Source organism: Treponema berlinense (genome assembly GCF_900167025.1).
GTDB classification, from domain to species: domain Bacteria; phylum Spirochaetota; class Spirochaetia; order Treponematales; family Treponemataceae; genus Treponema_D; species Treponema_D berlinense.
In genome coordinates this window covers 173,015-230,685 of the sequence record NZ_FUXC01000001.1, presented here as the reverse complement: position 1 = coordinate 230,685, position 57,671 = coordinate 173,015, and the positions used below count along the sequence as shown (strand labels likewise).

General features: G+C 40.1%; 55 protein-coding genes (2 of these 55 running past the window's edge). 11 read left to right on the top strand and 44 right to left on the bottom strand.

Annotation, left to right across the window (positions count from 1 at the left end):
- Positions 1 to 1,184: the 3' portion of an MATE family efflux transporter gene (locus tag B5D47_RS01035; RefSeq protein WP_078929949.1), read on the top strand. The gene continues 235 nt to the left of window position 1, outside the view; the window shows 1,184 of its 1,419 coding nt (coding positions 236-1,419); its start codon lies beyond the left edge, outside the window; it ends in the stop codon at positions 1,182 to 1,184.
- A 305-nt stretch (positions 1,185 to 1,489) separates the two neighbouring features.
- Here B5D47_RS01035 and B5D47_RS01030 read toward each other — a convergent pair whose 3' ends face one another.
- The 3 genes from B5D47_RS01030 to B5D47_RS01020 all read right to left on the bottom strand — a co-directional run bounded on the left by B5D47_RS01030 (position 1,490) and on the right by B5D47_RS01020 (position 3,423).
- Positions 1,490 to 2,110, bottom strand: a complete 621-nt coding sequence (locus B5D47_RS01030; RefSeq protein WP_078929947.1) for a hypothetical protein — start codon at positions 2,108 to 2,110, stop codon at positions 1,490 to 1,492.
- Between the two features lie 106 nt (positions 2,111 to 2,216).
- Entirely contained in the window at positions 2,217 to 2,648 is a 432-nt protein-coding gene (locus tag B5D47_RS01025; RefSeq protein WP_078929945.1) for a type III toxin-antitoxin system ToxN/AbiQ family toxin, read from the bottom strand.
- Between the two features lie 298 nt (positions 2,649 to 2,946).
- Complete coding sequence (locus B5D47_RS01020) at positions 2,947 to 3,423, bottom strand: hypothetical protein (protein ID WP_078929944.1); 477 nt, start codon at positions 3,421 to 3,423, stop codon at positions 2,947 to 2,949.
- Positions 3,424 to 3,779: 356 nt separating this feature from the next.
- Between B5D47_RS01020 and B5D47_RS01015 the strand changes: the two genes are divergently transcribed.
- Entirely contained in the window at positions 3,780 to 4,136 is a 357-nt protein-coding gene (locus tag B5D47_RS01015) for a transposase (RefSeq protein ID WP_200806534.1), read from the top strand.
- A 68-nt stretch (positions 4,137 to 4,204) separates the two neighbouring features.
- On the opposite strand, the gene B5D47_RS01010 is transcribed toward B5D47_RS01015, so the two are convergent.
- The 3 genes from B5D47_RS01010 to B5D47_RS01000 are packed head-to-tail and all read right to left on the bottom strand — an operon-like array spanning position 4,205 to position 6,236.
- Entirely contained in the window at positions 4,205 to 5,128 is a 924-nt protein-coding gene (locus B5D47_RS01010; RefSeq protein WP_029542749.1) for a radical SAM mobile pair protein B, read from the bottom strand.
- Positions 5,104 to 5,802, bottom strand: coding sequence for a radical SAM mobile pair protein A (locus tag B5D47_RS01005; protein ID WP_078929943.1), 699 nt, complete (start codon positions 5,800 to 5,802; stop codon positions 5,104 to 5,106). The genes B5D47_RS01010 and B5D47_RS01005 overlap by 25 nt, the downstream gene beginning before the upstream one ends.
- Positions 5,799 to 6,236: a radical SAM mobile pair system MarR family transcriptional regulator gene (locus B5D47_RS01000; RefSeq protein ID WP_078929942.1), complete on the bottom strand. Its 438-nt coding sequence runs from the start codon at positions 6,234 to 6,236 to the stop codon at positions 5,799 to 5,801. The genes B5D47_RS01005 and B5D47_RS01000 overlap by 4 nt, the downstream gene beginning before the upstream one ends.
- A 187-nt stretch (positions 6,237 to 6,423) precedes the next feature.
- On the opposite strand from B5D47_RS01000, the gene B5D47_RS00995 reads away from it, so the two are divergent.
- From B5D47_RS00995 to B5D47_RS00980, 3 genes are all read left to right on the top strand, one after another.
- The gene (locus B5D47_RS00995) at positions 6,424 to 6,939 is read left to right on the top strand and encodes a hypothetical protein (protein WP_078929940.1); all 516 of its coding nucleotides are present in this window, start codon (positions 6,424 to 6,426) and stop codon (positions 6,937 to 6,939) included.
- Positions 6,940 to 7,219: 280 nt separating this feature from the next.
- Positions 7,220 to 9,190 carry a putative manganese-dependent inorganic diphosphatase gene (locus B5D47_RS00985; protein ID WP_159443458.1) on the top strand — a complete coding sequence of 657 codons (1,971 nt, stop codon included), beginning with the start codon at positions 7,220 to 7,222 and terminating at the stop codon, positions 9,188 to 9,190.
- A 224-nt stretch (positions 9,191 to 9,414) separates the two neighbouring features.
- The gene (locus B5D47_RS00980) at positions 9,415 to 10,611 is read left to right on the top strand and encodes an NADP-dependent isocitrate dehydrogenase (protein ID WP_078929937.1); all 1,197 of its coding nucleotides are present in this window, start codon (positions 9,415 to 9,417) and stop codon (positions 10,609 to 10,611) included.
- 65 nt (positions 10,612 to 10,676) lie between these two features.
- Here the strand turns inward: B5D47_RS00980 and murI are convergent, their stop codons facing one another.
- Both murI and B5D47_RS00970 read right to left on the bottom strand, forming a co-directional pair.
- The gene (murI, locus tag B5D47_RS00975) at positions 10,677 to 11,504 is read right to left on the bottom strand and encodes a glutamate racemase (RefSeq protein WP_078929935.1); all 828 of its coding nucleotides are present in this window, start codon (positions 11,502 to 11,504) and stop codon (positions 10,677 to 10,679) included.
- 2 nt (positions 11,505 to 11,506) lie between these two features.
- Positions 11,507 to 11,791 carry a hypothetical protein gene (locus B5D47_RS00970; protein WP_078929934.1) on the bottom strand — a complete coding sequence of 95 codons (285 nt, stop codon included), beginning with the start codon at positions 11,789 to 11,791 and terminating at the stop codon, positions 11,507 to 11,509.
- A 52-nt stretch (positions 11,792 to 11,843) separates the two neighbouring features.
- On the opposite strand from B5D47_RS00970, the gene B5D47_RS00965 reads away from it, so the two are divergent.
- The gene (locus B5D47_RS00965) at positions 11,844 to 12,521 is read left to right on the top strand and encodes a pentapeptide repeat-containing protein (RefSeq protein ID WP_078929933.1); all 678 of its coding nucleotides are present in this window, start codon (positions 11,844 to 11,846) and stop codon (positions 12,519 to 12,521) included.
- Between the two features lies 1 nt (position 12,522).
- Positions 12,523 to 13,080 carry an MBL fold metallo-hydrolase gene (locus B5D47_RS00960; RefSeq protein WP_078929931.1) on the top strand — a complete coding sequence of 186 codons (558 nt, stop codon included), beginning with the start codon at positions 12,523 to 12,525 and terminating at the stop codon, positions 13,078 to 13,080.
- Here the strand turns inward: B5D47_RS00960 and B5D47_RS00955 are convergent.
- From B5D47_RS00955 to aroF, 3 genes are all read right to left on the bottom strand, one after another.
- Positions 13,077 to 14,807, bottom strand: a complete 1,731-nt coding sequence (locus B5D47_RS00955) for a hypothetical protein (protein WP_078929930.1) — start codon at positions 14,805 to 14,807, stop codon at positions 13,077 to 13,079. The two genes, B5D47_RS00960 and B5D47_RS00955, sit on opposite strands and share 4 nt — an antisense overlap.
- The gene (ilvN, locus tag B5D47_RS00950; RefSeq protein WP_078929928.1) at positions 14,807 to 15,298 is read right to left on the bottom strand and encodes an acetolactate synthase small subunit; all 492 of its coding nucleotides are present in this window, start codon (positions 15,296 to 15,298) and stop codon (positions 14,807 to 14,809) included. The genes B5D47_RS00955 and ilvN overlap by 1 nt, the downstream gene beginning before the upstream one ends.
- Positions 15,299 to 15,363: 65 nt before the next feature.
- Positions 15,364 to 17,304: a 3-deoxy-7-phosphoheptulonate synthase gene (gene aroF / locus B5D47_RS00945; RefSeq protein WP_078929926.1), complete on the bottom strand. Its 1,941-nt coding sequence runs from the start codon at positions 17,302 to 17,304 to the stop codon at positions 15,364 to 15,366.
- Positions 17,305 to 17,510: 206 nt separating this feature from the next.
- On the opposite strand from aroF, the gene B5D47_RS00940 reads away from it, so the two are divergent.
- Together B5D47_RS00940 and B5D47_RS00935 are read left to right on the top strand one after the other, a co-directional pair.
- Entirely contained in the window at positions 17,511 to 17,981 is a 471-nt protein-coding gene (locus B5D47_RS00940; RefSeq protein ID WP_078930136.1) for an arginine repressor, read from the top strand.
- Positions 17,982 to 18,029: 48 nt separating this feature from the next.
- Complete coding sequence (locus B5D47_RS00935; RefSeq protein ID WP_078929924.1) at positions 18,030 to 19,670, top strand: nucleoside kinase; 1,641 nt, start codon at positions 18,030 to 18,032, stop codon at positions 19,668 to 19,670.
- Between the two features lie 5 nt (positions 19,671 to 19,675).
- Here the strand turns inward: B5D47_RS00935 and fliJ are convergent, their stop codons facing one another.
- From fliJ to ilvB, 13 genes are all read right to left on the bottom strand, one after another.
- On the bottom strand, positions 19,676 to 20,104 hold the full coding sequence (gene fliJ / locus B5D47_RS00930; protein WP_078929923.1) for a flagellar export protein FliJ: 429 nt from the start codon (positions 20,102 to 20,104) through the stop codon (positions 19,676 to 19,678).
- A 16-nt stretch (positions 20,105 to 20,120) separates the two neighbouring features.
- On the bottom strand, positions 20,121 to 21,623 hold the full coding sequence (locus B5D47_RS00925) for a FliI/YscN family ATPase (RefSeq protein WP_078929921.1): 1,503 nt from the start codon (positions 21,621 to 21,623) through the stop codon (positions 20,121 to 20,123).
- 20 nt (positions 21,624 to 21,643) lie between these two features.
- Entirely contained in the window at positions 21,644 to 22,588 is a 945-nt protein-coding gene (fliH, locus tag B5D47_RS00920) for a flagellar assembly protein FliH (protein WP_078929919.1), read from the bottom strand.
- A 49-nt stretch (positions 22,589 to 22,637) separates the two neighbouring features.
- Positions 22,638 to 23,717, bottom strand: coding sequence for a flagellar motor switch protein FliG (fliG, locus tag B5D47_RS00915; RefSeq protein ID WP_078929917.1), 1,080 nt, complete (start codon positions 23,715 to 23,717; stop codon positions 22,638 to 22,640).
- A 3-nt stretch (positions 23,718 to 23,720) separates the two neighbouring features.
- Positions 23,721 to 25,505, bottom strand: a complete 1,785-nt coding sequence (gene fliF / locus B5D47_RS00910) for a flagellar basal-body MS-ring/collar protein FliF (RefSeq protein ID WP_078929916.1) — start codon at positions 25,503 to 25,505, stop codon at positions 23,721 to 23,723.
- Positions 25,506 to 25,648: 143 nt separating this feature from the next.
- Positions 25,649 to 25,963, bottom strand: coding sequence for a flagellar hook-basal body complex protein FliE (gene fliE / locus B5D47_RS00905; RefSeq protein WP_078929914.1), 315 nt, complete (start codon positions 25,961 to 25,963; stop codon positions 25,649 to 25,651).
- Between the two features lie 242 nt (positions 25,964 to 26,205).
- Positions 26,206 to 26,667, bottom strand: a complete 462-nt coding sequence (flgC, locus tag B5D47_RS00900) for a flagellar basal body rod protein FlgC (RefSeq protein WP_078929913.1) — start codon at positions 26,665 to 26,667, stop codon at positions 26,206 to 26,208.
- A 133-nt stretch (positions 26,668 to 26,800) separates the two neighbouring features.
- A complete protein-coding gene (gene flgB / locus B5D47_RS00895; RefSeq protein ID WP_078929912.1) occupies positions 26,801 to 27,217 on the bottom strand; it encodes a flagellar basal body rod protein FlgB in 417 nt (138 codons plus the stop codon).
- A gap of 41 nt (positions 27,218 to 27,258) precedes the next feature.
- A complete protein-coding gene (locus tag B5D47_RS00890) occupies positions 27,259 to 28,011 on the bottom strand; it encodes an amino acid ABC transporter ATP-binding protein (RefSeq protein ID WP_078929911.1) in 753 nt (250 codons plus the stop codon).
- Positions 28,012 to 28,056: 45 nt separating this feature from the next.
- Complete coding sequence (locus B5D47_RS00885) at positions 28,057 to 28,692, bottom strand: amino acid ABC transporter permease (protein ID WP_078930135.1); 636 nt, start codon at positions 28,690 to 28,692, stop codon at positions 28,057 to 28,059.
- Between the two features lie 88 nt (positions 28,693 to 28,780).
- On the bottom strand, positions 28,781 to 29,584 hold the full coding sequence (locus B5D47_RS00880) for an amino acid ABC transporter substrate-binding protein (protein WP_078929909.1): 804 nt from the start codon (positions 29,582 to 29,584) through the stop codon (positions 28,781 to 28,783).
- A gap of 68 nt (positions 29,585 to 29,652) precedes the next feature.
- Positions 29,653 to 31,080: an argininosuccinate lyase gene (gene argH / locus B5D47_RS00875; protein WP_078929908.1), complete on the bottom strand. Its 1,428-nt coding sequence runs from the start codon at positions 31,078 to 31,080 to the stop codon at positions 29,653 to 29,655.
- A 2-nt stretch (positions 31,081 to 31,082) separates the two neighbouring features.
- On the bottom strand, positions 31,083 to 32,804 hold the full coding sequence (ilvB, locus tag B5D47_RS00870; protein ID WP_078929906.1) for a biosynthetic-type acetolactate synthase large subunit: 1,722 nt from the start codon (positions 32,802 to 32,804) through the stop codon (positions 31,083 to 31,085).
- Positions 32,805 to 32,935: 131 nt separating this feature from the next.
- Here ilvB and B5D47_RS00865 point away from each other — a divergent pair, with 131 nt between their 5' ends.
- Positions 32,936 to 34,303 (top strand): ATP-grasp domain-containing protein, encoded by a 1,368-nt coding sequence (locus B5D47_RS00865; protein WP_078929904.1) that lies wholly within the window; start codon positions 32,936 to 32,938, stop codon positions 34,301 to 34,303.
- Here the strand turns inward: B5D47_RS00865 and B5D47_RS00860 are convergent.
- From B5D47_RS00860 to B5D47_RS00825, 7 genes are all read right to left on the bottom strand, one after another.
- Entirely contained in the window at positions 34,300 to 34,506 is a 207-nt protein-coding gene (locus tag B5D47_RS00860; protein ID WP_078929903.1) for a hypothetical protein, read from the bottom strand. The genes B5D47_RS00865 and B5D47_RS00860 overlap by 4 nt on opposite strands.
- Before the next feature lie 78 nt (positions 34,507 to 34,584).
- Positions 34,585 to 35,451 (bottom strand): YitT family protein, encoded by an 867-nt coding sequence (locus B5D47_RS00855; RefSeq protein ID WP_078929901.1) that lies wholly within the window; start codon positions 35,449 to 35,451, stop codon positions 34,585 to 34,587.
- A gap of 177 nt (positions 35,452 to 35,628) precedes the next feature.
- Positions 35,629 to 37,233: a citramalate synthase gene (cimA, locus tag B5D47_RS00845; protein WP_078930134.1), complete on the bottom strand. Its 1,605-nt coding sequence runs from the start codon at positions 37,231 to 37,233 to the stop codon at positions 35,629 to 35,631.
- Between the two features lie 85 nt (positions 37,234 to 37,318).
- A complete protein-coding gene (locus B5D47_RS00840; protein WP_078929899.1) occupies positions 37,319 to 37,753 on the bottom strand; it encodes a response regulator in 435 nt (144 codons plus the stop codon).
- Positions 37,754 to 37,771: 18 nt separating this feature from the next.
- Positions 37,772 to 38,254, bottom strand: a complete 483-nt coding sequence (locus tag B5D47_RS00835; protein WP_078929897.1) for a chemotaxis protein CheX — start codon at positions 38,252 to 38,254, stop codon at positions 37,772 to 37,774.
- Positions 38,255 to 38,274: 20 nt separating this feature from the next.
- On the bottom strand, positions 38,275 to 39,729 hold the full coding sequence (locus tag B5D47_RS00830; protein WP_078929896.1) for a CheR family methyltransferase: 1,455 nt from the start codon (positions 39,727 to 39,729) through the stop codon (positions 38,275 to 38,277).
- A gap of 17 nt (positions 39,730 to 39,746) precedes the next feature.
- Positions 39,747 to 42,128 (bottom strand): chemotaxis protein CheA, encoded by a 2,382-nt coding sequence (locus B5D47_RS00825; RefSeq protein ID WP_078929895.1) that lies wholly within the window; start codon positions 42,126 to 42,128, stop codon positions 39,747 to 39,749.
- A 141-nt stretch (positions 42,129 to 42,269) separates the two neighbouring features.
- On the opposite strand from B5D47_RS00825, the gene B5D47_RS00820 reads away from it, so the two are divergent.
- Complete coding sequence (locus B5D47_RS00820; protein WP_078929893.1) at positions 42,270 to 43,538, top strand: hypothetical protein; 1,269 nt, start codon at positions 42,270 to 42,272, stop codon at positions 43,536 to 43,538.
- An 88-nt stretch (positions 43,539 to 43,626) separates the two neighbouring features.
- On the opposite strand, the gene B5D47_RS00815 is transcribed toward B5D47_RS00820, so the two are convergent.
- From B5D47_RS00815 to fliN, 13 genes are all read right to left on the bottom strand, one after another.
- Entirely contained in the window at positions 43,627 to 44,850 is a 1,224-nt protein-coding gene (locus B5D47_RS00815; RefSeq protein WP_078929892.1) for an LL-diaminopimelate aminotransferase, read from the bottom strand.
- A gap of 109 nt (positions 44,851 to 44,959) precedes the next feature.
- The gene (locus tag B5D47_RS00810; protein WP_078929890.1) at positions 44,960 to 46,930 is read right to left on the bottom strand and encodes a FapA family protein; all 1,971 of its coding nucleotides are present in this window, start codon (positions 46,928 to 46,930) and stop codon (positions 44,960 to 44,962) included.
- Between the two features lie 18 nt (positions 46,931 to 46,948).
- Positions 46,949 to 47,746, bottom strand: a complete 798-nt coding sequence (whiG, locus tag B5D47_RS00805; protein ID WP_078929889.1) for an RNA polymerase sigma factor WhiG — start codon at positions 47,744 to 47,746, stop codon at positions 46,949 to 46,951.
- A gap of 24 nt (positions 47,747 to 47,770) precedes the next feature.
- Positions 47,771 to 48,610 carry a hypothetical protein gene (locus tag B5D47_RS00800; protein WP_143592565.1) on the bottom strand — a complete coding sequence of 280 codons (840 nt, stop codon included), beginning with the start codon at positions 48,608 to 48,610 and terminating at the stop codon, positions 47,771 to 47,773.
- A gap of 103 nt (positions 48,611 to 48,713) precedes the next feature.
- Complete coding sequence (locus tag B5D47_RS00795) at positions 48,714 to 49,595, bottom strand: MinD/ParA family protein (protein WP_078929885.1); 882 nt, start codon at positions 49,593 to 49,595, stop codon at positions 48,714 to 48,716.
- A gap of 2 nt (positions 49,596 to 49,597) precedes the next feature.
- Positions 49,598 to 50,803 (bottom strand): hypothetical protein, encoded by a 1,206-nt coding sequence (locus tag B5D47_RS00790; protein ID WP_078929884.1) that lies wholly within the window; start codon positions 50,801 to 50,803, stop codon positions 49,598 to 49,600.
- Positions 50,796 to 52,928, bottom strand: coding sequence for a flagellar biosynthesis protein FlhA (locus B5D47_RS00785; RefSeq protein WP_078929882.1), 2,133 nt, complete (start codon positions 52,926 to 52,928; stop codon positions 50,796 to 50,798). Before B5D47_RS00785 ends, B5D47_RS00790 begins: the two co-directional genes overlap by 8 nt.
- 21 nt (positions 52,929 to 52,949) lie before the next feature.
- Positions 52,950 to 54,047, bottom strand: coding sequence for an EscU/YscU/HrcU family type III secretion system export apparatus switch protein (locus B5D47_RS00780; RefSeq protein WP_078929881.1), 1,098 nt, complete (start codon positions 54,045 to 54,047; stop codon positions 52,950 to 52,952).
- On the bottom strand, positions 54,047 to 54,862 hold the full coding sequence (fliR, locus tag B5D47_RS00775) for a flagellar biosynthetic protein FliR (RefSeq protein WP_078929879.1): 816 nt from the start codon (positions 54,860 to 54,862) through the stop codon (positions 54,047 to 54,049). Before fliR ends, B5D47_RS00780 begins: the two co-directional genes overlap by 1 nt.
- A 15-nt stretch (positions 54,863 to 54,877) precedes the next feature.
- Positions 54,878 to 55,147 (bottom strand): flagellar biosynthesis protein FliQ, encoded by a 270-nt coding sequence (gene fliQ, locus B5D47_RS00770; protein ID WP_078929877.1) that lies wholly within the window; start codon positions 55,145 to 55,147, stop codon positions 54,878 to 54,880.
- A gap of 22 nt (positions 55,148 to 55,169) precedes the next feature.
- The gene (fliP, locus tag B5D47_RS00765) at positions 55,170 to 56,030 is read right to left on the bottom strand and encodes a flagellar type III secretion system pore protein FliP (protein WP_078929875.1); all 861 of its coding nucleotides are present in this window, start codon (positions 56,028 to 56,030) and stop codon (positions 55,170 to 55,172) included.
- Between the two features lie 55 nt (positions 56,031 to 56,085).
- On the bottom strand, positions 56,086 to 56,733 hold the full coding sequence (locus tag B5D47_RS00760) for a FliO/MopB family protein (RefSeq protein ID WP_078929874.1): 648 nt from the start codon (positions 56,731 to 56,733) through the stop codon (positions 56,086 to 56,088).
- A gap of 147 nt (positions 56,734 to 56,880) precedes the next feature.
- Positions 56,881 to 57,671, bottom strand: partial view of a flagellar motor switch protein FliN gene (fliN, locus tag B5D47_RS00755; RefSeq protein WP_078929872.1) — the 3' portion only. It continues 409 nt past the right edge of the window; 791 of the gene's 1,200 nt are visible here — the last part of the coding sequence; its start codon lies beyond the right edge, outside the window; its stop codon occupies positions 56,881 to 56,883.

Here is a 57,671-nt window from a genome sequence, read left to right as displayed (position 1 = left end):
GTCTTGAATGGGGAAAAAAAAACAAGGACCGGGCAGATAAATCTGTAGGAAATGGCTTTTTACTTCTTGTGATTTTTTCAATTCTTCTCTGCCTCATCGGCTTTATTTTTAAATCACAAATTCTGAAACTCTTCGGAGCAAGTCCGGAAGAAAAAACTTGTTATGATTTTGCCGTCCAGTATTTCACAGTAATCTGTACAGGCCTACCCTTTTATATGATTGGACAGGGAATGAATGCTTCAATCCGTGCTGACGGCTCTCCAAAATATGCAATGGCCTGTACACTTGCAGGAGCAATTGCAAATCTTATCTTAGACCCGCTTTTTATTTTCGCTTTTAATATGGGAGTAAAGGGAGCTGCCATCGCAACTGTTATCGGACAGGCACTTACTTTTGTCATGAGCATTGCCTATCTTTTCAGAGCGAAGAATTTTAAAATCAGTAAAAAATCAGTTCATCTGGAAGCTTCAATTCTTTCAAGAATCATCTTAATTGGCATGGCATCCCTCATCGTTCAGCTTTCGATTGTGGTGATCATTGCGGTGAATAACAATCTGCTTTCAAAATACGGCTATGAAACATTTGCAAGTACAGGAGTGGCATTCGGCTCGGTTATTCCTCTTGCGGTTGTGGGAATCGTTATGAAGGTTTTTGGAATTGCTGTTTCCATTGTGATTGGAATAAGTCTTGGAGGCCAGCCAATCATCGGCTTTAATATGGGAGCAGGAAATGTGGAGCGTGTAAAAGAAACAATCAGAACGATTACAAAAATTGTCCTTGCAATCGGCACAGTCTTCTTTCTGATTTTTGAACTTGCGCCGGATTTTGTAATTTCCCTTTTTGGAAAAAACAACAGCCATGAATATAGCGAATATGCCCGTCTCTGCGTCCGAATCTTTTTGAGCGGAATCATCTTCACCTGCTTTATAAAATCTGCAGCCATCATGCTCCAGTCCCTGGGTAAAAGCGGAAAATCCACCATACTCGCCCTGCTCCGGGATGTAATCGTCTTTGTTCCTTCTTCAATTATTCTGGCTCTTGTAAGTCATAACATCGTCACCATGCTTTGGGCTTCTTTAATCAGCGACGTAATATCATTCGTTTTTGCCATTGCTTTTATCATGGCGGAAACAAGAAAAATTACACAAGAACTATCTGCAAGTATCAAGGAAAAAGCATCATGATAATGAATGGAAAAAATTATTCAGAAGAAATAAAAAAACTTCTTATTCAGAATTCAAAAAGCATTGATGAACGCTTTTTTGTAATCAATCATTTTTTGCCTCTTGATTTATTATAGCAGAGATTTATACATAAGGCACTGTATAAATTATTCCGGGTTACCAAATCAGCTGCTGAAAAACCGGATGAGTTTGCAAAGTATGAAGCAGACTCTCCGTACAAGGAAAAGAAAAGCCTCCCTGGACAGTTAAGTTATAATCGTTTTTTATCTGGGCGTTCCCAGCCGCCTTTCAGGCGGTTGGGCGGGCTATTGAACTGAACCCTCGTCGCTCTCTTTCGTTCGCTCCTCAGTCCAGTTGCTTGCTTCGCAACTGCTCCATGCCCTTTCGCATTTTTTCAGAATCAGAAGATACATTCCGTAAGCAATAAAAGCCGCAAAAGCCTTGTCCAAAAGATTCAGCAGAAACCCGCCAATAAGATTTGCCGCAATCACATTGTTCGTTACAAATAAAATTCCCTGCTCAATAGCCGTAAGGTTGTAATGGTAAAATGCCGCAAATAGCGAGCCGAAAATGCCGTTTGTAAAGGCACTTAAAAATCCTGCCATCATAAAAGAATCAAGACTTATCTTTTCCTCACCATTTTTCTTTGCAAGGGAAAAAATAAAAGAAGAGCCAAGAGCCGTCATCATCTGGCACAAAATAAAAATCAGCTTGAGCCTTCCAAGCAAAAACAAAGTACCGTTTGTAAGAATCGCAACTATAATAGACGGAACAAATCCACCTATTGAGGCAATGGCAATCGTTGCAAAACTGTCCATATAAAGAGGAATGGATGTTTCACCTGCCAGAATCGAGACTGCAATATTCAGCACCGAAGAAAAAAGTATAAGCAGAGGAAAATAGATATTTTTTTGCCTGTAGTTCATAAGTGTAGTATATCACAAAATGCGCCTCAGTGCGGGCGTCCACATAACAATTGCTTAAACCGCAAACCGGCTTGACCGGTTTGTCGGCTTTAAACTTCTTGTTAGGTTAATTTTTACATTTACCAGAATATTCCTTACACTTTTCTTCAAGTAATTTAAAGTCGTTACATCTTTTTGCAAGCGGAGTCAAATTACCATTTTTCATTTTATATTCATAAAGTGATTTTGCATTTTTTAGAATTCTTTCTGTAAGTGAAGTGATAATACGATATCCTGCAGAAAGCAAAGCCTTATAAGACGGATTTGATTCTTTTGAAATATCTACATAAATGCACTGAGACTTTGGAACAGGAAACATATTGTTTAGATTTATAACAGCGTAATTTCCAACTTTAAGGAAATCCATATTATTTTTCATTTTTTTGTGTTTCTCTTTGAAAGAAGAAAGAGGTGCAAAATAATCTAATCCATTTACTGTCAAAATAATTCCGATATATTTTCGCTCATTTTCTTGATTTTCTTTTTTGTTACGAAACATAATGTGGAGCAAAAGGAACAAGATGATCAATGTATGAGTTTTCTATTTCATAAATTTTCAAGTTTTCCATATTTTCTCCATAAAAAAAAGGCAAGCTCTAGGCCTGCCTTGTTAAGTTTCGCGTATAAAGGCCGCGATATGCCTCGTATAACTTCCTTATTCAGGTCAAGGGAAACCTCTTATAACTTGCACTTTAGAGGAGAGCGAGCCTCACTAATAAAATTTATAACCCGGAAAGCCTTTCTTGTCAATAAACAAAAAAGGCTTTCCGCCTGCCTAAATGAAACAACAAGATTTCTTATTTAGTGTATGTAAACTCAGCTACATTGCTCCATGCACTTTCTCTGACATTGTTTGCGGCACTTGTCACTTTAAGCCAGAAATAATACTTTTTTCCATTGACAGGTACTAAATATGGCCCACTGTATAACTCACTGGAAGAAAAGTTTACGGTTCGTGTATTTGCTCCGGATTCAATAGTGGCATAATTAATGTTGTCATCATAAATTGCCTGTGAAGAATCATTTGTTGTCGAATATCCAAGTACTGCTTTAGTTGCTCCATCAATACCTGTTTTGCCGCTATAGTTGAATGTAATGTTGACAGCACAGGTAGTTGTATTATCTGTGATAGAATTGATAACCAAATTTGTTGGTGCATCAAGTTTTGATATGGAATTCCCGTCATCTTCATTTGTTGAATTTTTGCATCCAGTAAATGCACATGACAGAACCAATGCGGCAAGAATTGCCACGATTTTAAGATTTTTTTTCATAAAATCCTCCAACGATTTTATTTTTGATTTTTTGGGCGAAGTCGAGTGTAACAAGACTTCGCCCAAAGGACTCTTTCAAGTCCTTTGGGTAGTGTACACTACCCAAATTTTTAGAGAAAAAATTTGTTGGATGATTTACCTTATCGACGACAAGTGGCGCAGTGCGCCATCAACCTAACAATGGGTTAAACCGCACGCGGCTTGACCGCGTGTCGGCTACGAACCTTTGTTATGACAAATTATATTTCTTATACAGAATTAGATTTCTTAAATCTTTTCCTTCTTCTGCGGATTTATGTGGCTGTACCAGGTAAGCTGCAAGTCTTCAAGTGTATCGCCAGACCAGTAGCCTTCGTTTGCAGGGAAAAGAAGCCGCTCTTAAGCGCTTGGACGAAGTGACCAAGAAGCGGGAGCCTCTTTATCCTCACGCTATGAACCGTTGGAATGATAACTGGGACGTCATTACTCCTATTTTCAAGTTTTCTATGGATGTCAGAACGGCCTTTTACACGACTAATTCGATTGAAAGTTTGAATTCATGCTTCCGCAGATTGAATAAGCAAAGAAGCGTATTCCCAAGTTCTCAGGCACTGATGAAAGCTCTTTATCTATCAACCTTTGAAATAATAAAGAAATGGACGATGCCCATCAGAAACTGGGGAAGAGTCTATGGTGAGCTTCAGATTATGTATGAAGGAAGACTTCCAGAATAAAAATATGAGCTTCAGCCCTACTTGGGCTGAAGCTCCTTTGTGCGATTATCTTCCGGTTTATTCTTCCATCAAGGATTATGTATTACATTTCTCTTTCCACTATTGGCAGTTCCTCTTACTTCTTCGTGGTAAAAGTAATCTACAATTGTTGGATGTCCTTTCTCTACTCTCTCATACGGAGTTTCATTATCAACAAACCTGCAATCATACTTTTTAGCCAGCTCTTCTGCTTTCTTTTCCAGCGCTTCAAAATAGCTGCGGTTCTTTTTGTTATAAATTTCGTCATACAGTGGCACCAGATCCGGATGTTTATCGGAAATGTATTTCATGATATCTGCCTTAAAACCTCCGCGAAGATTCAGATTCTCAAGCCATACAAGGTCACACTGATCTTTTGTCCTGTCTATGATTGCTTCTATATCCGTAATCCCCGGGAACACGGGTGAAATGAAGCAAATTGTACGAATGCCTGCCGCATATACCTCTTTCATTGCAGCAAGCCTTCTTTCTATGCTTACTGCCGCATCCATATCATCTTTAAACTCTTCATCAAGAGTATTGATTGACCATGATACTGTAAGTCTGCTATTTTCATTGATCTCTTTTAGCAGATCCAGATCTCTTAGTACAAGGTCTGACTTTGTGCAGATAAGTATGTCCGCACCACTGTCCTTTAGTTCTTCCAGAAGTCTTCTTGTATTTTTATATGTTTTCTCAAGCGGATTATAACCATCCGTAACTGTTCCAATGATCACCTTCTGGCCGGCATACTTCTTTGGATTCTTTATTTCAGGCCAGTCTTTCACATCCATGAAAGTTCCCCATTCCTCCGTATGCCCTGTAAAGCGTTTCATAAAAGATGCGTAGCAGTATTTACAGGCATGGGGACACCCCACATAGGGATTCACCGAATATCCTCCAATAGGAGTATTCGATTTTGTCATTACACTTTTTGTTTCTATATGATTTACTTTGATTTCTGGTTGTTCCATATTCTCTGTTCCTCCAGCACTTTGTTAAAAGCATCCGGCATTTCCTGTATCATTTCTTCTCCCATAATTGGAACAAGATCTTCTTTCCAGAATACAGGAATGTTCAGTTCATGAGCCTGTTCTGTCAATGAATAAACCCACCCGGGATTTGTTTTAACAGTCCTGCTCTTTGCACCTGTCATAGTTCCCACCACAATCCAGTCAATGCCTGTAAGATCAACCTTACCCGGATCATCGAACAAAGGCTCAAAGGTAACATGATATTTTTTTGCCTTCACATTGCTCCGTAGTGCATCAATACGCCATAACTCAGACTTTCTCGTAACTGTAACGCCAAACCATGCATTATCAAGATTTGTTTCAAAAGACAGAAGATCCGGTCGTTTGGTAAGAAAAAGAAACTGGTGCTGAGGATTCTCTGCTATCTTTTTAAAGACTTCCTCTCGCCACTCCTCATGCCAGCCCGAGAGATCGCTCATGCCGGTCAGCAGAAAATTCTGCGGCTTTTTCTTTTCCATCATACGAAGCTTGCCTTGAAAAAACTGTGGCTTTTCAAAATCATCTATGATGTGATAACGCCTCGTATTGTTTCTGGCATAGCAGTACGGACATCCAACAGTGCACCCTATAACAAGATTCATGTTCTGAATCTGATTTTTAATACAGATACTCATTTGTCACTCCATTCCTCAAGGTTTACCCTGATGCGGTTAAGATACCCTTCAAACTGAAGAATCTCTTTATCCGTAAAATCACGATAATAAATATTCCCCATCTCATTGGATACGGAGTCATAAGCTTCTTTAAGTTCTTTGGCTTTATCTGTGAGGAACAGAAGAGTTTTTCTCTTATCAGCTTCATCCGTTTTGCGGCTTATCAGTCCGTTTTTTTCCATCCGCTCAAGCATGGTCGTAAGTGAAGTAATTGCAAGTCCGCTTTTCTCGGAAATAATTTTAATAGGAACGCCATCTTCCTGCCATAAGACATACAGAATCCTTCCCTGAGCTCCGTTAAATGCATCAATGTTTTTTTCTGCCAGTATCCTTTCAAATATACGATCACCCAGCTGTTTTATTTTTGTAACAAGAAATCCACCTTTTGTCTTCATAATTAAATACTCCTATATCGTAGTTTTATACTACCATATAGGAGTATTTGTATCAAGCACACATATCATAACTTCCAATTTTGTGTTCCAGCATTCATCACGACAATCATCTTAGCGTTATATTTTTGAGCTTCTTTTCCGTCATAGTCTTTTGGAACATACAGGCCAAAGTGAATATCGCCGGCTTATGGAAAAAGCTATTAAAAACATCACTGTGCCGCAGATTGCAGGTGGGAAAAAATATATTCTCCCACCGTGTCGGATAAACGAAATTCTTCTTGAAGTGTTTTCCGTACTGAGCGCGGAAGAATACTATAAGGAAGGCTTTGACTACAAAAGAATGATTGAAGGCATGGGAATTAAAGTCAAAAAATTCTCATCCTTTTCGCCGGAAAATCTCAAGCGGTTCAAAGAAAATTCCTTAAGCCTATGGAACGAAGGAGTCTGTCTTTTGTTTCCAGACGATGAAACAGGAAAGCAGCTTCGGATGATTGCATACAACGACAGCCACAACGCTACGGAAACAATGCAGATTACTCTGCACAAATTTGCGCATATAAGGCTTCGCCACACACAGCAGAGCATAAACGGCGAAGTTGAGGCAACATGTTTTTCAATAGCAATGAGCCTTATGTTCATACTAGAAGAAAAGTTCCATATAGGAATGAGAACTGTGCAGCTCGAAGGGAAAGACTTTTTATGAACAGCATAAGAGAGTACATAGGAAAAAAGGAGGTGGCATGAAAGCATTTTATAAATAAAAAAAGCCTGTTTCGGTAAGTGCGCCAACACTTGCGGAAAAAGGCTTTTCAGCCGGGAGCCAATATTGATTCCCAATAAAATTCCAAGCAATTATGGTTTTATCATATCTGGCCTCCTTGTCAATAAAAATCGAAGGCGTACGATTCTTTGCGCCTGCGCTGATACGCAAAAAAATTTTTATTTTTTTCCCGGCATTGAAGACACGGGAAAAAAGGAGACCTATGCTTAATATCAAAACTATAAAAAACTCACTTATTAGTGATGAATCAAAGGACGGCTTCTGCTTTAGAAGCTCATGCTCTCAGAATTTGAGCCAGAAAAAACTTGCCGCGGAAATGGCGGACTGGAACTCTTCTTTTACAGAGGCAGACTATCTTGGAATGCTTTCTGTAATGGAAAAAATCGTTGTAAAGTATCTTTCAAAAGGCTACAACGTGGAGCTTCCGTTCGGCTCGCTCCCATTTTCTTTCAGTACACCTTTCGGAATTCATTTTTTTTTGTTTTTGGGCTACAATCTTTGTGAGACTTGGGGTGATTTTATGAAGAAGATTCTTATTTTCGGGCACAAAAACCCTGACACCGATTCAATTGTCAGCAGCACTGCTCTTGAGTTTTTGAAGAAAAAAATGGGTTTTGAGCATTATTCTGCCTGCCGCGCAGGACACTTAAATCCACAGACTGACTATATTTACAAAAAATTCGGAATTTCCACGCCTCTTTTTATTCCAGACCTTTTGCCTAAGGTTGAATATTTTATGCACAAAGGCGCAATTACAACCGGCGAAAATGAATCGATTTGGAACGCAGTCAGCAAAATGCGCGACAAAAAAGTAAATGTTCTTCCTGTCGTTGACAAATCCGGGCTTTACAAGGGACTTATTTCCAGCGATTTGATTTTTAAGAGCATTTTTGACAACTTTGACCCAATGCACCATCTTTCGCTTTTTACTTCGGCAAAACTTTTAAAAGAAACATTAAAAGCCTCTTTTTTGAGCAAACACAATCCGGACAGCCAGCGCGAATTTAAGATTATTCTGGCATCAACTAGTTTTTCTTCTTTTTCCAACACTCTAAAATCCCACCTTTCGCAGCCGATTATCGTTGTAACAGGCGACCGCGAAGACATTCAGCTTTTCTGTCTTGAAAACAAGGTGGACATTTTGATCATAACAGGTTCAAGAACTCCAGGCCCAAAGGTAATTGAGCTTGCAAAAAAAATCGGAACAACAATAATTTTAAGTCCGCTCAATACTTCTTCAACTTCTATGCTCATTATGTATTCGGTTCCGGTTTTTAAGGTTGCAAACACTTCTCTAAAAGCGCTGCACGCAAAAGACCTGCTTACAAACGTAAAAAAAGAAATTCTTTCAAGTCCGCTGCGTCTTCTTCCTGTTGTTGACGACGAAAGCAAGGTAATCGGAATTATGTCGGAAATAGATCTCCACAATGAACCTGACCTTGAAATCGCGCTTGTTGACCACAATGAACTTTCGCAAGCGGTCGATGGAATCGAAAACTACACAATTACGGAAATAATCGACCACCACAGGATAGGTCCTGCTCCGACAAAAAGTCCGATTACATTTATAAATATGCCTCTTGGCTCAACTTCCACAATTATTTCAAAACTTTTTATCGAAAACAAAATTGAAATTCCTGTAAAAATCGCCAGCCTCCTTTTGAGCGGAATTTTGAGCGACACCTTGATTTTAAAATCGGCGACGACAACTCAAACAGACGTCGAAATTGCCAAAATTCTAGGCAAAATTACAGGTCTTGAAATTCAATCTTTCGGCGAAGAAATCATAAAAGCCGGAAGCCGAATTAAAGACAGGACCGCACTGCAAATTATCGCCCAGGATTTAAAAGAATACACAGAAGCCGGAGAAACATTTACCGTAAGCCAGATTGAAGTTGACGGAACCCAGGAAATTCTAAGGCGAAAAGAAGAATTTATCGCCCAGCTCGAGGAACAGAAAAAAGAACGGAAAGCACTGTTCAGCGCGCTTCTCGTGACAGACATTTCTAATTTAAATTCTTTAATGCTTGTAGCCGGCGAAAAAAAATTCATGGATTTTCTGCATTTTCCTAAGGTTGAAGAGCAGATTTTTTTCTTAAAAGACGTAGTTAGCCGCAAAAAACAGCTGATTCCAATCATAGGCGAATTGATTGGCGAATTTGAAAATTATTAGATTCCGGGTGGCTTTTTGAGCCGCCGAGCTGCTCAAAAACCGGGCTTTTCGGGGTTGTCATTCGCAAGCGAACGGCTTACGCCGCCCCTACAATCCCTGCCACTTTTTTTGCGTAAACAAAAGACACTGCCTGCACGAAAAAATCCCAGTCTTTTTTCTACGCTGCTTATTTTCAGAGATTTTATTTTTCTATATAATCTGTTTATTAGAATTTGAGGTGTGTTATGTCTAAAATACAGATGAAAAACGCAATTGCAGAACTCGACGGCGACGAAATGACTCGCGTGCTTTGGGCTGTAATCAAAGAAAAACTTTTGGAACCTTTTGTTGATCTCAAGACCGAATATTACGACCTGGGTCTTAAAAACCGCGACGAAACAGACGACAAAGTAACTTACGATGCGGCAAATGCAATCAAAAGGCTTCGTGTCGGTGTAAAATGCGCTACAATCACTTCCAACGCCGCCAGAATGGAAGAATACCATTTAAAGCAGCTCACTCCTTCTCCAAACGGAATTTTGCGCGGAGAGCTTGACGGAACAATTTTCCGTGCGCCGATTTTTGTAAAAAACATTCACTGCAACGTATCAAGCTGGGAAAAACCAATTGTCCTCGGTCGTCACGGCTATGGCGATGTTTACAAAAACTGCGAAATCAAAACTCCATGCGCAGGAAAAGCAGAACTTGTTTTTACTGGCGAAGACGGAAAAGAAATCAGAAAAACAATTCAGGTTATGAAAGGACCTGGCGTTCTTCAGGGAATGCACAACCTTGATTCTTCTATCGAAAGTTTTGCACGCTGCTGCTTTAACTATGCCCTCGATCAAAAAATCGACTGCTGGCTCGGAACAAAGGACACTATTTCTAAAATCTACGATGGCAATTTCAAGGCGATCTTCCAGAAAATCTACGACGAGGAATTTAAAGAAAAATTCGAAAAAGCTGGAATTGAGTATTTTTACACTCTGATTGACGACGCTGTTGCCCGCGTAATGAAGTCAAAGGGCGGATTCTTGTGGGCATGTAAAAACTATGACGGCGACGTTATGAGCGACATGATCGCTTCTGCCTGCGGAAGCCTTGCAATGATGACTTCAGTTCTTGTTTCTCCAAACGGAGAATTTGAATACGAGGCAAGCCACGGAACTGTTCAAAAGCACTATTACCGCTATCTCAAAGGCGAAAAAACTTCAACAAACCCAGTTGCGACAATCTTTGCCTGGACAGGAGCGCTCACAAAACGCGGCGAGCTCGACGGAACACAGGATCTGGTGGATTTTGCAAAAAAACTCGAAAAAGCTACTCTCGACGTAATCGAAAGCGGAACAATGACTGGAGACCTGGCTCTTCTTTCAGAACCAAAAGCTGAACGCATAGTAAATTCATGGGACTTTATAGACGAAATTGCAAAAAAACTGTAAGGTCTGATTAACTTCTTAAAAAACGGTTTATGGGTTTGCCTCCGCACTCCTGTAGACCGTTTTTTTTATTGGACAATTCCGCCCCATGGAATATCAAGCCTTTTGCAAAGCAGTTTATATTCTTTTTCTTCTTCTGGAGCAGCGGCGGTTGCAAAAAAGGACATATCCTTAAAAGATTCCGAAAGGTATTCTGTTTTTTTAGAAGAATCTTCGCTTTCGACGCGGATTGCCTGTTTTGAAACTCCTTCCCTGCTGTCGATTACTTTTACATTGTTTCCGGCAACAAGCTGCATTATATCTGCTATATGAGTAAAGTGGGTACAGCCAAGGATTATCACGTCGCAGCCGTTTGAGGCAAAAAAATCAACCGCAGGTTTTACAGCATTTTTTTTCTGTTCAATAGAAGCCGTAAAAAAATCCTTTTCGATAAAACGCACAAGTTCTGGATCTCCACGGCAATAAACCTGGCAATTTTCTGCAAAATCATCAATCAGGCGTTTGCTATAAGGAGAATTGACAGAAGCGTTTGTCGCTAAAAAACCGATTTTTTTATTCAATGTAAGCCTTGCCGCAAGTTTTATTGCCGGAACCGTTCCTACAATCGGCAATTTAGGAAAAAGTGAACGAAGTCTTTCGAGCGCAGTTACAGAAATCGTGTTGCAGGCGATTATCAGGGTATGCGGATTCCATTTTTTTACAATAACCGAAATCGATTTCGCCGCGCATTCGGTAATTTCTTCAACAGATTTTTCGCCATAAGGAAAATGCTTTGTATCTCCGAGGTAAACACAGCGGGCGGACGGCTGCTTTTGCTTTAATGCAAGCATATACGGAATTCCGCCTGTTCCAGAGTCTAAAAAAGCAAAATCGGCACAACAAAAATCAGACTTCATTTTTAATTTCCAAAAAGAGAGTTAAAGGCAGAACGTGCTTCCTGTGATTTTTGAGAAAAACCGTCAGTTCCTGCAAAATCGCCTTTATTTACAGAAAAATACTCACAAAAATTAGAACGCTCCTTGTCCGCAACAAGTTCTTCAACCGTTTCTTTGCAGCCAAAATGGCTTTCCGGTGAATAAAAACGGCAGTTTATGCAACTGTGTAAATCCGCGCCGCAAACAGGGCATAGCGTATTTCTGTAAATTTCTGAAATTTCAATTTTTTTTCCACATTTTCTGCACATAAATACAGTTTAAATATTTGATAAAAATCATTCAATCCCATACAATTGATTTATGTTTTTAAATAATCCATGCACACATCCTGGCTGCAAACGCAATTCAATCTCTTGTATCGACAAAAACGGAAACTTAATCGAAAACTCTCAATTCTGCTACAAGCACACAAAAGAACCTGAAAAAGCAAAAAATGACCTTCTAAAATATATTTCCGAAAACCAGAAAATTGTCGGTCTAAACTGTTCAGGAATAACATTTTCAAAATCAGCATTGAGCGGACACCGCTTTTATGGCTGCGATTTTTCCCACTGTTTTTTTTCTGAATTGGACTGTGTTCAAATTCATTGCAGAATGTGCAAATTCGACTTTACAGTTTTTACGGATTGCAATCTGATTCAAAGCAATATGCAGTTCTGTTCTTTCGCCGGAACAAAACTAATTCATGTGCTTTTTACTGGCTCTGATTTAATCCAGGACAATTTTAACGGACTTTCAAGCTACCAGTCTTCCTTTGACGATTCTGACTTGTACAACAGCCGTTTTATACGCTCTCATTTGATGGACACTTCAATCAGAAACTGCAACATTAAAAAAACCGTTTTTTTTGAAGCCCAGACAAACAACGTTTCATTCAAACTTTCAAACACAAACGAAGCAATCTTTGACAAGCGCGGAAGCGCACTTTTTACAGGAGATGCCGAAGAAACTTCTCTGATGAATACAGGAGCAAACTAAAATGAAAATCTACTTCCATCTGAACATTGAAAGTTTTTCAAACTGCTATTCTGTCGTAAACGAAAAGACCTCCGAAGCCGTAATCATCGATCCTGGAAAAATTACAAAGGAGATGATAAACCAACTCGAAGACAACAATTACAGGCCGGTCGCAGTTTTGGTTACCCACAACCACGAAGACCAGCTGCGCGGATTAAAAACCTTTTTAAAGATTTATGACGCGGACGTTTATGCCGCCGAATCCAATATTTTTGGAATCCAGACAAAGGTTATCCACGGCGAGGGAAAACTGAACCTTGCCGGCCTCGAAATTGAGTATTTTCCTGTGCCTGGACATTCTCCGGACTCGATTGTCTACAAAATCGGAACTGTTCTTTTTTCTGGAGATGTGATAGGAGCAGGAACAATCGGAGAAACAAATTCCAATTACTCAAAGATGATTTTAAAGCGCGGAATTGAACAGAAAATTCTCTCTCAGCAAGAAGACACGACGATTATGCCTGGACACGGACCTATAACGACAGTTGCCGCAGAACGCTCGTTCAATATTGACATCTAGCGGCTTAAAATCCAAACGCGTCCGGCAGAAAGGTTCCAGCGGCGTTTTACGTAATCTTCGAGCATTTGAGCTGAGCCAGAAAAACCTGCCGCCTTTGTTTCGATTATATAATCAGCCTCCTCTTTTATAAAAGACTGGGAGTGAGGGCGGGCCGCCATGTCCGTAAAATATTTTTCACAAGCAGAGACCGGACGCTGAAGCATATAAGCCATAAATTCGTTTTTGAGAAGATACTCATCTTCGGTGTCATAATTAAGCGAAGGCGTAACCTGAAAATACTTTATAAGAAAATCAATCGCCCCCGGATCCGCCATTTGAAGCGAATAAAACACGCTCGAAACGGTATTGCGGAAATCTTCATCAACAAAAAATATTCCGTGCCAGCCTTCATGGGCAACAAAAGTTGTTCTCAAATAAAGCGGGCTTTCCTGACTGATTGAAATTACAGCACCTCGACCTTCGGAAAAGCTTCCGTCTTCGTTTTGAACGATAATTGAGTTTTTGAGGAGGATTTCGCGCAAAAGAAGCTCTTTTTTATTCAAAGGAAAATTTTCGGCTCTGGCTTTTTCAAAAAAGCGTGCCAAATCGTAAGCACGGTAATCATGCGCATTGTAGCCGTGTTTGCCTTCAAGTTGTGCATCTGATAAAAGTTTTCCCTTAAAGCCTTGCTTTTCTACAAAAAAAGCAAGGCGGCGGAAAAAATCATTTTGAACAGAGTAATTTGCAATATCAAAAAAAAGAATGCCGGAAAACCTGTCCCATTCAAAAAGCTCGTAATCGTTACCGCGCCAGTTTTTTTGAGGCCATTGCATTATAAGCCCCGGATCAACTTTTATCGGATTAACAGGAGAAAAAACAAGGTCTGAAGAATTTTCAAGAAGATTCCAGTCGCTGGAAACAGCCATGACGCTTTTTATCTGCTCTGCATTTTCCGTTATTTCCAGTTCCGAAAAAGGAGATTTCAAGGCTGACACAGGAACATCAAGATAATCAGAACCGCCGTTGCGAACTGTAAAGCGCTCGCCACCAGAAGTGAATTTTACGCTGTCCGCATTCTGGTTAAATGAAAAGCAAATCTTTGGCATAAGAGCTTTTTCTGAATTCACAGGAGAAAAGCACATTGCAAGCGCGGAAAAATCAATTTTTTTTGTATCTTTTACAAGGTTTCCGCCATTCGGAGCAAAGGCATAGCGTTCACAATCCTGAGAATAATCAAATCCGACGGACGCCTGTGCAATCTGCACCGAAACAACAGAATATTTTGCCTTTGAACCGCTCAAATCAACAAAAAAACCGGCAGGACATTCTTTTCCGCGTTCAAGAGAATAAACAATTTCTACGCACTGCCCTTCAAAATCATCAAAATTAAAATTTATAAGCGACCTTGAAGAAAGTGGAAAAACAACAGAAGTCCTACCATTAAAATCGTTTTTATACAAAAAACCGAGGCTTGCAATATTTTGGCTTCCGTCTTTTTTGCGGGAAGCTTTTTCAACCTTAAGCTTTATACAAACGGCCGCGCTGCCCTGCATTCCGCGGAACAAATCAATCCGTTCCTGCTGGCTTTTTTCAAAAATATAAAAGTCGTTTTTCTGAGCAGTTTTTTTTGTAACCGGACTTTCTTCCATTCCGGTTCCGTCAGGAATCTGCAAGTTAAAAGCAGTTTTTTGAGAACACGAAGCGACAAGCGCGCAGAATAAAGTCCAGAATATTATTTTTTTTATCATTACTTCATTACTTTTTCGCCACGTTCCATTGCGGCGAGACCCGTTTTTACAAGTTCAAGAATTCCATAAGGCTCAAGAAGGCGGATAAGGCTTTCGATTTTTTCTTCGCTTCCTGTCGCTTCTACAATTACAGAATTGAAAGAAACGTCCACAATATGCGCACGGAAAATCTGACAAGTTTCGATTATTACAGCGCGTTCAGTTCCTGTCGCTTTTACTTTTATCAATGCCATTTCGCGTTCGCAGGTTTCTTCTTTTTTGCAGTGGCTGATTGAAATTACTTCAACAAGTTTTGAAAGCTGTTTTTCAATCTGCTCAAGAACATATTCGTCGCCTGCAACGACAATTGTCATTCTCGACTGTTCCGGATTATGGGTTTCGCAAACCGTAAGAGACGCAATATTGAATCCGCGGCGGCTAAAAAGACCAGAAACACGGCTCAAAACGCCGGATTTATCTTCTACAAGAGCTGAAAGAACAAATTTTTCCATATAATTACCTCTATTTTTGTCAAACTGACTGTTTTTACTTTATTTTTACTTAAATAAATTTTTATTTATTCATAATAAACGCCCAAAAGCCTTATGTCTTCCGCATTCGACTTTAAGACATTTATAAAGTCGTCAATATATTTTACCGGATTTTTTACATCAGAAGGAATAACCACATCGCTGTAAAACCAGTATTTCCACGGTTTTCCTGCAATCGGGCGCGATTCAAGACGGTTCATGCTCAATTTTGCATTTTTGAACACGCCCAAAGTATCGTAGAGAGCGCCGGCTTCGTTTTTTGTCGAGAACATCAAAGTTGCGCGGTTTGGCTTTTGCTCTCCCAATAATTTAGGAGAATTTTTTGTATGATTTGCGGCGATTATTACAAAGCGGGTGTAATTGTTCGGGTCGTTTTCGATTCCCTGACGAAGAACATTTAAGCCGTAAAGTTTTGCATTGCGCGCATTTGCAATAGCTGCGCATGAAATGTCGTTTTTCTCGCCTACAAGTTCCGCTCCTGTCGCCGTAGAAACAGTGTCCACCGTCTTATATCCATATTTTTTTATAAAATTAGAACATTGGGCAAGCCCCTGCGGATGACTGTAGACATGCTTGATTGATTCGAGGGTTGCGCCTTTTGGAGCTAAAAGGCTGTGTTCAACACGGATTGTAACCGCGCCGACAATCGAAATATCCTCGTAGCGCGTAAGATTGTCATAATTGTTGTAAACAGAACCCGCAGTTGAGTTTTCTATAGGAATCATTCCATACTGAACTTTGCCGTCAACAACTTCCTGAAAAATCTCGTCAAACGAATCAGCTTCGACAGGCTCAGCCACATCTTCAAAATAATTAAAGATTGCCTGTTCTGCATAAGCGCCCTTTTTTCCGGAAAAAGCGCAGAGCACGCGTTTTGAATCTTTTTTTTCTTCGCCCTGCAATGATTTAGGCTCAGTCTTTTCTTCTGCGCGGATATGGGCAACTTGTTTTCCGATTACAGGAGCAAGGGCTTCCACATCGCGCATTATTTTTTCAAACTGCTCCGGATAAAGAGCCTGCGCCGCATCTGAGAGAGCCTGTTCCGGGTGGCAGTGAACTTCGACAATAATTCCGTCCGCACCGGCAGCGACAGCGGCAAGAGCCATAGGAGGAATTTTATCGCGGACACCAACTGCATGGCTAGGATCTACAATAACCGGAAGATGCGTAAGGCTTCTCAAAACTGGTATTGAACTTAAATCCAAGGTATTGCGCGTAGCAGTTTCGTAGGTACGGATTCCTCTTTCACACAAAATAACCTTGTCTGTTCCACTAGAAAGCAGGTATTCGGCAGACATAAGCCATTCCTGGATTGTAGCGCAAAGACCGCGCTTTAAAATAACAGGTTTACCGAGTTTTCCGAGCCTTTTTAAAAGCTCAAAATTCTGCATATTGCGCGCGCCAACCTGATAGACATCGACCCCGTTGCTTTCCATAACAGGAATATATTCCGCATCGACAATTTCTGTAACAACAGGAAGTCCGTATTTTTCTCCGGCTTCTTTTAAGTATTTTAAGCCTTCTTCTCCAAGCCCCTGAAAAGCATAAGGCGAAGTCCGCGGTTTATAGGCTCCTCCGCGAAGCATGACAGCACCGCTTGCACTGACTGCCGCAGCCGCTTCAAGCATCTGCTCACGGCTTTCGACAGCGCAGGGACCAGCAATAGAAACAATCCTGCTTCCGCCAATTCTTATAATCTGACCGCGATTGTTTGGAATTTCTACGACAGTGTTTTCCGGTTTAAATTCCCGGCTGGCAAGTTTGTACGGTTTTGAAATCGGCACAACTTTTGCAACACCCGGAAGTACTTCCACTTCACGAATATCCATGGCAAGCCGTCCAACCGCCGCAAGAATCGTAGACTCATCACCTTTTACTTCGTTAATCTTAAAATTTTTAGACTTTAAGAGGGTTTTTATATTCTTTTTTTCGTTTTCGCTGACATCATTTTTAAGAACAATTACCATAAAATCATATTACAGCAAAATAAAAAAATATAAAACAAGACTTCTATAATTCTAGAATTTTTTTTGAGCAGATGACTGCAACGCCGCAAAACTGTTTTCCTCTATTTGACACTTTTTGTATTTTTATACATAATTTATGCAAAAAACTGGATAATTTTCGCAAAAACTGCATTTTTTTGTGTAACAATATGCAGAAGGACAATCTTTTGAAAGAACGAACTTCAAGGCTCAAGGCCATAAAAAAACTTATAAAAAACAACAGAATAAAAAGCCAGGAAGAGCTTCTTGGACTTTTGACAAACGAAGGCTATGAGGTTACCCAGGCAACTCTTTCCCGCGACCTAAAACTTTTAAAAGTCGGAAAAGTGAGCGACGGGCACGCAGGCTATGTCTACACTCTTCCGGGAGAAGACGATCGCGGCGAAAGCGAAGAGATTTTTGTTCAAGACTTTATGCGCGGTTATGTCAGCATTGAATGGAACGATTCCACAGTCGTAATAAAAACTTTCAGCGGACAGGCAAATTCTGTAGCAAACGCGCTGGACAGCCTCAATCTGAACGAAATTTTGGGAACTGTAGCCGGCGACAACTGCATTTTTGCAAGCCTCAGAAAAAACGTAACAGGCGAGCATTTTATGAAGGCCTTAAAAAAGCATATTCCGAACCTCGACGATTGACGAATAAATTTGTTTATAAATATTTGCCAATCGGGTATAATGTAGTTTATGCTTACATTGACAATCGAAAACAAAAAAATCCAGTGCCACTTCGGCACCCAGGGAACTGAACTTCTTTCAAACTTCAAAAAAACTTCATCTCCTCTTATGGCATTGCGCCTTAATAACGAAATCCTTCCGCTTTCCTGGAGAATGCTCACAGACGGAAAGCTGGAGCCTGTGTATCTTAATTCAAAAGACGGAGTAGCGGTCTACAGGCGCACGCTCTGCTTTATTCTTGCCGCCGCCGTTCACAAACTTTTTCCAGAAAAAAGACTTTTAATCGGACACAGTTTGGGTTCATCATATTATTACACTTTTGACGATTCTCCGGCAGAAAAACAGCAGGTTGAGCTTATAAAAAGCGAAATGCGTTCCATCGTCCAACAAAACGAGACAATCCAGACTTTGATCACTTCTTACGAAGCGGCCTGCGAACTTTTTGAAAAAAACGGATTAAAAGACACCCGCGCCCAGCTTGAATACCGTTGCGTTCCTCAAGTAACTGTAAATACCCTCGGCTCTTTTTCTGATATTTTTCAGGGGCCTTGCTCGCTTACAACAGGACAAATAAAATTCTTTGATCTTTTGCCTTATGACGAAGGCTTTTTACTGCAATTTCCGTCTGAAAAAGAACCTGAAAAACTCGGCGAATTTTCCGACAACCCTAAGATTTTTGAAATCTATAAAAAATACAAAAACTGGGGAAAAACCGTAAACGTAAAGAATGCGGCTGATTTAAACCGGCTGATTCTAAAACGCAAGGTGAACGACTTTATCGACATTACAGAAACTTTCCAGTCTCAGAATTACGCAAAGGTCGCAGAACAAATCCACGAGCGCAAAAACGTAAAAGTTGTTTTAATCGCAGGACCTTCATCTTCTGGAAAAACAACATCTGCAAAAAAACTCGCCCTTCATCTGCAGGCATTCGGTTATAATCCAAAAGTAATTTCGCTCGACAACTATTATGTAGGACGCGAAAAAAATCCAAAGGACGAAAATGGAAACTACGACTACGAATGTCTTGAAGCCCTCAACATTGAACTTTTAAACCAAAACCTCAACGACCTTTTTGACGGAAAAGAAATAAAGGTTCCTTCTTACAATTTTGATTTAGGACAGCCTTATTACACTGGCGAAACCATGCGCCTTGCCCAAAACGACATACTCATTATGGAAGGAATCCACGGTCTAAACGACAAGCTTACTCCAAAGGTAAAGAATGAATTTAAGTTCAAAATCTATCTTTCGGCCCTTACCCAGCTGAATATCGACGACCACACGCGTATTCCTTCGAGCGACAACCGTCTTATCCGCCGCATAGTCCGCGACTCACGCTTCAGAGGCAAATCCGCCGCAGACACAATCGGAATGTGGCAAAGCGTACAGAAAGGCGAACTTCTGCATATTTTTCCGTTCCAGAACAATGCCGATGCAGTTTTGAATACCGCCCTCGACTACGAAATTCCTGTTTTAAAAGTCTACGCAAGCCCGCTTTTACACGCAGTAAAACCGAATATGCCGGAATTCAGCGAGGCGCGCCGTCTGCTGCGTTTTTTGGATAACTTTGACCAGATTCCAGAGACTTATATTCCAAAACAGTCGATTGTCCGCGAATTTATCGGAGGCTCAAGTTTCCATTACTAAAACGATCAGGTTCTGAATTGCTTTGAATTGACGATGTCATCAAGCTCTTTTTCTTCTTTTCGTTTGTTTTCAAGCGCCCAGTCCCTTTGCCGTGCTTCCTTTAGCTTTTCGAGGGCCTTGACTTTGAGCATTGCGTCTTTCATTTTTTCGCGTTTTTGTTCGGTCTCAAGCTGTGCCTGAGCAAGTTCCTTGAGAAGCTGCTCTTTGCGCTGGGTTAAAAGCTTTAGATAATTATTAAGGTTATGAAGCTCAAGAACATCCTTTATACCTTTTGAATTTTTTACGGTCTGCACGTTCTGTTCAGCAAGCAAATCGAGAGTGTCTTGAATCCGGGCTTCGGCGCTTACGGCCTTTCCGAGTTCCGCCTGAGCCTGTTTTTCTTCAAACTTGCGGAGATTCAGAATTTTTTGCATGTTAAAGACAAATTTCTGCATATTTTTTTAAGTTGTCTTATTTTTTAGACAGTCCGCCGAGCGCTTTTGCCGCCTGTTCGAGAGAATTTGCAGTTTGAGCCGTCATGCTTTCGCTTGAAAGTTCATTGGAACTTGCAACATCGTCTATTTTGCGTTCTTGAACAAGCTGGGCTGTCGTTTTTTTGCCGAGTCCTGCGTCTTCCGAATATTCGTCCTCAGGAATATCAATTCCGGAAACTGCGCTCAAAATCTGAAGCGTATTTTCTATTGTACAATGGTCTGTTTTTGACTGTGTCAGAAGCTCTTCAATTGCAGGATGACGCTCAATCGCCTCGTCTATTTCCGGATTGCTTCCTTTTACATAAACCCCGGCATTTATCATGTCTTTGTTCTCTTCATAGATTGAAATCAAGCGGCTAACTTTATTCGCAGCCTGCTGTGTCTGAGGACCTGTAACATCGTCCCAAAGACGGCTTATAGAAGAAGTTATGTCGATTGCAGGAAAATGCCTTTCACGGAAAAGTTTTTTGCTTAAAACAATATGTCCGTCCAAAGTTCCGCGCACCTTGTCGCTTACAGGCTCGTTAAGGTCGTCTCCGTCGACAAGCACTGTGTAAAAAGCCGTAATTGAGCCTTTGTCGTTTGTACCGGTGCGCTCCAAAAGTTTCGGAAGCATGTCCCATACGCTTGCAGGATAACCGCTTTGTGTTGGAGGTTCTCCGTTTGCAGTTCCAATTTCGCGCTGAGCATGGCAAAAACGGGTAACGCTGTCCATCATAAGCATTACGTCTTTTCCCTGATTTCTAAAATACTCGGCAACTGCTGTGGTCGTATAAGCAGCACGAAGACGGGCGATTGAACTTTGGTCGCCTGTCGCAACAACTACAACAGAGCGTTTCATTCCTTCAGGACCTAAATCGTGCTCAATAAAGTCCATAACTTCGCGTCCACGTTCACCGATAAGTCCGATTACATTTACGTCGGCATTAGTATTTCTCGCAATCATTGAAAGAAGTGTCGATTTTCCAACGCCGGAACCTGCAAAAATACCAAGTCTCTGACCTTTTCCGCAGGTTAAAAGAGAATCAATTGCCCTTACACCTGTTATAATTCGTCTGTTTATGTCTTTTCTTGTATAAGGATCAGGAGCCGGTGCAATCGCAGGATAATATTCATCGTTTTGAAGGGGACCTTTTTTGTCGTAAGGCCGTCCAAGAGCGTCTATTATGCGGCCGAGAAGTTTTTTTCCGACAGGAACACGCAGTTCTTTTCCGCTTGCAACGACTTCACTTCCTGCCATTATGCCTTTTGTATCTCCATAAGCCATCAGGTTTACGGCATTTTCTTCCTGGTCAAAACCTACAACTTCTGCAACCAGTTCAGTTCCGTCTGCATTTTTTATTGTGCAAAGCTCACCGATTTTTGCATAAGGCCCACGGCTTCGGATCATAAGCCCCTTTATTGCGGTAACTGTTCCAGTGTAGAGAATTGTTTCCGTATCAAGAACGGTTTTTAAGTATTTATCAAAAAATTGTTCCATTCTTTTTCCGAACCTATTGACTATTTTTGAGCGGCAGTTTGCGCAGAAGCAGGATTTTTCTGAATCGGTTTCATAGGTGAAATTTCCAGGATTTTGCTCTCGAGTTCAGAAAGCTGGCTTGAAATTCTTGCATCGATTGCTCCAAAATCAGTCTCAACGATGCAGCCGCCTTTTTCTACAGAGCTGTCCTCTACGACAGTAATTCCGCTTACGCTTTCAACCTGTTCTATAAAATCTTTTATGTGTTCGGTTGTAAGCTTTACGTCTTCAAGGTTTACGCGGATTGTAACATCTCCACGGGCCTTTACTTTTTTGAGGGCGGACAAAACATTTGCCATTACGACAGATTTTTGATTTTCTGACATTACTTTTACAACTTTTCGCGTCATTAAAAGCACAAGTTGAATTATCTGCTCTTCTGTCTCGTTTAAAATCTGCTCACGGCGGTTCAGTACAGCTTCGAGAATTTTGTGGCTGCGGTCAATAAGACGATTTACCTCTTCTTTTCCAGAATCATATCCGTCTTTTTTTCCTTCTTTTAATCCCTCTTCATAGGAATTCCGCTTTATTTCGTCTTTTTCGATTTCCGATTTTGCCTGAATCTGGCTGGCCTGCTCTCTTGCATCCGCAATTATTTTTTGAGCCTCAGTTTCTGCCTGAGCCTTGATTGTCTGAACTTCGTCCGTCTGCTTTTTTACTTCCTCAAAAGCAGCATTTTTTGCACTTTCAATTATTGCATTGGCCTGAGCCTGAGCATCGTCAAGCATTTTTTGCTTTTCTGATTCCCATTGAACTTTAAAATCTTCAGCCTCACGCTTTAAATCGTCTGCAGTAGGACCTGTGTATTGAGGAACTTCTTCAACTTCAACTTCTTCAACAGGCTCTTCAAAAGTATGAACCAGTCCAAGCTTAAATTCGCCTTCTTTTGTCTTTATTTCGCCAGGCTGAAACAAGTTCTTATTCATGATTCTGTCCCTCTATAAAAATACTTTTTATTTTTTTTGAAATGCAATATTAAACAACCAGTTCGTCTTCTCCGGAACGTGCAATAACAATTTCACCGGCATCTTCAAGACGACGAATTGTAGAAACAATTTTTTGCTGGGCTTCCTCAACGTCCTTCAAGCGAACAGGTCCCATAAATTCCATATCTTCTTTTAACATGCTTGCAGCACGTTTTGACATATTGCGGAAAATTTTGTCCTGAACTTCCGTGTCTACAGACTTTAAGGCCTTTGCAAGTTCCTGAGTATCGACTTCGCGCAGAACTTTCTGAATTGCACGGTCGTCGAGCATAACAATGTCTTCGAAAACGAACATTCGCTTTTTGATTTCTTCCGCAAGATCCGGATCGTCTTCTTCCAAAGATTCGATAATCTGCTTTTCAGAAGAACGATCAACAAGGTTAAGAATCTCAACAATCGATTCAACACCACCGGCTGCTGTATAGTCTTCGCTAGAAAGCGTAGAAAGTTTTTTCTCCAAAACGCGCTCAACTTCGCGCAAAACATCTGGAGAAGTACGGTCCATTGTTGCAAGACGGCGAGAAACTTCCGGCTGGATTTCTGCAGGAAGATTCTGCAAAATTATTGCCGCCTTATTTGGCTCAAGATAAGCAAGAATAAGGGCAATGGTCTGCGGATATTCAGTCTGAATAAAGTTTAAAAGGTGAGATGGATCTGTACGGCGGATAAAGTCGAACGGACGCACCTGAAGGCTCGATGTAAGACGGTTGATAATATCTATCGCCTTCTGAGAACCAAGAGATTTTTCGAGAAGTTCGCGGGCATAATCGATACCGCCAGTAGAAATAAAATTCTGAGCATCCATAAGGCTCTGGAATTCCTCAAGAACCTGATCCTTAAAATCGGCATCGACAGTTTCGAGCCTTGCAATTTCAAAAGTCAGGGTTTCTACCTCATCTTCGCGCAAGTGCTTCATAATTTCGGCAGAAACGTCGCTTCCAAGAGAAACCAAAAATATTGCAGCCTTCTGCCGTCCAGTAAGGCTTTTATAATCCTTTGCGCCAGACTTTTTACCGCCGGATTTTACAGTTGCCGGTTTTGAAGCGGTCTTTGCTTTTTCATCAGCCATAAATTATTCCTCCAGCAGCCATGTACGGATAAGCATTGCAACGTCTTCCGGATGTTCTTTTGCCATTGCAATTGCATTTTCCTGAAGTTCAGCGCGTTTACGCTCTTCGACAGACATTGTAACGTCCTGAAGTCCATCCTGCTTTGCATCCCAGAGAGCCTTTTCGCGTTCCGCCTGCTGACGCCGCAAAATCTCTTCTTCCCGCAAACGGCGTCTTCTGTCCAGTTCGCGGCTAATAAACCTAAAGATGATAAATGCCAGAAGAATTACGGTAATTCCTGCAAGAGAAAAAAGCACAGTCCGTCTTGTTTCTTCCTTGCGGAAATACGCATCTTCTTCAATTTCCCACTCTTTGTCCCTTGGAATCGGGAAACTCGTAATAGAAACCGAATCTCCACGTTTTTTCTGGTAATTGATTCCGCTCTGAACAATCTTCGTAACATCATCAATAACTTTTTGACTTACAGGATGATAAACCCTAAAAAAGTGGCCTATGCTCAAGCGGCAGTTATCCAGTGGAATTTCATTTTGCTGACAGTAAGACTGCCATTCAGAAAGATTCTGGTCGTTTATTACAATCGGCTTTCTGTTTTTGTCGATGATAGTTTCCCAACGGCCATCAATGTTTGCAGAAGCCGAAATACGTTTAAGTTCGTAATTCTGATCTGTATGACGCTCTTCTTTATTTACAACGTTGTTTTTTGTAATTCCCTCTTCGGTCGATTTTCCAATTACGTTCGACATATCGGAATAAACCGGAGGATTCTGTCCTTCAACTCCAGCCGGACCTTCAGGATTATAGCCTGTTCCGGTCCAAGTTTTCTTGATTTCTTGAGAAGAAAGAGTTATCGATTCTCTTTTTTCAGTCGTGTCATAAGGCTTGTCAGGATCCTGCTCCGTTATAATTACCGGAGTATAAATAGTCTGATCCTTTGAAACAAAGTTCAAATCTTTTTCAATTTTTACAACCAAATCGCGTACACGGTCAGCGCCGTTAAAGTTTTTTTGAAGACTTTCAAGTACACGTTTTCTGAGAGCCTCTTCTTCTTCACTGATTATTTTATTTCCCTTGCGAATATTATCCAGACGGTCGCTCTCCGCAAGGCTTTCAAAATCATTTAAAATATTTCCAAAATTATCAGAAAGAGTAAGGTTTTCGGCAGTAAGGCCAACGACAGAACGCAAAATTAAATCCTGCAGACCTTTTAAGCGTTTTCTTTCTTCCGGCATTGTGCTGTTTGGCTTGAACGTAACAATAACAGAAGCGGTAACAGGTTTCTGGTCGGTCGAGAAAAGCTCTTTTTTGGGAAAAGTGAGATCTACAGTTGCATTCGCAATATCGTCAATTGCAAGAATATGCTGCTTTAACTGTTTTGTAAGCGAACGCTGAAGCTTTATATTTCTGTCAAAATCAGTATCAGACCAGCTGCTTTTGTCAAAAAGATTAAAAGCATCGACTTCCTTAGGAACAAGACCTTCAGTAATCAAAATGCTCTTCATTTTTTCGGCAGTTTTTTTGTCATTTACAATGATAAGCCCGTCTTCGCGCACCCGAAAATCTACGTTTTCCTGATCAAGACGCATTGTGATATTTTCGCGGGCATCTTCATCTCGAATAACAGTTGTAAAAAGAGGCACTCCGGCAGGCGCAGAATTTACCCTGAACATAAGAGCAAGCGCAACGACAACAAGAAGCACAATGCCTATGAAAATTCCTTTCTGGACAGGTTTCCATTTAGCCCAAAGTTCTTTGATTTTAGCCGGCAGTTGTTTAAGCCATTCGATCATCTGTCCCCTCCCGTGACCGAATTTCAAGAATTTTTATAAAAAAAGGAAAAACCTTAAAATCTCAGTTTAAAAGATTTTTAAATACATTCTATAATAACATATATTTTTTACAAAGAAAAGACAGAAAAGATATTTTTTATGCGTTAGCGTGTTGTCTGAAGTTCGCTCCAGCCTGTAAGAAGCCTGTCAATCACCGTCTGTGCAAGATTCAGCGACATTTGAGCCTTTGCCATTGCGGTCGTAACATCATGAATATCCACAGAATCAGGATCTGTAATAAGTTTTTGCTCAACACGGCTTACGTCAAGCTGTTTTTCGTTTACAGCATCCACCGCTTCAAGAATATAAGATTCAAAACTGCGTTTATTTGTATTTTGAGTTGAAATTTTTGCACTGTTTGACTGAAAAGAATTTGTGTACGACAAGTCAGAAACGTTTGAAATATTCATAACATTCATTTATTGACCTCCCCATAAAAAGTCAAGATTAAAACTTCAGTTTTAGGATTGACTTTTTAAGTTGTTTCGCAACGAAGAGAGAAACAACATATTATAAGAAAGTTTGCAACGCAAACTTTTAAAGATAAAAACAGACGCCATTTTCGGCTGTTTTTATCTTACATCTTTCTTTTTACCCGCAAAAATTTTAATCAAATTGACAATGCTTGTCTACAGAATCACTTGAATAACCAGAAAAAAAATCAGCCTCTTCCAATTTCAAGCGCCACAGAGAACATGTCCTTTGCGCCCTGAATTACAGTAGAGTTTGCCTCGTAAGCGCGGCTTGCTGAAATTAAGTTTACCATTTCGTTTACAATATTTACATTCGGATATTCAACATAGCCTTTATCCGGGCCAGATTGAATTGCGTCCGGATTTGACGGCTCATAAACCATGCGGCCTTTTGAAGTATCTTTTACAATTTCTTTTACGCGAACGCCTTTTCCAGGACCGTTGTCCTGCTCAGCATTTACAAAAGGCATGCGCCATGTCGGATGAGCAGAAGCGATTGGCTCAACAATTACAGAAGATTTTTTAAATGCTCCGCCTTCAGGAGTGCGTGTCGTAGAAACGTTTGCAATATTGTTTGAAATTACATCAGAACGAAGACGTTCTACGCTCATTCCTGTCGTTGCAATATTGATTGAAGTAAACATTCCCATAAAAAATTCTCCCATAAAAAAGTCAATGAGGAAATTTCAATTTCCAGTTTGACCTTTTAACGCAATTTCGCAGCAAAGTGAGAAACTGCAGTTGATAAGAAAGTTTGCGACGCAAACCAAAAGCAAGAAAAAACTATTTTCTCATTGCAAGCTTAACCTGGCTGAATTCAAAATTCTGAAGCTGGGCTAAAAGCCTGTAGTTCATCTGCGTTTTCAAAACAACAGTCGCTTCATATTCCGCATCAACGTTATTTCCGTTGGCATCCGCAGTTGTCGTCCAGTCAGTAACACGACGAGGCTCAACAGTTTTCCAGTCATAAGGCTCTTCGAGGGCAAAATGCCTGCTGTCTGTTCTGGTCAATTCAAATTTATGGGTTTTATCTGCTTCGCTTTCAAAAGCACGTTTTAATTCGCTTTCAAAATTGACAGTCTGCCTTTTGTAATTCGGCACTTCCGAGTTTGCTATATTGTTTGCAGAAACCTGATACCGCAACGAGTTGACATCCATCGCACGGTGTAAAAGTTCAACTGACCTTGTAAAAGTATTCATATTAAATATATCGGCAGTTGAAATTTTTTGTTTATAATTTTTTATCGATTGTTAAAGCGTTTTAAGAATTCTTGCATGCGGACATTTTTAGGATTGTTTATGAGTTCTTTTGGATCGCCGTATTCAACAACATGGCCTGCGTCAAGAAAAAGAATTTTGTCGCTTGTGTCGCGGGCAAACGCCATTTCGTGAGTTACAACAATCATCGTCATTTTTGACTTTGCAAGTCCGCGGATAATTTCAAGAATTTCTCCTGTAAGCTCAGGATCGAGGGCGCTTGTAGGCTCATCAAAAAGCAAAACCTTTGGCTTTAAGGCAAGAGCACGCGCAATGCTAACACGCTGCTGCTGACCGCCGGAAAGCTCGCACGGATAATTGTTTTCTTTTCCAGAAAGTCCCATGCGCTGGATAAGGTGAACCGCAGTCTCTTCGGCTTCTTCATTAGGAACACCAAGAACCGTAACCTGAGGATCCATTATATTTTTTAAGACAGAATAATGCGGAAAAAGATTGAAATTCTGAAAAACAAAGCCGAGATTTAAGGCGATTTCTCTTTGAGTTTTTTTATCTGCATAAACGCCGTCTTTTACAAGCTGCTGGGAGCAAATTGTAATAGTTCCGCTGTCAATTTTTACAAGCTGGGCAATAGAACGAAGAAGAGTCGATTTTCCAGAGCCAGAAGGACCGATAATTCCAAGAACTTCGCCCTGTTCAACTTCAAAAGACACGTCTTTTAAAACCTGAACTCCGTCTCCAAAAAATTTATTTACGTTTTTTACAGAAATTATACTCATCTTTATATATCCGCCAGTTTTGAATTTTCAGCTTAAAAAAATGTCTTATTTATAATAATCAAGTTTTTTTTCAAGGTGAATAAAGACAGCCGTTACGACCCAGTTCATCAAAAAATAAAATACGCCGGCAATAAAAATCGGTGTCGTGCTAAAAAGTCTGCTTGAATGAGTTTGAGCCGTTCTTAAAAGCTCGACTACTCCGATTACGCTTACCAATGCGGTATCTTTTACGAGAGTAATTACCTCGTTTCCCATCGGAGGAACAATTCTCTTTACAACCTGAGGCAAAACAATCTTAAAAAAAGTCTGTGTCTTTGTATAGCCGAGAACTTTTGCAGCTTCATACTGACCGACAGAAATCGACTGCAATCCTCCTCGATAAATCTCTGCAAAATAACAGGCATAATTTACCGAAAGCGCAATAATTGCCGCTGTAAAGCGATCCCAGGAAAACTTAAAAAGATAGAAAGGACCAAAATAAACGACGATCAACTGGAGCATCAACGGAGTTCCGCGGATTATGAGCAGAAAAGCATTTGCCAGCATAGAAAGAGGCTTAAATTTCGACACGCGCGCCATTGTAATCGGCAAAGCAAGAGGAATTGAAAAAAGCAGCGTTAAAAAGAAAACTTCAAGCGAAACCAAACTCGATTGAAGCATTGTTAATATAAGTTTTGCCATATTTTTTATAAGTTTAAAAAACTGAATCTGCATAAAAGCAAATTCAGTTCATTTTTTCTTACGGATTTTAATTCAACTTAAAATCCGGTTATTTTCCGATTACTGTAATATCAGAACCGAACCATTTTTCAGCAATTTTAGCGACAGTTCCGTCAGCAGCCATAGCTTCGAGAGTTTTCTGAACTTCGTTCGTAAGCTTTACATCACCTTTGCGGAAAGCAATTCCGTATTCTTCAGGAGACAAGCCCTCGGAAAGAACTTCAAACGGTTTTCCAGAAGTCTTGATTGCGTAGTTTGCAACGATAAGATCCATTACAACACCATCAACTCCGCCAATTTCAAGGTCGTTTAAAGCCATGATATTGTCTTTGAACTCGATTATTGATTTTACAGAACGCTTAAAATCAGGAGAAGCTTCAACAGCATCTGAGGCAGAAGAACCTGCCTGAAGTCCGACTTTTTTTCCTGCCATATCAGAAAGCTTTTTAATTCCAGAATTCTTTTTTACAACCAGAACCTGCGCATTTTTAAGATAAGGCTTGGAAAATGAAAGCGCCTCCTTGCGTTCTTCGGTCATTGTAAGGCCGTTCCAAATACAGTCGATGTTTCCAGTAGCAAGTTCCTGCTCTTTTGAATCCCAGTTAATCGGCTGAGCGCGGAATTTTACGCCAAGACGAGAAGAAACTTCTTTTGCAAGGTCAATGTCAAATCCAACGATTTCGTTTGAAGAATCACGGAAGCCCAACGGAGGGAATGAATCGTCAAGACCGAGAATAAATTCTCCACGGCTTTTGAGCACTTCGAGAGAATTGTCTCCAGCTTCTTTTTTAGAACAGCCGGCAAAAACTGTAAGTGCGGCAAGAGCACATACAAACAAAGTAACTTTTTTCATTTTTTACTCCTATTAAAAAGTTTGCAACGCAAACTTAAAAAATAAAAACATTTGTTTTTATAAATAAGCTAGATTTTTCCTTCGCAAAATGCAAAAAGAGATGCGATTTGTTTTTCTGTTTGCTCAGGACTTGGCGCGCCAGTTGTTTTTCTTGCACGCATGCACGCTTGCGGCGTAATTTTTGCAAACAAGTCTTCTTCAAAAAGCGGGCTGATTGACTTGATTTCTGAAAGCGTCAACTCCTCGATTGCTTTTCGTCCAGTATCAATCGCAAGGCGGACACACTGCGCAGCAACTCCATGCGCAGTTCTAAAAGGCATTCCCTTGCATACAAGATAATCTGCAACATCTGTCGCATTTGCAAAACCGCCTTCACAGCTTGCAGCCATCTTTTCTTTGTTCCAATTTGCGCTTGTAATCATCGCTTCAAAAACAATGATGTTTCCCTGAACACAGTCAAGAGCATCAAAAAGAGGCGCTTTATCTTCCTGCATGTCGCGGTCATAACTCATAGGAAGCGCTTTCATCATCGTAAGAAGGTTCATAAGGTCGCCGTAAACCCTTCCAGTACGTCCGCGGATCAGTTCTGCAAAGTCAGGATTTTTTTTCTGCGGCATAATTGAAGAACCAGTAGACCATTTTTCACTCAATTCAACAAAACCGAATTCTGTCGTAGACCAATATACTATTTCTTCGCACATACGGCTCAAATGCATCTGAATAAGCGAAAAATCAGAAATAAATTCGATACAGTAATCACGGTCGGCAACGCTGTCCAGAGAATTCTGAGTTACTCCGTCAAAATTCAAGAGTTCCGCCACATATTCACGGTTCAAAGGAAGGTCTGAACCTGCAAGAGCGCCGCTTCCCAAAGGAGAAAGCGCAATTCTTTTCAGACTGTCAGAAAGCCTTTCATAATCACGCACGAGCATCCAAGCCCAAGAACACAAATGCTGTGCCAAAGTTCCAGGCTGAGCGTGCTGCATGTGTGTATAGCCGGTCAAAAGAGAATCTTTATGTTTAGACGCAATATCTGCAAGAGTTTTTATTAAAGAGGCAATCTGTTTTTGAAGCTCAGGAATTACGCGTCTAAGATAAAGCCTTTCATCAAGGGCAATCTGGTCGTTGCGGCTTCGTCCTGTGTGGAGTTTTCTTCCGCTTTCGCCAATTCTGTCCGTCAAGGTGGCTTCGATAAATGAATGAATGTCTTCGGCCGAATAATCAATTGAAAGTTTTCCAGAGTTTAAGTCCTGTTCAATTGAATCCAAACCTTTTTGAATTTCTTCATTTTCCTTTTCAGAAATAATCTTCTGTTTAGAGAGCATCGCGGCATGAGCTTTTGAACCGCGAATATCGTCCAATGCCATGCGTTCATCAACGTGAATTGAAGTTTCAAATTCAACCGCCGCGGCGTCCGGACCTTCTGCAAAACGTCCGTGCCACAATGCCGCATGATTGTCTTTTGTAATTGTTCCGTGCGATTTATTTTCCGCCATTTTTAGTTTCCCCAGCACATCATCTGCTCGTCAATTGGTTTTCCAGGAATTGCCATTGGAAAAATCATCTCGTCAATATCTACAATTGTATCGACAATGTACGGCTTTTTTTCGGCAAATGCAGTCTTAAAGACTTTTTCAAATTCATCATTATTGTTTGCCTTTACGTAACCTACGCCGTAAGCATCTGCAAGTTTTTTCCAGTCGGGACCAAAATCAAGCGTCGTGTGGCTATAGCGCTTTTCGTAGAAAAGTTTTTGCCATACGCGGACATTTCCGAGCGTACCGTTATTTACAAGGACTATTACAATTGGAAGATTGTAGCGTGCAATTGTACAAAGCTCATTGCAATTCATTCTAAAAGAACCGTCACCTGCAATATGAACTACACGTCCACAAGGATTTGCTACCTGCGCACCCATTGCAGCGCCAGTGCCGTAACCCATGGTTCCAAGACCGCCGGATGTAAGGAAAGTGCGGGGTTTTTCAAACGGATAGAACTGGGCTGTCCACATCTGATGTTCGCCGACTTCCGTAGTAATAAAAGCGTCGTCGCCTGCATATTTGTGAACAGTCTCGAGCATAAATTTTGGATTTACAGAGTCCGGTTTTACAATTGAATAGCTTGCAGGAATTTCTTTTTTCCATGCGGCAATTTTTTCAAGCCACTCTGAATGTGATTTTTTTTCGATTAAAGGCAAAAGACGTGTCAAAATTGACTTTAAGTCGCCTACAAGTTCACCGCCGGCATGAATGTTTTTATTGATTTCGGCAGGATCAATGTCAATATGAAATACTGTCGCATGTTCAGCAAATTTTTTTGGATCGCCGATTACGCGGTCTGAAAAACGAGAACCAAGCGCCAAAACAAGATCGCTTTCTGTAACAGCCATATTGCTTGCACGGGTTCCATGCATTCCGACCATCCACGTACAAAGAGGATGATTCGCAGGAAAAACGTCGCGTCCCATAAGGCTTTCAGAAACAGGAATTGAAGCCTTTTCCGCAAACTCCAAAAGCTCTTTTTCTGCGCCAGAAATCTTAATTCCGCCACCAGCGTAGATAACCGGGCGTTCTGATTTATTTATGATTTCTGCGGCCGCTTTTATTTCTTCATCGGAAGGAACATTTACACTCATAACCCGCTTGAAATTCAAATTTTCTTTTATTAAGGCAGCGGAACCGTCATCGCCTTTTTTGAGAGGTTCAAATTCACACATTGCGGCTGTAATGTCTTTTGGAATATCAATCAAAACAGGACCAGGTCTTCCAGATTTTGCAATTATAAAAGCCTGACGGAAAATATTCGCAAGATCTTCAACCCGTCTTACCATAAAATTGTGTTTTGTAATTGGCAAAGTTACGCCAGTAATATCAATTTCCTGAAAAGTGTCTTTTCCAAGCAAAGGAGTTCCAACGTTACAGGTAATAGCAACAATCGGAACAGAATCCATGTAAGCAGTTGCAATTCCAGTCACAAGGTTTGTAGCTCCAGGACCGCTTGTTGCCATGCAAACTCCAACACGACCAGTAGAACGTGAGTAACCGTCTGCAGCATGGGCAGCAGCCTGTTCATGAGCCGTCAAAATATGGGTAATGCGGTCAGAATTTTTGTAAAGAGCATCATAAATATTTAAGATATTTCCACCAGGATAACCAAAAACAGTGTCTACACCCTGCTCAATCAAACACTCAATAACAATTTGAGAACCATTAATTTTCATTTTGCTTCCTAAGACCAATTATTATAATTTTTCATTTTAATGATTTTGAGAACCTTGCACAACATCAACATAATCTGCAATTTGCGCACACTCTACACCCAAACCTGCAATTTTCGTATAATAATCAAACAATGCGTATTCTTCTTTATTCAACTTCTTCAAATATTTTTGAACCAAAAACAGCCGTAGTAAAAAACTTTCCTTCTTCCGCACAGCAACTGGAATTGCTTGCAAAATCTTTTCCAGAACACAGTTTTATAGTTGCAACACAACTTCCTGGAATGTTTCTTTTGGACATGAACGGCAGCGAAAATTTTCAAAAAGCGAATAACGTCCAATACGAAATCATAAAAAGCGACGACGAGGCAGAAATTGCGGATTTTTTATATTCACTGAACCCCGAAATTGCAATCGCAACTACATTTTTTGTAACACCATTCGACTGGCTCACTGCGAAAGACGCCCTCGTTGCAGATTTTTTACGGCAAAAAGGAATAAAAACAGTCTGCCACAGCGTAAAAACCGCGCTCACCTGCTTTGATAAATGGCAGACTCACCAAAAACTCCTCCAGCTAAAAATCAATACGCCAAAAGCCTTGTACATAAACCATGCGCTTTTTATAAATGCCGGAAATCGTAAAACAGTAAAAAGCAACGTTTACAAAACAGCCCTCCTCTCAGAAATCAAAAAACTCAACTTTCCGGTCGTAATAAAAGATACGACAGGTTTAAGCAGCTACGGAATGGACGTTTTAGAGAATTTTTCGCAGGTGCACGACTGGTTAAGGTCAAAAAAATTTACTTCTGACAGAATAGTCGAGGAATTTATAAAAGGAGAGCAGTTCGGAACCGAAATTGAATCAATTCTTTCAAAACCCATTCAGCCTAAAAAAAACAGCGGCTGCTTTTTGCACAAAATTTTGCCGCCAATGATTTTCAGCGTAAACAAGTATGGAATCACATCTCCAAAACAGAGCGTAAAACTCGGACCTGTAACAAAACCTGAATACAAAATGGAAGAATTAAATAAAATTCTAAAAAAAATAGCAGAATCGCTTGATTTTGAAGGAATCACCCAGGTCGACCTTGTATTCGCTCAAAAAAAATGGTTTGTAATCGAAATAAATCCAAGGCTTTCTGGAATGACAGCAAGCTATGCGGCAATGCAAAATATGACAATTTTTGAACGGATTCTAAAAACCGCAGGAATTCAAAACAAAAACGAACAAAAAGAAAATTTCGTTCTGAACATAAAATTTCCGCTTTTAACAGAAGAAGAAATGACAAAGCTTTCTAAAAAAAGTTTTGTAAAACAAGTCTACCAAACAGAAAATCTTGCGGCAAAACAAGAACGCGAAAAAGGCTATTGCGAAGTAATTTTAACTTCTCCGGCAAAAGAAAATCTAAGCCATAACATAAAGGAACTTGCCGAAGTCCTGCCGCAAAAAACAGAAAAAGTTTTTTTTGAAACCGCCCTTGAGCTTGCTAAAAAAATCTAGGTATTTTCAGATTTTGCCTGCTCAGAAGCAGCTTCTTCAGCTTCAATTTTTTTTGCAGTTTCGTTCCACTCGTCCTTGTCCATAAACTCTGCGTGAATTTTTCCGTCTTTTTCGCCCACAAAAGTTATTCCGTATTTATCGTAATTTTGAATCAGCCAGTCATCGTAGCCGGTCCAATTATCAAAATCCAAAGTCTGTGTCATATTTTTATTATAAAGAAAATAGAGTTAAAAATCAAAAATGAACTTAAAAAGCGCAATTTTTAAAATCTGGCAAACAAATCAGTCCGGCTGTCTTTTAAAAAACCTGCCCAAAATATCTTTTGACTCGATTACATTTATAAAAGCATTTGGATCGACAGTGCGCAGATGCTTTTCCAGGCTTCCGCTTTCCGCCGCAGAAACTACCGTATAAACCATTTTGTGAGTTTTTCCAGAATATTCGCCTCTTCCTTCAAAAACCGTAGCGCCATGATTCGTCAAATTTTTTATTGTGGCATAAATCTCATCACTTTTGTCAGTAATAATCAAAAGCGTGATTTTTGAATATTTCTTGTAAAGCAAAGTCGTAACCTGACTTGAGGCGTACTGAAAAATTATTGAATAAAGAGCTTTATCCCAGCCGACAAGGATTCCTGCAAAAAAAAGAACGATGCAGTTAAACCCAAAAATAAGATTCCAGGCAGAACGTCCAGTTTTTTCAGAAATATAAATTGCAATAAAATCAGTTCCGCCGGAAGAGCTTTCCGCAAAAAGGCAGAGAACAACAGAAACCGCGTTTAAGATTCCTCCAAAAACCGTGCACAAAAGAATATCGTCAGTAAGATGGAGCCATTCAAAACCGGAAAGAATATCTGTAAAAAGACCGGAAATAAAAATCATCACAACGCTAAAAAAAGTAAACCGTTTTCCGATGAATTTAAAACCGATCCAGACTGGAATAAGGTTAAAAGCATAGACCGTAATCGAATACGGAAGGTGAATATTAAAATATTTTAAGAAAATGTTCTGCAAAAGCAAGGTGATTCCCGTCAAACCGCCAGGAAACAAATCAGCAGACTGAACAAAAATGACAATGTTTAGAGCCATCAAAAAACCGCCAAAAGCAACAAGCAAAAAGCGTTTTAAATCGCGCAAGAAAACGGACATCGTCTTACTCCAAAAAAGTAAAAACCCTCATTTAGAAATTTGTTTAGATTTTCTGTTAGAACATTGCATTTATTATACATTAAAACACGTTTTTTTACAAATGACAGAAAACTCTTTAAAATAAAAAAGCCGAAAACAGAGAAAAAACTGCTTTCGGCTTTCATTTTTTTATAAAACTTAAATTATTCTTGAATACTTTCGCTCCAAATCCTTTATAAGCTTATATTCAAACGAATCTACAAGGGCAATATAAGAAGCTTCAATTACGTCGCTTGCAACGCCCATCGTGCTCCATGAATTTTCTCCGTCGCTAGATTCAATAAGAACACGGACAGCGCTTGCAGTTGCTTCTTTTCCATCAAGCACACGAACCTTGTAGTCGGTAAGATGAATTTTTGCCACAGCCGGATAAAACTGAACCAAGGCTTTTCGCAACGCAGTATCCATTGCATTTACAGGACCGTCGCCTTCTCCTGCGGTAATTACGGACGTACCTTCGACATCAAGCTTTACCTGGGCAAATGCGCTCTGGTCGTCAGAAAATCTCGGGAATTCACCGCTTGTTTTATAATAATGAAGATTAAAGAACGGCTGATATTTTCCCATTGTTTTCCGCACAAGAATTTCAAAACTTGCATCGGCACCTTCAAACTGATAGCCTTCGTGCTCAAGGTCTTTAACACGTTTTACGATTTCGGCAACAACAGGACTATTCTTTGTAAGTGATTTGTCAAATTTCTGCACTTTTTCAACAATCATGCTCTTTCCGGCAACTTCACTCATCAAGAAAACCCTCTCGTTTCCGACAGTTTCCGGCTCAATATGTTCGTATGCAAAAGGATTTTTTATAACTGCGTCAATATGCATTCCTGCCTTATGAGCAAAAGCGCTCGAACCTACAAAAGGCATTCCCGGTTCAAGAGCAATATTTGTAATTTCTGCAATTCTCTTACAAATTGGAGTCAAAAGCTTCATATTTTCCTGAGGAACACATTCAAATCCAAGTTTTAACTGCAAATCGGCAATAATCGTAGAAAGGTTTGCATTACCAGTCCGCTCTCCAAATCCAAGAAGAACTCCCTGAACATGAGAAGCGCCGGCTTCAACAGCAATCAAAGAATTTGCAACAGCAAGTCCGCAGTCATTGTGAGTATGAATTCCCACCTCAACCTTTGAGCCAAAACGACTTGCTACAGCTTCAACCGCATTTTTACATTCTGACGGCATTGCGCCGCCTTTTGTTTCGCAGAGTGAAAGACAAACGGCTCCGCCTTCAACAGCAGCTTCAAGCGATTTTAAAGCATATTCTGGATTTACCTTGTAACCAGTAAAAAAATGTTCGGCATCAAAAATTACTTTTTTGTCTTTTGATTTTAAATACGCAACCGTATCCCGAATCATCTCTATATTTTCGTCAAGAGTCGCATGAAGAATATCGGTCACCTGGAAATCCCAAGTTTTTCCAAAAATGCAGACATATTCCGTATCGGCAGATAAAAGGCTCTGCAAATTAACATCTTCCGCACAGGACAAATCCCTGCGTCTTGTAGAACCAAAAGCTACGATTTTAGAATTTTTAAGCTGCAATTTTTTTGCTTCTATAAAAAACTCCATATCTTTAGGATTGCTTCCGGGATTTCCAGCTTCAATAAAAGTTACTCCGAGTTCATCCAAAGCCAAGACAATATTTATCTTATCCTGAACCGAATAACTTATACCTTCTCCCTGCGAGCCATCACGCAATGTCGAATCTAAAATCGAAATCTTTTTTTTATCTGTCATAGTGTTATTATGCAAAAAAAATCCTGATTCTTCAAGAACCAGGATTTTAAAGTTTTTCAAAATTTTTGGCACAAAGCAAGCGCGCTTATTTTACAGCCGCACCAATGCGCTCAAGGACCTTCTTACGGTCAAGCGGTTTTACAATATAGTTTTTTGCTCCAAGCAAAAGAGATTTTTTTACAAGTTCCTCTTTTCCAAGAGCTGAAACCATTACAACCTTTGCGTTTTTATCAAAAGCCATAATCTGTTCCAAAGCTGTAATACCGTCCATACGCGGCATTGTAATATCCATTGTAACAAGGTCTACGTTTGGACAAAGTTCCTTATACTTATCAACACCGTCTTTTCCATCAACAGCCGTAGCTACGATTTCATAACCTTCAGATGTAAGAATCTGTCCAAGCTGTTTTGCAACGAAGATTGAGTCGTCAACGATAAGCACACGAATTTTTGTACCGTCAACTCTTACGCCTTCTGGCGGACGCTCATTGATTGATGGGAAATCCTGTTTAGTTTTCATGTTGCTGCCTCCTCAATTCTACATACGTTCGCGAATTGCAACGTTAATTTCTACTTTGCCACATTCTGTAATAAGAGGAACAATCAGCGCTTCAACACTGTCTGTCTGTCCACCCAATGCAGCAATTTCCATTTTTTCTCCAGCAAAGAGAGCTGGAGGTGTCAAGTCGAACTTAAATCCCAATTCATGAAGTTTTGTTACTGCCTGCGCAGTAATAAGGTTTGCAAGTTCGCTGATTGTAGCCTTTGCCAAATCATCAAAAGTAGCAAGTGTTTCTCCGTTCATTTTTGAAGCAATGTTCAATGCTGTTTCGTAAGACATATCAAACAGAACACGTCCTTCAACATCACCAGCGAGACCGACCAAAGCGGCAACTCCCATAACTGGCATTGCAGTCGACTTCAAATACAAGTCACCGCGTTTTACATCTGCACCACCAAGAACTTCTTTTAAAATCTGAAATGAAGTTTCAACGAATGGGTTGATATATTCTACTCTCATAAAATTCTCCCAATTTTTATTTATTTTGTAAAAAAGGTTACAGTTCCGCCTTTATGAGCAAGCCACTTGCCCTCTCCCTCCAGAGTCTCGTTTTGACCAAGAATAATAACGCCATTGCCCTTAAGTTTTTCATCAAAATCAGTTTCGAGAACTTTTTGAGAAGCCAAAGGCAAGAATGAAATCAAATCCCTGGCAAATATAATATCACATACAGGCAAAGAATTTGTATTTGCACAGTCATGATACTCAAACATAATACTATTTTTTATGTCAGTTGTAAAAGTAAAATCAGAATTAGCCTTGTTCGTAAGATAAGGAGCATACCAATCGTTTGCGATTTCGGCAGGAACGCTGATTAACGGAGCATTTGAAACATTTAGCAAATCAATGTCGTGCGCATAAATTCTAATCTTAGCTTCTGGATAGCGCTTTTTCAAGATACAGGCAAGTGAATAAGTTTCCATTCCTTTTCCACAGCCAGGATTCCAGACAGTAATCTGTTTTGCAGTATTGTCCGGCAAAATCTTGAAAATTGAATCGGCATATTCTTTTGTCCACCAGGTACCTGAACAAGGAGAATAAAAACTTTTTAAGAAAGCATCAGCATCTTCCGCTGAAGAAAGCTGAATTTTATCCTTAGAGCGTTCTTTCTGCCATTCATCAAAACGGGCTTTAAGCCAAGGTTCGTTTATAGCAGAGGCCGTAAATTTTCTCATCTGAGCCAAAGATTCAGTAATAAACTTAAGTTCATCGCTAGAGTGCTTTTCAACCTTAGTTTCTGCCACAGAAACAGAAATTTTTTGGTTTTCGGAATTTACAAATTCTTTTTCTGCAGAAGATTTTACAGCAACTTTTGCGTTGTGCGCCATATTCACACGGACATTCTCTTCTTCAATTGCCTGTGCTTCCGTCTTAGAACCAAAAATTCTTTCTATATCAAGAAGAATATAAAGCCTGTTGTTTACTTCAACAACTCCCTGAATATATTTTATGTTTATGTCGCCAAAAAGCGGATGAGGCGGCTGAATTGTTGCTTTTTGAATTCCAACTACCTTGTCAATTACATCCACAACAATTCCGAATGTCTGCTCGCCAATCGAACAGATAAGCATATTCTCCAAGGAATCTTCTTTTCTTTCCGGAACTTCGATATTGAAAAAAAGCCTCAAATCGACAATAGGAATAATATCTCCGCGAAGATTGTAAACACCAAGGACAAATGGCAATGTATTCGGAACATAGGTAAACCGTCCAGCCTTTGCAATTTCCTTTATTTTCATAATATCAATTGCATAGTCTTTTCCAGCGAGTGAAAAAGTCACCATTTTATAGTCAATCTGAGCAAGTTTTTCTTTTCTTTCTGCAGATTCCCGTTCTGCTTCAGGCACAATACTCGCATAAGCGCCAAGATTCTGGGCAAGAGCAGTATTGATATTTTTTGTTTCTGTCTGATTCTGAATATTTTCGTTAGCCATGATAAACCTCTTTTGCCTTACTCAATAGCCCCATATTCAGAGCGAGCTTCAATTTCCTGACGCACTCCAAGCTCAAGAAGCTGGCTTACATCAATAATAAGCGAAACAGAACCGTCACCAAGAATAGAAGCGCCTGCAATTCCCGGAGACTGGGTAAACTGATCACGCAAAGGTTTTATAACAACATCTTCTTCACCAATCAAGGCATCGACCATAATACCGATTTTTTTGTCTTGAGTACCAACAATTACAACAAAACAATATTCACCATCTTCGGTATTGCGGATGTTAAAGAGCCTGCTAAGACGAAGAACAGAAATTACTTCGTTGCGGACATTCAAAACCTCATAATTGTCAATTGTATTAATTTCGCCACGTTTAATGCGGTGGCTTTCAATAACGGACGCAATAGGAATTGAATAAACTTCTCTTCCAACGCGCACAAGAAGACCTTGAATAATCGCAAGAGTAAGCGGAAGCCTGATTGAGAATTTAGAACCGCGGCCTTTTTCTGTCGTTACGTTCACAGTTCCGTTCAATTTATCAATCATTGTCTTTACAACATCAAGACCTACGCCACGACCAGAAACATTTGTAATTTTGTCTGCTGTCGAAAATCCTGGTAAAAATATAAGATTTGCGGCTTCCTGTTCCGAAAGAACTTTATTTGGATGAATAAGTCCCTTTTCTACGGCCTTTTTCCGTACTTTTTCCGCATCGATTCCGTTACCGTCATCAACAATATCGATGATAATCATGTTTCCTTCGTTCGCGGCTTTTAACAGAACAGTACCAGTTTCGCTCTTTCCTAAAGCTTTTCGCTTTTCAGGAGATTCGATTCCGTGGTCAACAGAATTACGGACACAGTGCATAATAGGATCCATAAGATCGTCAATAACAGTCTTGTCCAATTCTGTTTCTTCACCTTCAATCTGAAGGTTTACTTTTTTACCGAGATCCTTCTGCAAATCGCGAACAACACGAGGGAAGCGGTCAAAAATCTGGCTGATAGGAACCATTCGGATTTTCATTACGCCTTCCTGCAATTCTCCGGCAATACGTCCAAGATTTTGGGTTGCAGAATGGAACTTTGTATTTAAATCTTTAAACTTAGCTTCAAAAGAGGCAAAATAATCAGGAATTTCACCATATTCCTGCATGATATTATTTCTTATGTCTTTTACAGGAACTCCGTTTTGAATTTCTTCCAGATACTGCGGAAGCTGCTCAAACATCTTGCGGATTTTTTCCCTGAATGCAGAATCAAGAGTCTGGAACTGAACAAGCATATCCGACTGCTGTTGTGCGCTCTGGTTAAACGAAGCCTTTGTAATTACGGTTTCAGAAACAAGGTTCATCAAAGTGTCGATGCGCTTAGAATCAACACGCAAAATTGAACTCTGCTGAGCATGTCCTGAAGCAGGAGCCGCTTTTGCCGCAGGAGCAGTCTTTGCCGGCTGAACAGGAGCGCTTTCCGTCTTCTGCTCTGCCGAAACCTTTGCTTCTTCCTGTTTTGGAGTTTCTGCCACAGTCTGAACCTGAGCAGTTTTTTCTTCTTTTTGTTCCGGCTGTTCAGACGACTCTTTTGCAACTGCATTTTCAAGACACTGAGCATCAACGCTCAAAGTTACATCGTCGAGAAAAGCAACATCCTCGAGCTGCTCCTGTGAATTTGAAGAAGCAACATAATAAACAACGTCTTTATGGAATTCATCCTCATAAAGCGCTTCAAAGTCAGGAACAGTCTTTAAAACAGTACCGCAGGCTTTTAAGGCTGCAAAAACCTGAATTCCGCCTACGCTATTCATAGGATTATTTTCATCAAAAACAACACTTATCGACCAAAGTTTCTGACCTGGCTGGCAACTCTGTTTAAGTTCAAGCAATTCAAATTCTGACATATCCACAGTTTTTGAAGCAGAATCCGAAACCGCAGGAACACTCTGAACAGGCGCTGACACAGTTTTTGGAGCCGGTGAAGAATTCTTACCTTTTCCCGCCTTTTCAGGAATAAACGATTTTATTTTATTTGAAATTTCTTCTACACTTTCGGCATAAACAGAACCATTCTGGCGGGCCTCAAGCATAGCTTTTATAATATCAAGAGAATTTAGAAGAGTATCTACAACATCTTCCGTAACCTGCACACGGTCTGAACGAACTTCATCAAGGAGGTCTTCCATTTTGTGAGCAAATGTAGAAATTTCTGTAAATTCAACTGTCGCAGAATTACCCTTTAATGTATGTGCTGCACGGAAAATTTCATCTATAGCGTCATGATTTGCCGGATCATTCTCGATTGCAAGAATATTGCTCTCAAGATTGTCAACCATGAGTTCAGCTTCAGAAAAATAATCTTTTAGCAGTTCTTCGTTATTAGCGTCAAGAAAATCACTCATAACTAATATTTTAACCTTTAACATCTCAAAGTCAAGCAATAAAATTTTATTAACAAGATGTTTTATAAAATAAAAAAATGAATAAAGCCGAATACTTTTTTGAGGATAATTTTCGTTTTTTATTAAAGTTCAGACTTTTTTATGCCGATAAGAAAAGGTACGATTATAACTGACGGAGAAAAAGCTATGGAAATGATAAAAAAACTGTCTTCAACTGCTATCGCCTTTATTTTTACATTGACAGCGCTCTCTGCTGCCGCTTCATTCAACGGTTACGGAGGTTTGAAGGGCGACTTAAAATCGAAGGAAGATTCCGAATTTTTCGATCCGATAATGAATTTGACAGGATTTTTCCAGGGACAGTTCAATTTTTCAGAAAATTTATTTTTCAACACCGAAATGAGCATTTCGACAGACGACGTAATCGACACAAAACTGACCGAAGACACCCGTGCAGTCTTTTGTTTTGATGAGCTTTCGCTTACATACGTAAAAAATTTTTTGGGAGCAACCCAGTTTTTCAGCATTTTTAAGGGAACTTACACTCCTCTAGGCGCAAACCAGTTTTTATCGCAGCAATTTGGAATTTCGCCAGTCAACAGTTTTATTACAGACAGTTTTTACGGCAACAAGTGCGCTTCTCCATATTCAATAAACGGTTTAGGACTTTCGTATTCAATCAGGCTGAACTCAAGTCCAATGGCTTTTGCCGGATATTTTTACAAAAACAACGACAATCCAGACGGCTTAAGACAGTTCAACCTCGATTTTCGTTTTGCAACCGTACGCAAATACCTTACACTGGACGTTTTGGGAGGAATCGGTCTTCCTTCAAAAAACAAAGACAAAAACGATAATGACGTAATTCTTCTTGTCGACGAAGTTTACCTTCATTCAGGAATGAATCTTCTTATCGGAAATTACTACACAAGCTCGCTTTTCCTTCAGGCAGGATTTTCTTCGCTTCCTGTAAAAAAGAGCAATGCAAAGATTGAAATTTCTGACGAACAGATTTTTTTACTGGTTGAACCGCGGTTTCATTTTAAAAATTCGCAGATGCACATTTCTTTCTTTAATATTCCTGCCGGTCAAAACGAAAAAATGGAATTTGCGGACGGAAATTTGGGATTCAACATAAATATTTTTACAGAAAACTTTTTTATCCGCAACAAAAACATAAAATTCGGATTCAGCACGTCGTTTAGCTATGAAGACCGATATTTAAAAGATTTACAAAACCTAAAAGATTTTTACAAAGACACCTGTTCTGTAAAAACAAGCCCTTACCTTGTGGTTCCGGTTCTCTCCGGAGATTTAAGCCTCATGTTCCAGGCAAAATTAAGCGAGTTTCCGGCAGGCAAATGGAAACAAAACATAAACTTTACCTTAGGCTATAAATCTTATTTTTAAAAAACGGGCTTAAAAAAAATGCACCTTCTAAAACTGAACTTTATCCGTTCAATTTTTAAGGTGCATTTTTAGTTTTAAAGTCTTTTTTCTAGAGTTTTAAAAGCGAAAGTCTTTTGCATGCTTCTTCAATATCCGCACGATGTCCAAAAGAACTAAACCTTATAAAACTTTCTCCGGCAGGTCCAAAACCAGAACCAGGAGTCGTCACAACGTGACATTCATCCAAAATTTTATCAAAAATGTCCCAGCTTGCTTTTCCCGGGAATTTTGCCCAGACATAAGGACCGTTTCCTGTAAAATAAGCAACAACACCGGCAGATCTGAAATTTTCTCCCTCGAGAACATTTTTTATAAGACGTCCGTTTTCCAGATAATAGTCAACCTGTGCAGTCATATCTTTTAAGCCCTGTTCGTCGAGGGCAGCAAGACCGCCAGCCTGAGCAATATTGGAAGCTCCGTTAAAAAGAGTTGTCATTACGCGGTTCCAGTCCCTGTTCACACTTGAACCGTCTTCAAATTTCAATTCGTTTGGAACAACAGACCAGCCAAGGCGAACTCCTGTAAAACCAGCAGGCTTTGAAAAAGAATTTACTTCGATTGCACAAGTTTTTGCACCAGGAATTTCGTAAATTGTCTTTGGAAGATTTTTATCGCGGATAAAAGCAAAATATGCGGCATCGTAAATGATAATGCATCCGTTTTCGTTCGCAAAATCAACAAGTTTTTTAAGCTGCTCTTTTGTTGCAGTAGCACCAGTCGGATTATTTGGAGAACAAAAATAAATCAGAGTGTTTTTTTCAATTTTAGAAAGGTCGGGAAAAAATTCATTTTCCGGCGTACATGGAAGATAAGAAATTCCTTCGTAACCGTTTCCATTATTTTTTCCGGCAGCGCCAGCGACAACCGAACCGTCAACATAAACAGGATAAGCAGGGTCTTGAACGGCAACTTTTACTTTTGAGCCAAACAAAGTCTGAATGCGCGCAATATCACATTTTGCACCGTCAGAAATAAAAATTTCGCTTGCATCTGCCATTCTAGGATAAAAAACTTCTGCAATTTTTGAGCGAAGAGCAGAATTTCCCTGTTCATCTCCATAACCGGAATATCCTTCAGGAGTTGAAAGAGCAAGAGCATAATCAGACATTGCCTTTGCAATATGCGGAGAAAGCGGCTCTGTTGTATTTCCAATTCCAAGACTGATAATTTTAGCATCTGGATGACCAGCCGCGTATTCACGGCGGCGACGAGCTACCTCTGGAAAAAGATAGCCTGCTGTAAGATTTGAAAAACCTGTATTTCTTTTAATCATGATAAAATAATTTTATCGAAGGAACATTCTAATTTCAAGCCAAACAAAATTCTTGCAAAAAGATTGAATCCGTATATTTTCTCAAAAAGACACAGGCTTTGTAAATTTTTTAGCCGTTTGAATAACCTTCAGGCCCCTTTACATCTGAAAAGTCTGGTTTTTCGTATTTTCCGCGCCGCACAAAACCTTCATCGTAATAAAAAATTACGCTTTTTACGTTTGCACGAACTTCATCTTTTTCGTCACGGACAAAAATTTTTACTCCAGCATAGACAGTTCCAGAAGCATAGACTTTTCCAATGTTTTTTAACTCGCGAAGATGCGCCAAAATCGTTTCGATTTCTTTGTTGAATTCATCGTTTTCGTTAGTAAGTTCATTTTTGCGGAGTTTATAACGCTTTAAACTTTCTTCTTTTTCAGCCGGCAAAACCCTACGGACTTTTTTTGTATTTTCCAATGTCTGAATATTCAACTCAAGCTCATCAATTTCTTTTACAGTTTTTTCCTGCATTTCGCGCAAATCTTCAAGACGATGTTTTGCACGTGGATCAATTCCAACTTCGATTACGGTTTCTGTACCGCCGCCCGCAGAACCGATGTTTTTTGCGAGAACGGTTTCTGTTGCAAAAAGATGTCCGCCTGTAATCTGAGCACGCTTTCCCTGAAGAATAATTCTATGCTGGGCTGAGACTTCGCAGTTCATCAACGAATCCTGAACGATCACGTTTTCTTCAACCTGGACTTTTGAATTCTGTACGAATTTTGCCCAAAGCGAACCGCCGCACAAAATTTCACATTCATCTCTGCCAACAATTCCCTGGCTTACAATAATATCGCCGTCGCTTTCGAGCCTGCTTGCTCCGACAGCACCGTTTACTTCGATATTTCCGCTCGCCTTTACATTGTAACCGTCTTCTACGTTTCCGTTTACAATTACAGTTCCGAGGAATGTTACGTTTCCAGACTTGATGTTTACACCGTCGATTTCCATAATCGGCTCAACATTAATCTTATCGTTAATAAGCAGAACCTGTCCGTTGCAGGCCGCAAGAATTGTTCTTCCGTCCGAATCCAGTGTAACATTTTTTCCAAGCGGAAGATTGATGTCTTTTCCGTTTTTTGCTTCAAGATAGCGGCCGTAAAGTGTCTTTCCAGCTTTTCCGCGCTCAGGAAGCATTTTTTGCGCAAGCGGCTGACCTTCGACAACATTTTGAATAAGATTGAGTTCCTTGAAATCGACTTGACCGTTCGCAGCCTCTTTTGCCCGGATTTTTGAACGGTCTGTTTCAAAGTTATAGGCAATATACGCGTCGCGTCCGTCAACTGGCAATACGGCTTCCGCAACGACAACAGGAACATTGTAAGCAGGCCTGTCGACAAGCGCGGAGATTTTTTCATCGGAAATTCCGGCAACAACGCCCTGACTTTTTAATGCGGTTTTTATCTGATCTTCGCTGACATCAGCTCCGCCCAAAGCAGGAGGCGTAATCGTACAAGTTGCCTTCAATTCGTCTTTTGTAATATCAATAACGTAAATTGCGTCCCCGGCAGGGTTTCGTGAGTAATGGCCGACAGGCTCGTAAATTCCGCCTGTTCCATTTTCTGTATATTTTTTTACGATTTTCTCATCAAAATCTACAGTATCAGAGCGTTTTATATCGTTTAAGACATCCGAAAAATTGATATTTTTCCCTTTTCCGACCGGAAGATTTACTTTCAGGCAAATCTCTGTTCCAAAACGATGGACAAAATACTCTCCGTCCTTGTCAAAATTCTGGATTTCTTCGTCCATGTCCATAAAGCTGGCATTCTGAAAATTCTTAATTCTTTCGCTTTTAGACACCGCTTCCGCATTTTGATAAACAGTTATAAACCAAGGACGTTTTGCAATTCCAAAAAATCCGTCAAACCCTTTTTCTTTTATTTCGTATTCAAGATTCGCAACTTTTGTATTCAGCTGAACGGCCGCATCTGCGAGCGCTTCATCAAGAGTATCAGCGTGAACTTCTACGCTTTTTATGCTCTGGTCTTTTTTTTGAAGTTCTGAAAGGTCTGAGCGGATTTTTTCAAGAGTAACCATAAATTTCAGGTCCTTAAACTAGATGATTCCCTTACGGAAATTAGTCAACTTCGCCTTTAAACGCAAATTTGCCTTTGTATGCAACTGAGAAATTCTCGATTCGCTTACATCAAGAACCTGTCCAATTTCCTTAAAAGTCAAATCTTCATGGTAGTAAAGAACTATTACCATTTTTTCTTTTTCTGGAAGTTCGTTTATGGCCTGCACAATAACTTTTCTGATTTCCTCGCGTTCAACCTGAACATCGGGATTCAGGCTTGCAGGAGACTCGATTGTATCTCCAATAGAAAGATGATCGCTGTCGTCTCCAGAACTCCAGACATCGTTTAGGGAAACAATGCTTGACGCGCTGACTTTCATTATAGTCTGATGATATTCGTCCTCAGAAAGATTCAACTGCTGTGCAATTTCTGCATCTGTCGCAGTACGCCCGAGTTTTGATTCAAGTTCGCTGATTGTATCTTCAATTTCGCGGGATTTTTGACGTACAGAGCGCGGAACCCAGTCAAGCTGTCGCATTTCATCAAAAATCGCACCACGGATTCTTGTAACGGCATAAGTCTTAAATTTTACACCCTTTTCCAAATCATATTTACTGATTGCATCAAGAAGTCCAAACTGACCAAAGCCAACAAGGTCATCAAATTCCATGCTTGCAGGAAGACCTACAGAAACTTTTCCAGCGACATATTTTACCAACGGCATATACTGTCGAATCAGCCTGTCGCGTAGTTGAGAAGATTTTGTTTTTTTATACTCAGCCCAAAGTTTATCTTCATCGCTGTTGTTGATTATCAACGTCTGCTCTGTACCCATAGCTTCCTGTCTCTTTTTTTTAATTTATTTGTCTTTTTCAAGCAGAGTCCGAACAGCCTGCGCCATTACATCTGCATTTTGTGAACCGCTTTCTGTTCCGCCAGAAAAAACAGCTCCGCCAAAACCATTTCCACTAGAAGAAGCAAAATCACTATCATTTATTATATCACCAGATGAATTATTTTTCACGTCATCTGACAAATCTTCAATTTCCGGCAATTCATCAATATTTTCAATCGAGGAACCATCGGCAAATGCGTTTACCTTATTTTCAGAATCGCCCGCATTAGAAGGAATATCCTTTTTTAAAATTGAATTTTCCGATGAATTTTGCGGATTAGAATTGGCTTTTCCGAGATTTTCAAGTCCCGCAGGAACAAATTCAGTCTTTTGACTTTCTTCTTTTGCTTCGGAAGCAGAATTTTTTGTCTCCGAGGAAGGCTTTTCTTCTGCCGAGGATTTTTCAGCCGAAGAATCTTGTTTTTTTTCTTCCTGCTGAAATTTTCTTGAATCGTCTTCTGAAAGACCCGGGCGGTTATTTTCTACAAAAAATTTCGGACTGGATTCATCATCTTCAAGACCTTCGCCCGTAATCACGATATCTACATTGTCACCGTTTTTCTGTTGCTTAGACTGCGGAGAATTTTGAGAAGAATCAGGTTCAAAATAAACGCCTTTTGAATCATCTGCCAAAAATTTGGAGAAAAGGAAGGAAATTGCAAATGAAAGAACTGAAAAAACTGCCGCAAAAATCAGCGATCTGAGCAAAATAGCCAGAACCGGATTTTTTGCAATCACTCCGGTAAGAAATGACAAAACAAAACCGCAAACGGCTGCAAAACCGATGATTTTTTTGTTCATCATTACTTCCTCCCTTATAAAAGATTAAGACAAAAATTGCACAAGGTCAAGTTTTTAAACTTTTTGTTAATTCTTGCAGGCAATTTTTTTCATCAAACTGCCGGCCTTATTTTTTTCTGAGAAACTTCTTAAGAAAACTTGAGACGCCGTCGCTTGTACCAAGATCTGTTTTTTCAATGCGGCCGACAATGTGTTTTATGCACTGGGCCGGTTTTGAAGTTGGATTTACAACCATAAACGGTTTTTGGCGGATTACAGACGCAGAAACAACAGAATCATCATAAACAAAGCCGATGTAATCAACCTTGTAATTCAAAAACTGTCCGACAATTGTAATTATTCTGTCAGAAATTTTCTTTCCTTCTTCTGCGGAGTGAACCCTGTTTACCAAAAGCTTTATATTTATATTTCTTTCGCCAAGCTCCGTAGTGATAATCTTTATCATTCCGTAAGCGTCGGTGATTGCCGTAGGTTCAGGAGTTGTGACAACATAAACTTCGTCCGCCGCCGCAACAAACTGCAAAACGTTGTTGGCAATTCCGGCTCCTGTATCGATTATGATAATATCTGCATTTCCGAGCTGGGCAAATTGCTTTGCAAAATAGTCGAGCTCCTCAACAGAAAGATTTGCGATTTTTGAAAAACCGTTTGCGCCGGCAATAAATTTAATTCCAACTTCCGTATCGAGAATTATTTCCGACATTGTTTTCTGACGGTTTATAACCTGCATAAGGTTATACTGAGGAACAACATTCAAAAGAACGTTTACGTTTGCCATTCCAAGGTCACCGTCAATAAGAATAACTTTCTTTCCAAGCTGGGCATAGGCAATCGCCATATTGACAGCCATATTTGTTTTTCCAACGCCGCCTTTTCCGCTCGTAATGGCAATGATTCGGGTTTTGTGAGATGATGATTCATCCTTTTTCTGTGTTGATGAAGGCGTGTTTCCCATCAATTCACGCAATTCTTCAGCCTGGTCTTCCATAATTATTCATCCTCCGGAAACATGTCATCAATATAAACTTTACTAACCGTAAAATCTGAAAGTCTGTATAAAAACTCTCTGACAGAAGCTTTTTTTATGTCATTCGGAACTTTCTGACCGTCCGTTATATAAGCGATTGTCCTGTTTGATTCGTACAAAACGCTCAGAACATTTCCATACGAAGTCGTTTCGTCACATTTTGTGATTATAACTGAATTGAAATTAAAAAGTGAAAAATTTTCAATTGTTTTCTTTAAATCACGCGCCTTTGTCGAAGCCGCAACAACCAGATAAGTATCCAGAGAAAATCCCTGAAGATTTAAAATATTCCGCATTTTTGCAATATTGTCGTAGTCGTTCGGGCTAAATCCTGAAGTGTCAATAAAAATATAGTCCGCGCTGTCCTTGCATTCCTGAATTATATCATTTAAATCAACAGGAGATTCCGCCTTGTCAACGCGAACATGCATAAGTTCACCAAATTTGCGAAGTTGCGCTTCTGCTCCAACACGGGTATGGTCAATCGTAATAAGACGCACATTCGGCAAAGGCTCGCCCTTCTTTTTTGCATCGAGAATGAGTTTTGCCGCCATTTTGCTGATTGTCGTTGTCTTCCCAAGACCGGTAGGTCCGACAAGGACAATTATATGAGGAATTTTGTAATAAACTTCCGGAGCAAGTTTTATCGACTGACCGATCCAGCCTACCACTTTTTCCTGAATCTGCTCAAAATCATTTAAATCTTCAAGAGTCGATTCGTTTTTCAGCTTGGAGGAAATCATATTTATAAACGCGTGGGTAAATTCGTTGTCTTCGAGAAGTTTTTCAATTTTTACGATTGACGGATGTTTTTTTTCGACAGAAGTAATTTTCAAATCTTCAATCTGACTATTCATCTGCGCCATCATGCCTGTAAGCTCGTTGTATTGCTTTACGACAAGTTTTGAATAATCAACTTTTGAATTTTTTATAATGCTTTCTTTTGCAGTCGAAAAATCTTCCTGCTCAGAATGTCCCCTGTCTTTTACGACAAAAGAAACTTTTATGCAACTTTTCTGAAAAAAACCAAGAAATCCGCCCTGAAGGACTGTCTGCTGGTCAATAATCCGATAGTTGTTTCCGTATTCCTGCCAAAGTCTATTTCTTATTTCATCGACAGATTTTCCAGTCATTGTCAAAGTTGTCGGTGTGTATTCGCTGCTATTCACTTATTTCTCCCAAAATTTCAAGATTTACTGAATTCCCAGCTGCAAGAACTTCGTCTACAGAAAGAACTACTACGGTTCCCGGAAAATCTCTTTCAATCAGCTGATAAACAAGCTGCCTGACATCGGGAGTCGGTGCAAGAATTATAGGCAAAATATTTCTGTCCCGCAAAGGTATAATATTTGAACTGACCGCATTTTTAAAATTCCTTGAATCAACCGGATCAAATGCAACAACAGGCGCAGAACCGTCATTCTGCGAAACTATATGATCTATAATTTTTTGCGCCCATTCCTGGCTCAATTGAATGACGCTGAGTTTTTTCTGCTCATCATTAGGATCCACATACTGAAGACAAATCTGAAGTCCAAGCGCCTCACGGACTTTTCCAATCAAAAAGAACGGATTGTGCGGCATGTTTCCGTAGTTTGCAAGCGTTTCCAAAATCGAAACAATATTGCGAATAGACACACGTTCCCGAAGAAGTCCCTGAAGAATTTTTTCGATTTCGCCATAAGTATACTTGTATGTATCCATAACTTCTTCAACGACAACAGGATTAGTTTCTTTTATTTTTGTAATTATCGCGCTGACTTCCTGTCTTCCCAAAATTTCAGCGGCATGAGAGCGGATAATTTCTGTCATGTGGGTTGCTATTATCATAGGAGGATCGATTACTGAATAACCGTTTCGTTCGGCTTCCAGACGGCGATCTTCACCAATCCATATTGCCGGTATTCCAAAAGTTGGATCTCTTGTCGGTTCGCCTTTTATCTCTTCGACTACAGAACCTGTATTAAGGCACATGTAATATCCGATTTTTAATTTTCCACGGCCAGCTTCAATTCCACGGATTTTAAAACTGTATTCCTGAGGATCGAGAGTAAGGTTGTCGATGATTCTGATCCGAGGAACTACAAGACCAAGGTCAATTGCAGCCTCGCGGCGGATTCTCGTAATTCTCTCAAGAAGCTCTGCGCCTTTTTCCTTATTGACCAAATCAAGCAAGGCAACTCCCAGTTCAAGGCAGAGAGGATCGAGGGGAACAACAGGACTTAGCTCTTCAGAATTTTGAGAAGATTGAGCTCCTGCTTTTTTTGCCGCTTCTTCTTCCAGTTTTTTTGCAAAAGAAAGCTTTTCCTGCCTTTGCATTTTGTAGCCAAAAAAGATAAGCAAGGCGCCCATGCCGATAAGAATAACGACAAGGAGAGGCGTTGTGTGAAAAACAATTGCCATTGCGGCAAGGATTCCGCCCGAAATCATATAGACAGAACTGCTTATATTAAACTGCTTTTTAATTTCTTCGCCCAAAACTTCGTCAGAATTACCACCGGTTACAAGAATACCGGTCGCAACAGAAATCAAAAGGGACGGAAGCTGGCTCAAAAGACCGTCGCCAATAGTAAGCTGAGGAAAAGTTGCAATCGCTGAGCTAAAATCCATGTCCTGCTTTATCATTGCATAAAGAACACCGCCAACCAGGTTTATCAGAGTGATAAAAATTCCGGCCTTTACGTTTCCGCTTACAAATTTTGAGGAACCGTCCATTGCAGAATAAAAGTCGCATTCACGCTGAATGTCCGCTTTTTTCTGTCTTGCCTGTTCGTCCGTAATTGAACCGGAATTCAATTCAGAATCAACAGCAAACATCTTTGAGTTCATGGAATCCAGGGCAAAACGAGCCTGAACTTCAGAAACACGCCCGGCGCCCTTTGTAATTACAACAACCTGAATAATGATGATTATTAAAAATATTATAAACCCAATAACCGGCTGACCTTTTGCCACAACGTTAGCAAATGACTTTATCATCGCTCCGTCAAAAGATTTAAAACCGACATGTCCGTGAGTAAGGATATAACGGGTTGAACAGACATTGAGCGCAAGACCAAAAACCGTCACAAAAAGAACTACGCGGGGAAAAGAAGACAACCTTGAAGCCTTCGGGGTATATAAAACGACAAGAAAGATGATTATGGAAATCGCAATGTTTACAATCATCAAAAAGTCGAGAACAGCTCCGCTTACAGGCATTAACAGCATAAAAACGATGAGGACGCCGGCAAATGCGATAAAAGAATTTGAAATTTTCGTCTGTTTAAAAAAACTGCTTAAACGGTTAGCCACTCCCCACCCCTGGTTGACTTACTACTTTTTTCTATTGAGATAATTTATTTGTGCATAAACGATTGAAATCGCTTTTATATATGTGTCAGGAATTATATCACCAACTTCAACATTTGAATAGAGTGCGCGCGCCAAAGGAACGTTTTCAACCCTCGGAATTCCGTTTTCGTCGGCCAAGTCCCGTATTCTTTTTGCAGTCAAATCCGCACCTTTTGCATTGACAATCGGGCGGTCTGTTTTTGCGGCATCATATTTTAAGGCGACTGAATAATGGGTCGGGTTTGTAATTACGACATCGCTTTCCGCGACCGCCTTCGGCAGATTTCTGGTCAAAAGCTCACGCTGAGCCTGCTGAAGCTTTCCTTTTACTTCAGGATCGCCTTCCTCTTCTTTAAATTCCTGCTTTACTTCCTGTTTTGTCATTTTTAAGCGTTCCAAAAATTCACGTTTTTGCATAAAATAATCAGGAATCGAAATTGCAAGAAAAATTATCGAGCAGAAAGCAAGGATCTGAGCCGCGCATTTTCCGATAAGTCCAGAAGCCATTCTTATAGAACTAGTATTTAAAAGTGCAAGAATATCCGCCACATTCATTCTTATAACGACAACAGCCGTTATGATTACAGCAGCAATCTTTACAAGAGATTTTACGATATTCATGGCGCCTGTAAGCGAAAAGACAGTTTTTTTTAAATACTGGCCGATTCGCGGAACAATGTTTGAAAACTTAAATTCAATAGGCTTCAGCGAAAAAATAAAACCACGGTTTTGGATAAGGTTTCCGGCAATTCCTGCAATAACTCCGCAAAAAGCAAGCGGAAGAACCATTTTTGCAAAATTCACTAAAAAAAATACAAAAAACTGTGAGGATTCAATATTAGCATCCGCGCATTTTGTAAAATAATAAACAAGAATTTGCTCGCACATTCTAAGATAATGGGGAGCCGCAACAATCAGCGCAACAACGCACATAATCATTACAATTGCGCTCGTAAGCTCCTGGCTTTTTGCAACACGGCCTTCTTCACGCTCACGCCTTAAACGAGTTTCTGTCGCATCCTCTGTGCGCCCTTCATCTTCTGCGGCAAACCACTGAAGGTCAATTTCATCAAAACTCATTACTGGCCTCCAGAGCTTCTAAAAAACGCAAAAAGCGATTCCAAAATAGAAAAACCGCTGGCAAATGACGAAATAAAATAATCGCAAAGACTGCCCATAAGGCTCATAATTATAAAAAACGAAAGCAAAATTAAAACAGGAAACCCCTCAGAAAGGAGGTTCATCTGAGGAGCAGCTTTTCCCAAAATGCCTGTCGTAATAGAAACAAGAAGAAGAATTCCCATAATCGGCAAGGCGATTACAAAAGCGCAGGCAAAAAGTCTTGTGAGCGACGAAAGTAAAAATGTAATTATCTCCTGTCTTCCGGCCGCCATCACGATATTCATTGCATTCATTGTTTCAAAACTCGCGGCAAGACCTTTTCCAAAAAGAAGCTGCGCCCAATGCCCCTGCAAAAAAATCAGCATTGCTATTAAATTAAAAAACTGGCCCATAAGTGGATTTTCAACCTGGCTCAACGCATCGTAAACTTCTGAAGCAGAAAATCCCATCTGAAAGGCAAAAAACTGTCCAGCCGTGCTAAAAGCGCTGAAAATTATGCTTACAAAAAATCCAGTAATTACGCCAATCAGAGCTTCTCCAACAAGAATCAGTATATAATCGAGCGAAAAAGCGGCATTTTCCGCAATGTACGGAAGATAAATTTTTGCATCAATATGAGGAAAAATCAAATACGCCATATATCCAGTCAGAGCAATCTTTGCGACACGAGAAATTGTCCGCATAGAAAAGAGAGGCATTGTCATAATCAAGGCAAAACACCTGACTGCCACAAGCAAAAAAAACGGTGCCTGCCATACAATCTGCTCAAGCATATCTTATTTTTCCGTTTATTGCGCCAGTTTTGGAATCATATCAAAAAGGTTTAAAGTATATCCGCGCAGAGAAGCAAACATCCAGCCGCCAAGAAGAGCGAGCATTGCAAGAATTACAAGCATTTTAGGAAGAAAAGTCAAAGTCTGTTCCTGGATCGATGTCGTAGCCTGAAAAATTGCGACGATAAGACCGATGATAAGAGCCGCTCCCAAAACCGGAGAAGTCATAATAAAAACCTGGTAAACCGCGTTTCGGACAAGGCCTACTAAAAATCCAATACTCATTTTTTACCTCCCGTTACCAAAATCAATGCTGCAAAACAGAAACAAAAAGCTGCTGAGTCAAAAGCCCCCAGCCGTCGACAAGAACAAAAAGCATAAGCTTAAAAGGCATTGAAATCTGGACAGGCGGCAACATCATCATACCCATACTCATAAGAATACTTGCAACCACCATGTCGATTACAATAAACGGAATATAAAGAATAATTCCTATTTTGAAGGCGACTGTAAGTTCATGCAGAATATAAGACGGAACAAGAACATACATCGGAACATCGTCAAGTGTTTTTGGAGCGTCGAGCTTGGCCATTCCCATAAATGTCTGGATATACGAAGTATCGTTAAACATCTGCGAATACATAAAATTTTTAAGAGGTTTTTCCGCCTCGCGGTAGGCCTGCTCAATTGTCAGCTGGCCGTCGCTCAAAGGCTTAAAAGAAGATGAATAAACTTTCTGAAAAACAGGCCACATCACAAAAAGCGTCATAAAAAGCGCAATTCCATTCAAAACAGAAGTCGGCGGAACCTGCTGAAGAGATAGAGCGCGCTTTATAAAATCAAGGACAATGGAAAATCTCAAAAAACATGTCATCAGAATCAAAATGCTCGGAGCAAGCGAAAGAATCGTAAGCAGGAGCAAAACCTGAAGGTTAAAAGCCATCTGATTTCCAGTGCGCGGCTGAGTGATGTTTATGTCGATATTTGGAAAAGTAAGTCCGCGCACAGATTGATTCATCTGCGTAGTTCCCTGTGCAGAGCCGGACGGAAAATTCCTGTTTTGAGAAGACTGGGAAGCAACCGGCAAAACACAAAACGAAAGAAGAAGTCCAAAAAAACAAAGCTTAAAAAGCCATTTTTTTCTAAAATACAGCAACGCTTTTTTCATAAATTTTCCACTTATCACTTATATTATTACTTTTTTGTATAAAATTTAAAACATATTAGGAATTTTCTGAATTAAATTTTTCCATCTGCTTTTTTAGCTCATCTGCGGAATTTGACGAAGAATTTCCGTAAATGCTTGTTTCAGGTTCTTTGCTTGAGCCAGGCATAAAAATATCAAGAATCTCGCGGAACGAGCGTGGCTTTGAAACTTTTTCGTTTTTATCCGCATAAAGATTCATGGCATTGATGAGTTCTTTGTCCTCGATTTTTCCAATCAGGCTGATTTTTTCATCGCTTACACCGATTAAGAATGCATTGTCCTGCAAAGTTATTACCTGAACCGATTTTCCAGGACTCAATGTCAAATGGCTTACTTTTCGCAAAAAAGGGTCGTTGTCATTTTCTGTTTTTATGCCTTTTTTAAGAAAATGAAAAATTCCCCAGGCGATTCCAACGACAACCGCCAGAGCAAAAATCATTTTTATAAAAAGCCATAATGTTGAACCAGAACCTGGCTGCCTTTCATTTTGCCGCTGAGAAGATGACAGATTAAGCTGAATTTGAGAAGGATCTGTATTTATGCTGAAATTCTGAGTCTGCTGAGTATTTTGAGCCTGAGAATTATCCTGCGCAAAAATTTTTAAATTTCCCGCAAAAAAAAGAATGGCTGCAAAAAATGCAGTAAAGATAATTGATTTTTTCATTTTTCCACCCGTTTTAAATAATTTTGCCTGTACAGGATAATCCCCTTTATCCCAAGACAAAACTATTAAAAATAAAATCCCGAAACTGCAATTTTTTTAAGGCAATTTCAGATTAAAAAAAGGGGCTTTTTAGTCAGCCCCTCAATTTTAGCGAATATCCGAAACTCTTTCCATTGGAGAGAGAATTTCTGTTACGCGCACACCAAAGTTTTCATCGATTACAACAACTTCGCCTTTTGCAATCGGTTTATGGTTTACAAGAATATCAACAGGCTCACCGGCAAGCTTATCAAGCTCAATAATCGTACCTTCGCCCATTCCCAAAATTTCTTTTATCTGTTTTTTAGTACGTCCAAGTTCTACGGTCATCTCCATGAATACATCCATGATAAGACCGATGTTTCCCTGTTCTGTAGAAGCGCTTCCGCCCATTAAATTCGGGAACTGGATTGACTGAACATTTGGTGTGTTCATTCCAGAAACTTGTCCCATTGGCTGCTGCATTCCCATACCCATTCCCATATTAGGCATAGCGCCCATAGGCTGCTGCATTCCCATGCCCATATTAGGCATTGCACCCATAGGTTGCTGCATTCCCATGCCCATACCCATGTTAGGCATAGCGCCGCCCATTGGCTGTTGCATTCCCATGCCCATATTCTGGGTATTTTGGGCTGAAGAAACTGCGGCATTGTCAACATTTGCAGAAGTTCCGCCACCGAGTGCCTTTACCATTTCTTCCGCAACACTGCTTGAAACCGCTTCCCAAAGAACGTAATTCTGAGAATCAACAGAATAAGTATATGTAAAGAGACAGAATTTTCCCTGAGGAATCCGGACCATTGCCTTTGGAACATTAACCGCTTCCGGAGGATTTGCCGCAAGTCCAGGAAGTTTTCCGTCTTTGCTCAGTTCTGTAATTTCGGTACCAGAATGAT

Coding starts and splice junctions, on each gene's coding strand:
- B5D47_RS00820 (WP_078929893.1), top strand. CDS start 42,270: ATGCCGATAAGAAAAGGTACGATTATAACTGACGGAGAAAAAGCTATG.
- whiG (WP_078929889.1), bottom strand. CDS start 47,746: ATGGGTACAGAGCAGACGTTGATAATCAACAACAGCGATGAAGATAAA.
- B5D47_RS01000 (WP_078929942.1), bottom strand. CDS start 6,236: ATGAAGACAAAAGGTGGATTTCTTGTTACAAAAATAAAACAGCTGGGT.
- B5D47_RS00860 (WP_078929903.1), bottom strand. CDS start 34,506: ATGACACAGACTTTGGATTTTGATAATTGGACCGGCTACGATGACTGG.
- fliP (WP_078929875.1), bottom strand. CDS start 56,030: ATGAAAAAAGCGTTGCTGTATTTTAGAAAAAAATGGCTTTTTAAGCTT.
- B5D47_RS00955 (WP_078929930.1), bottom strand. CDS start 14,807: ATGATAAAAAAAATAATATTCTGGACTTTATTCTGCGCGCTTGTCGCT.
- ilvN (WP_078929928.1), bottom strand. CDS start 15,298: ATGGAAAAATTTGTTCTTTCAGCTCTTGTAGAAGATAAATCCGGCGTT.
- B5D47_RS00810 (WP_078929890.1), bottom strand. CDS start 46,930: ATGGTTACTCTTGAAAAAATCCGCTCAGACCTTTCAGAACTTCAAAAA.
- B5D47_RS00825 (WP_078929895.1), bottom strand. CDS start 42,128: ATGAGTGATTTTCTTGACGCTAATAACGAAGAACTGCTAAAAGATTAT.
- B5D47_RS00970 (WP_078929934.1), bottom strand. CDS start 11,791: ATGTGCAGAAAATGTGGAAAAAAAATTGAAATTTCAGAAATTTACAGA.
- aroF (WP_078929926.1), bottom strand. CDS start 17,304: ATGGTAATTGTTCTTAAAAATGATGTCAGCGAAAACGAAAAAAAGAAT.
- B5D47_RS00960 (WP_078929931.1), top strand. CDS start 12,523: ATGAAAATCTACTTCCATCTGAACATTGAAAGTTTTTCAAACTGCTAT.
- B5D47_RS00760 (WP_078929874.1), bottom strand. CDS start 56,733: ATGAAAAAATCAATTATCTTTACTGCATTTTTTGCAGCCATTCTTTTT.
- fliH (WP_078929919.1), bottom strand. CDS start 22,588: ATGAATAAGAACTTGTTTCAGCCTGGCGAAATAAAGACAAAAGAAGGC.
- fliE (WP_078929914.1), bottom strand. CDS start 25,963: ATGAATGTTATGAATATTTCAAACGTTTCTGACTTGTCGTACACAAAT.
- B5D47_RS00880 (WP_078929909.1), bottom strand. CDS start 29,584: ATGAAAAAAGTTACTTTGTTTGTATGTGCTCTTGCCGCACTTACAGTT.
- fliQ (WP_078929877.1), bottom strand. CDS start 55,147: ATGAGTATTGGATTTTTAGTAGGCCTTGTCCGAAACGCGGTTTACCAG.
- fliR (WP_078929879.1), bottom strand. CDS start 54,862: ATGCTTGAGCAGATTGTATGGCAGGCACCGTTTTTTTTGCTTGTGGCA.
- flgC (WP_078929913.1), bottom strand. CDS start 26,667: ATGGGAATGTTTACTTCAATCAATATTGCAACGACAGGAATGAGCGTA.
- B5D47_RS01020 (WP_078929944.1), bottom strand. CDS start 3,423: ATGAAAAAAAATCTTAAAATCGTGGCAATTCTTGCCGCATTGGTTCTG.
- B5D47_RS01030 (WP_078929947.1), bottom strand. CDS start 2,110: ATGAACTACAGGCAAAAAAATATCTATTTTCCTCTGCTTATACTTTTT.
- fliG (WP_078929917.1), bottom strand. CDS start 23,717: ATGGCTGATGAAAAAGCAAAGACCGCTTCAAAACCGGCAACTGTAAAA.
- B5D47_RS00965 (WP_078929933.1), top strand. CDS start 11,844: ATGTTTTTAAATAATCCATGCACACATCCTGGCTGCAAACGCAATTCA.
- B5D47_RS00815 (WP_078929892.1), bottom strand. CDS start 44,850: ATGATTAAAAGAAATACAGGTTTTTCAAATCTTACAGCAGGCTATCTT.
- B5D47_RS00890 (WP_078929911.1), bottom strand. CDS start 28,011: ATGAGTATAATTTCTGTAAAAAACGTAAATAAATTTTTTGGAGACGGA.
- B5D47_RS00830 (WP_078929896.1), bottom strand. CDS start 39,729: ATGGCTAACGAAAATATTCAGAATCAGACAGAAACAAAAAATATCAAT.
- cimA (WP_078930134.1), bottom strand. CDS start 37,233: ATGACAGATAAAAAAAAGATTTCGATTTTAGATTCGACATTGCGTGAT.
- ilvB (WP_078929906.1), bottom strand. CDS start 32,804: ATGAAAATTAATGGTTCTCAAATTGTTATTGAGTGTTTGATTGAGCAG.
- B5D47_RS00935 (WP_078929924.1), top strand. CDS start 18,030: ATGCTTACATTGACAATCGAAAACAAAAAAATCCAGTGCCACTTCGGC.
- B5D47_RS00885 (WP_078930135.1), bottom strand. CDS start 28,692: ATGGCAAAACTTATATTAACAATGCTTCAATCGAGTTTGGTTTCGCTT.
- B5D47_RS01010 (WP_029542749.1), bottom strand. CDS start 5,128: ATGGAACAACCAGAAATCAAAGTAAATCATATAGAAACAAAAAGTGTA.
- B5D47_RS00780 (WP_078929881.1), bottom strand. CDS start 54,047: ATGAGTTTTGATGAAATTGACCTTCAGTGGTTTGCCGCAGAAGATGAA.
- B5D47_RS00925 (WP_078929921.1), bottom strand. CDS start 21,623: ATGGAACAATTTTTTGATAAATACTTAAAAACCGTTCTTGATACGGAA.
- murI (WP_078929935.1), bottom strand. CDS start 11,504: ATGAAGTCTGATTTTTGTTGTGCCGATTTTGCTTTTTTAGACTCTGGA.
- B5D47_RS00855 (WP_078929901.1), bottom strand. CDS start 35,451: ATGTCCGTTTTCTTGCGCGATTTAAAACGCTTTTTGCTTGTTGCTTTT.
- B5D47_RS00795 (WP_078929885.1), bottom strand. CDS start 49,595: ATGGAAGACCAGGCTGAAGAATTGCGTGAATTGATGGGAAACACGCCT.
- fliF (WP_078929916.1), bottom strand. CDS start 25,505: ATGATCGAATGGCTTAAACAACTGCCGGCTAAAATCAAAGAACTTTGG.
- B5D47_RS00835 (WP_078929897.1), bottom strand. CDS start 38,254: ATGAGAGTAGAATATATCAACCCATTCGTTGAAACTTCATTTCAGATT.
- B5D47_RS00995 (WP_078929940.1), top strand. CDS start 6,424: ATGGAAAAAGCTATTAAAAACATCACTGTGCCGCAGATTGCAGGTGGG.
- B5D47_RS01005 (WP_078929943.1), bottom strand. CDS start 5,802: ATGAGTATCTGTATTAAAAATCAGATTCAGAACATGAATCTTGTTATA.
- B5D47_RS00980 (WP_078929937.1), top strand. CDS start 9,415: ATGTCTAAAATACAGATGAAAAACGCAATTGCAGAACTCGACGGCGAC.
- fliJ (WP_078929923.1), bottom strand. CDS start 20,104: ATGCAGAAATTTGTCTTTAACATGCAAAAAATTCTGAATCTCCGCAAG.
- flgB (WP_078929912.1), bottom strand. CDS start 27,217: ATGAATACTTTTACAAGGTCAGTTGAACTTTTACACCGTGCGATGGAT.
- B5D47_RS00985 (WP_159443458.1), top strand. CDS start 7,220: ATGCTTAATATCAAAACTATAAAAAACTCACTTATTAGTGATGAATCA.
- B5D47_RS00800 (WP_143592565.1), bottom strand. CDS start 48,610: ATGATGAACAAAAAAATCATCGGTTTTGCAGCCGTTTGCGGTTTTGTT.
- B5D47_RS00840 (WP_078929899.1), bottom strand. CDS start 37,753: ATGAAAACTAAACAGGATTTCCCATCAATCAATGAGCGTCCGCCAGAA.
- argH (WP_078929908.1), bottom strand. CDS start 31,080: ATGGCGGAAAATAAATCGCACGGAACAATTACAAAAGACAATCATGCG.
- B5D47_RS00865 (WP_078929904.1), top strand. CDS start 32,936: ATGCGTATTCTTCTTTATTCAACTTCTTCAAATATTTTTGAACCAAAA.
- B5D47_RS01025 (WP_078929945.1), bottom strand. CDS start 2,648: ATGTTTCGTAACAAAAAAGAAAATCAAGAAAATGAGCGAAAATATATC.